General features: G+C 69.8%; 47 protein-coding genes, 1 tRNA gene and 3 pseudogenes (1 of these 51 running past the window's edge). 23 read left to right on the forward strand and 28 right to left on the reverse strand.

The genetic code is table 11. The features are described 5' to 3' along the window. The 4 genes from AF1_RS09370 to AF1_RS09385 form a co-directional block, all read right to left on the reverse strand. The coding region (locus AF1_RS09370) for a DUF397 domain-containing protein (RefSeq protein WP_067795201.1) at positions 1-191 on the reverse strand (191 nt) is incomplete at its 3' end. Then, complete coding sequence (locus tag AF1_RS09375) at positions 188-445, reverse strand: DUF397 domain-containing protein (protein ID WP_084262680.1); 258 nt, start codon at positions 443-445, stop codon at positions 188-190. The genes AF1_RS09370 and AF1_RS09375, both read right to left, overlap by 4 nt. Before the next feature lie 91 nt (positions 446-536). Further along, on the reverse strand, positions 537-728 hold the full coding sequence (locus AF1_RS09380; RefSeq protein WP_067795204.1) for a DUF397 domain-containing protein: 192 nt from the start codon (positions 726-728) through the stop codon (positions 537-539). Continuing rightward, on the reverse strand, positions 725-1,537 hold the full coding sequence (locus AF1_RS09385; RefSeq protein ID WP_084262682.1) for a helix-turn-helix domain-containing protein: 813 nt from the start codon (positions 1,535-1,537) through the stop codon (positions 725-727). Before AF1_RS09385 ends, AF1_RS09380 begins: the two co-directional genes overlap by 4 nt. A gap of 106 nt (positions 1,538-1,643) precedes the next feature. On the opposite strand from AF1_RS09385, the gene AF1_RS09390 reads away from it, so the two are divergent. Further along, positions 1,644-2,033: an ATP-binding protein gene (locus tag AF1_RS09390; protein WP_084262684.1), complete on the forward strand. Its 390-nt coding sequence runs from the start codon at positions 1,644-1,646 to the stop codon at positions 2,031-2,033. Between the two features lie 83 nt (positions 2,034-2,116). Further along, positions 2,117-2,383, forward strand: a complete 267-nt coding sequence (locus AF1_RS09395; protein ID WP_131732261.1) for a hypothetical protein — start codon at positions 2,117-2,119, stop codon at positions 2,381-2,383. Positions 2,384-2,750: 367 nt separating this feature from the next. Here the strand turns inward: AF1_RS09395 and AF1_RS09400 are convergent, their stop codons facing one another. From AF1_RS09400 to AF1_RS09415, 4 genes are all read right to left on the reverse strand, one after another. Further along, the gene (locus AF1_RS09400; RefSeq protein WP_242608565.1) at positions 2,751-3,815 is read right to left on the reverse strand and encodes an EcsC family protein; all 1,065 of its coding nucleotides are present in this window, start codon (positions 3,813-3,815) and stop codon (positions 2,751-2,753) included. Positions 3,816-4,095: 280 nt separating this feature from the next. Next, positions 4,096-9,123 carry a restriction endonuclease gene (locus AF1_RS09405; protein ID WP_067795219.1) on the reverse strand — a complete coding sequence of 1,676 codons (5,028 nt, stop codon included), beginning with the start codon at positions 9,121-9,123 and terminating at the stop codon, positions 4,096-4,098. Further along, entirely contained in the window at positions 9,120-11,876 is a 2,757-nt protein-coding gene (locus AF1_RS09410; protein WP_067795224.1) for a DEAD/DEAH box helicase, read from the reverse strand. Before AF1_RS09410 ends, AF1_RS09405 begins: the two co-directional genes overlap by 4 nt. A 13-nt stretch (positions 11,877-11,889) precedes the next feature. Then, positions 11,890-12,888 carry a serine/threonine-protein kinase gene (locus tag AF1_RS09415; RefSeq protein WP_131732263.1) on the reverse strand — a complete coding sequence of 333 codons (999 nt, stop codon included), beginning with the start codon at positions 12,886-12,888 and terminating at the stop codon, positions 11,890-11,892. Positions 12,889-13,493: 605 nt separating this feature from the next. Between AF1_RS09415 and AF1_RS34205 the strand changes: the two genes are divergently transcribed. Beyond that, on the forward strand, positions 13,494-13,772 hold the full coding sequence (locus tag AF1_RS34205) for a hypothetical protein (RefSeq protein ID WP_131732264.1): 279 nt from the start codon (positions 13,494-13,496) through the stop codon (positions 13,770-13,772). Positions 13,773-13,846: 74 nt separating this feature from the next. Here the strand turns inward: AF1_RS34205 and AF1_RS09425 are convergent. From AF1_RS09425 to AF1_RS35110, 3 genes and pseudogenes are all read right to left on the reverse strand, one after another. Beyond that, positions 13,847-14,271: pseudogene (locus AF1_RS09425) on the reverse strand (nitroreductase family deazaflavin-dependent oxidoreductase). A gap of 383 nt (positions 14,272-14,654) precedes the next feature. Further along, on the reverse strand, positions 14,655-16,139 hold the full coding sequence (locus AF1_RS09430) for a serine/threonine-protein kinase (protein ID WP_084262687.1): 1,485 nt from the start codon (positions 16,137-16,139) through the stop codon (positions 14,655-14,657). A gap of 145 nt (positions 16,140-16,284) precedes the next feature. Beyond that, the gene (locus AF1_RS35110; RefSeq protein WP_067795242.1) at positions 16,285-16,746 is read right to left on the reverse strand and encodes a toll/interleukin-1 receptor domain-containing protein; all 462 of its coding nucleotides are present in this window, start codon (positions 16,744-16,746) and stop codon (positions 16,285-16,287) included. A 362-nt stretch (positions 16,747-17,108) separates the two neighbouring features. Here AF1_RS35110 and AF1_RS09440 point away from each other — a divergent pair, with 362 nt between their 5' ends. From AF1_RS09440 to AF1_RS09450, 3 genes are all read left to right on the forward strand, one after another. After that, a complete protein-coding gene (locus AF1_RS09440) occupies positions 17,109-18,005 on the forward strand; it encodes a protein kinase domain-containing protein (protein WP_131732265.1) in 897 nt (298 codons plus the stop codon). A 376-nt stretch (positions 18,006-18,381) separates the two neighbouring features. Next, positions 18,382-19,779: a TIR domain-containing protein gene (locus AF1_RS09445; RefSeq protein WP_067795246.1), complete on the forward strand. Its 1,398-nt coding sequence runs from the start codon at positions 18,382-18,384 to the stop codon at positions 19,777-19,779. Next, positions 19,776-21,590 (forward strand): SPFH domain-containing protein, encoded by a 1,815-nt coding sequence (locus tag AF1_RS09450; RefSeq protein ID WP_067795249.1) that lies wholly within the window; start codon positions 19,776-19,778, stop codon positions 21,588-21,590. The genes AF1_RS09445 and AF1_RS09450 overlap by 4 nt, the downstream gene beginning before the upstream one ends. 202 nt (positions 21,591-21,792) lie before the next feature. Here AF1_RS09450 and AF1_RS09455 read toward each other — a convergent pair whose 3' ends face one another. Beyond that, on the reverse strand, positions 21,793-22,227 hold the full coding sequence (locus tag AF1_RS09455; RefSeq protein WP_131732266.1) for a hypothetical protein: 435 nt from the start codon (positions 22,225-22,227) through the stop codon (positions 21,793-21,795). 74 nt (positions 22,228-22,301) lie between these two features. On the opposite strand from AF1_RS09455, the gene AF1_RS09460 reads away from it, so the two are divergent. After that, a complete protein-coding gene (locus AF1_RS09460; RefSeq protein ID WP_067795257.1) occupies positions 22,302-22,853 on the forward strand; it encodes a TetR/AcrR family transcriptional regulator in 552 nt (183 codons plus the stop codon). Positions 22,854-22,926: 73 nt separating this feature from the next. Here AF1_RS09460 and AF1_RS09465 read toward each other — a convergent pair whose 3' ends face one another. Both AF1_RS09465 and AF1_RS09470 read right to left on the reverse strand, forming a co-directional pair. Further along, a complete protein-coding gene (locus AF1_RS09465; RefSeq protein ID WP_242608542.1) occupies positions 22,927-23,589 on the reverse strand; it encodes a GntR family transcriptional regulator in 663 nt (220 codons plus the stop codon). Next, the gene (locus tag AF1_RS09470; RefSeq protein WP_067795261.1) at positions 23,586-24,707 is read right to left on the reverse strand and encodes a CaiB/BaiF CoA transferase family protein; all 1,122 of its coding nucleotides are present in this window, start codon (positions 24,705-24,707) and stop codon (positions 23,586-23,588) included. The genes AF1_RS09465 and AF1_RS09470 overlap by 4 nt, the downstream gene beginning before the upstream one ends. Positions 24,708-24,845: 138 nt before the next feature. Between AF1_RS09470 and AF1_RS09475 the strand changes: the two genes are divergently transcribed. After that, positions 24,846-26,024 carry an acyl-CoA dehydrogenase family protein gene (locus AF1_RS09475; protein ID WP_067795264.1) on the forward strand — a complete coding sequence of 393 codons (1,179 nt, stop codon included), beginning with the start codon at positions 24,846-24,848 and terminating at the stop codon, positions 26,022-26,024. Positions 26,025-26,089: 65 nt separating this feature from the next. Here the strand turns inward: AF1_RS09475 and AF1_RS09480 are convergent, their stop codons facing one another. Continuing rightward, entirely contained in the window at positions 26,090-27,658 is a 1,569-nt protein-coding gene (locus AF1_RS09480; RefSeq protein ID WP_067795267.1) for a PucR family transcriptional regulator, read from the reverse strand. A gap of 224 nt (positions 27,659-27,882) precedes the next feature. Here AF1_RS09480 and AF1_RS09485 point away from each other — a divergent pair, with 224 nt between their 5' ends. From AF1_RS09485 to AF1_RS09520, 8 genes are all read left to right on the forward strand, one after another. Further along, positions 27,883-28,965: a sugar ABC transporter substrate-binding protein gene (locus AF1_RS09485; protein ID WP_165488290.1), complete on the forward strand. Its 1,083-nt coding sequence runs from the start codon at positions 27,883-27,885 to the stop codon at positions 28,963-28,965. After that, positions 28,950-30,563 (forward strand): sugar ABC transporter ATP-binding protein, encoded by a 1,614-nt coding sequence (locus AF1_RS09490; RefSeq protein WP_131732267.1) that lies wholly within the window; start codon positions 28,950-28,952, stop codon positions 30,561-30,563. Before AF1_RS09485 ends, AF1_RS09490 begins: the two co-directional genes overlap by 16 nt. Next, the gene (locus tag AF1_RS09495; RefSeq protein WP_067795277.1) at positions 30,556-31,554 is read left to right on the forward strand and encodes an ABC transporter permease; all 999 of its coding nucleotides are present in this window, start codon (positions 30,556-30,558) and stop codon (positions 31,552-31,554) included. The genes AF1_RS09490 and AF1_RS09495 overlap by 8 nt, the downstream gene beginning before the upstream one ends. A 28-nt stretch (positions 31,555-31,582) precedes the next feature. After that, complete coding sequence (locus AF1_RS09500; protein ID WP_067795279.1) at positions 31,583-32,383, forward strand: cyclase family protein; 801 nt, start codon at positions 31,583-31,585, stop codon at positions 32,381-32,383. Continuing rightward, positions 32,380-34,014, forward strand: coding sequence for an amidohydrolase (locus AF1_RS09505; RefSeq protein ID WP_067795282.1), 1,635 nt, complete (start codon positions 32,380-32,382; stop codon positions 34,012-34,014). Before AF1_RS09500 ends, AF1_RS09505 begins: the two co-directional genes overlap by 4 nt. A 140-nt stretch (positions 34,015-34,154) precedes the next feature. Further along, on the forward strand, positions 34,155-35,171 hold the full coding sequence (locus AF1_RS09510) for a phosphotransferase (RefSeq protein ID WP_165488291.1): 1,017 nt from the start codon (positions 34,155-34,157) through the stop codon (positions 35,169-35,171). A gap of 83 nt (positions 35,172-35,254) precedes the next feature. Continuing rightward, the gene (locus tag AF1_RS09515; protein ID WP_255218791.1) at positions 35,255-36,415 is read left to right on the forward strand and encodes an aspartate aminotransferase family protein; all 1,161 of its coding nucleotides are present in this window, start codon (positions 35,255-35,257) and stop codon (positions 36,413-36,415) included. A 116-nt stretch (positions 36,416-36,531) separates the two neighbouring features. Then, positions 36,532-38,118, forward strand: a complete 1,587-nt coding sequence (locus tag AF1_RS09520) for a protein kinase domain-containing protein (RefSeq protein ID WP_067795292.1) — start codon at positions 36,532-36,534, stop codon at positions 38,116-38,118. 24 nt (positions 38,119-38,142) lie between these two features. Here the strand turns inward: AF1_RS09520 and AF1_RS09525 are convergent, their stop codons facing one another. Genes AF1_RS09525 through AF1_RS09555 form a run of 7 tightly spaced genes read right to left on the reverse strand, consistent with a single transcriptional unit; the run spans position 38,143 to position 47,083 of the window. Then, on the reverse strand, positions 38,143-39,258 hold the full coding sequence (locus tag AF1_RS09525; RefSeq protein WP_067795295.1) for a TRAFAC clade GTPase domain-containing protein: 1,116 nt from the start codon (positions 39,256-39,258) through the stop codon (positions 38,143-38,145). Beyond that, complete coding sequence (locus tag AF1_RS09530) at positions 39,255-40,406, reverse strand: hypothetical protein (protein WP_067795298.1); 1,152 nt, start codon at positions 40,404-40,406, stop codon at positions 39,255-39,257. Before AF1_RS09530 ends, AF1_RS09525 begins: the two co-directional genes overlap by 4 nt. Before the next feature lie 21 nt (positions 40,407-40,427). Further along, the gene (locus AF1_RS09535) at positions 40,428-41,000 is read right to left on the reverse strand and encodes a hypothetical protein (protein ID WP_067795301.1); all 573 of its coding nucleotides are present in this window, start codon (positions 40,998-41,000) and stop codon (positions 40,428-40,430) included. Next, positions 40,997-42,154 (reverse strand): hypothetical protein, encoded by a 1,158-nt coding sequence (locus tag AF1_RS09540; protein ID WP_067795305.1) that lies wholly within the window; start codon positions 42,152-42,154, stop codon positions 40,997-40,999. Before AF1_RS09540 ends, AF1_RS09535 begins: the two co-directional genes overlap by 4 nt. Continuing rightward, positions 42,154-44,727, reverse strand: a complete 2,574-nt coding sequence (locus AF1_RS09545) for a hypothetical protein (protein WP_067795308.1) — start codon at positions 44,725-44,727, stop codon at positions 42,154-42,156. Before AF1_RS09545 ends, AF1_RS09540 begins: the two co-directional genes overlap by 1 nt. Then, complete coding sequence (locus AF1_RS09550) at positions 44,724-46,037, reverse strand: hypothetical protein (protein ID WP_067795312.1); 1,314 nt, start codon at positions 46,035-46,037, stop codon at positions 44,724-44,726. The genes AF1_RS09545 and AF1_RS09550 overlap by 4 nt, the downstream gene beginning before the upstream one ends. A gap of 2 nt (positions 46,038-46,039) precedes the next feature. Further along, complete coding sequence (locus AF1_RS09555) at positions 46,040-47,083, reverse strand: hypothetical protein (protein WP_067795316.1); 1,044 nt, start codon at positions 47,081-47,083, stop codon at positions 46,040-46,042. 503 nt (positions 47,084-47,586) lie between these two features. On the opposite strand from AF1_RS09555, the gene AF1_RS09560 reads away from it, so the two are divergent. Both AF1_RS09560 and AF1_RS09565 read left to right on the forward strand, forming a co-directional pair. Beyond that, positions 47,587-48,867: a VWA domain-containing protein gene (locus AF1_RS09560; protein ID WP_067795318.1), complete on the forward strand. Its 1,281-nt coding sequence runs from the start codon at positions 47,587-47,589 to the stop codon at positions 48,865-48,867. A 2-nt stretch (positions 48,868-48,869) separates the two neighbouring features. Further along, positions 48,870-49,649: a peptidase gene (locus AF1_RS09565; protein WP_067795321.1), complete on the forward strand. Its 780-nt coding sequence runs from the start codon at positions 48,870-48,872 to the stop codon at positions 49,647-49,649. Between the two features lie 117 nt (positions 49,650-49,766). Here the strand turns inward: AF1_RS09565 and AF1_RS09570 are convergent, their stop codons facing one another. Continuing rightward, positions 49,767-50,153 (reverse strand): winged helix-turn-helix transcriptional regulator, encoded by a 387-nt coding sequence (locus AF1_RS09570; protein WP_067795324.1) that lies wholly within the window; start codon positions 50,151-50,153, stop codon positions 49,767-49,769. A gap of 100 nt (positions 50,154-50,253) precedes the next feature. Here AF1_RS09570 and AF1_RS09575 point away from each other — a divergent pair, with 100 nt between their 5' ends. Together AF1_RS09575 and AF1_RS09580 are read left to right on the forward strand one after the other, a co-directional pair. After that, positions 50,254-50,877: an NAD(P)-dependent oxidoreductase gene (locus AF1_RS09575; RefSeq protein ID WP_067795328.1), complete on the forward strand. Its 624-nt coding sequence runs from the start codon at positions 50,254-50,256 to the stop codon at positions 50,875-50,877. 389 nt (positions 50,878-51,266) lie between these two features. Further along, positions 51,267-51,677: an HIT family protein gene (locus AF1_RS09580; RefSeq protein WP_242608543.1), complete on the forward strand. Its 411-nt coding sequence runs from the start codon at positions 51,267-51,269 to the stop codon at positions 51,675-51,677. Positions 51,678-52,034: 357 nt separating this feature from the next. On the opposite strand, the gene AF1_RS09585 is transcribed toward AF1_RS09580, so the two are convergent. Then, positions 52,035-52,697 carry an alpha/beta fold hydrolase gene (locus tag AF1_RS09585; RefSeq protein WP_067795331.1) on the reverse strand — a complete coding sequence of 221 codons (663 nt, stop codon included), beginning with the start codon at positions 52,695-52,697 and terminating at the stop codon, positions 52,035-52,037. Between the two features lie 113 nt (positions 52,698-52,810). Between AF1_RS09585 and AF1_RS37175 the strand changes: the two are divergent. Continuing rightward, positions 52,811-53,265 (forward strand): annotated as a pseudogene (locus AF1_RS37175) (hypothetical protein); the annotation flags it as partial. A 47-nt stretch (positions 53,266-53,312) separates the two neighbouring features. On the opposite strand, the gene AF1_RS09595 reads toward AF1_RS37175, so the two are convergent. After that, entirely contained in the window at positions 53,313-54,239 is a 927-nt protein-coding gene (locus AF1_RS09595; protein ID WP_131732269.1) for a hypothetical protein, read from the reverse strand. 229 nt (positions 54,240-54,468) lie between these two features. Between AF1_RS09595 and AF1_RS37180 the strand changes: the two are divergent. Beyond that, positions 54,469-55,281, forward strand: a pseudogene (locus tag AF1_RS37180) (tyrosine-type recombinase/integrase); the annotation flags it as partial. An 82-nt stretch (positions 55,282-55,363) separates the two neighbouring features. On the opposite strand, the gene AF1_RS36225 reads toward AF1_RS37180, so the two are convergent. From AF1_RS36225 to AF1_RS09610, 3 genes are all read right to left on the reverse strand, one after another. Next, on the reverse strand, positions 55,364-55,960 hold the full coding sequence (locus AF1_RS36225; RefSeq protein ID WP_067795358.1) for a GNAT family N-acetyltransferase: 597 nt from the start codon (positions 55,958-55,960) through the stop codon (positions 55,364-55,366). Positions 55,961-56,016: 56 nt separating this feature from the next. Next, positions 56,017-56,757 (reverse strand): class I SAM-dependent methyltransferase, encoded by a 741-nt coding sequence (locus AF1_RS36230; RefSeq protein ID WP_067795340.1) that lies wholly within the window; start codon positions 56,755-56,757, stop codon positions 56,017-56,019. 384 nt (positions 56,758-57,141) lie between these two features. Continuing rightward, positions 57,142-57,215: transfer RNA gene (locus AF1_RS09610), tRNA-Gly, on the reverse strand. A gap of 79 nt (positions 57,216-57,294) precedes the next feature. Between AF1_RS09610 and dcd the strand changes: the two genes are divergently transcribed. Beyond that, positions 57,295-57,671, forward strand: the 5' portion of a protein-coding gene (dcd, locus tag AF1_RS09615) for a dCTP deaminase (RefSeq protein WP_067795361.1). Its footprint extends 199 nt past the window's final position; only the first 377 of its 576 coding nucleotides appear in the window; it begins with the start codon at positions 57,295-57,297; its stop codon lies off the right edge, out of view.

Consider the following 57,671-nt stretch of genomic DNA (forward strand, 5'->3'; position numbering starts at 1 on the left):
GGGCGGTCGAGTGATCCCGCCTTGATGCGCTGAAGCAGACGGACGAACTGGTCACCAGTCACGGTCAGCCGCCCACCGTCCGGGTCCTTGGAGTCCCTGATGCCAACGCCGCTGACGAGCTCGCCGACCTCGACGCACATCTCGTCAGTGGAGTTACCGCTGTACGAGCTTTTGCGCCAGTTGATCCTCATGCGAACTCCTTCATGATCTTTTCGACCAGGGCACGGGATTCGCCTTCGGACGAGGCTTTCGCCCCGATCAAGTCGTGCGCTCCGCGCTTGATGTCGACGACCAGCCCGCGGAAGCACGCGGCCGAGAGCGCGAAGTTGGCGCCGTCAGGGTCCTTACCGTCTCGCACGCCGACCCCCCGGGGGAAGCGCGCCAGTTCGACACAATCGGAGGTCGCACTGCCGCCGCTGCGGCTCGACTTGCGCCAGTTCGTCATCGGTAGTTCTCCAGCAAAGAGGCAAGATCACCGCAGGTCGCAGGCCCGGGGGGTTTCGTAGTGATGCACGTGACCCTCCGCGGTCCTGCCGTCAGGGCAGGTCGTGTGCTCCACGCTTGATGTCGGCGGCCAGCCCGCGGAAGCGTTCGGCCGGAAGCGTGATACGGGGGCCGCTCGGGTCCTTGCTGTCACGCACGCCGACGTCTCCAGAGAGGTTCGCAACCTCCACGCAGTTGGACTGGCCGCTCGTGCCGCTGCGGCTCGACTTGCGCCACTGGATCATGTGTACTTCTCCAATTCGGCCTCCAGGAGGGCCCGAGAAGGGCCGACCGGGGCGGCTATGTCGCTAATCGAGTCGTACCATACTGTCACCTCTTGGACATCGAAAGGGTCCATTAGGAAGCAGCCCCGCATCGCCGCTTCGGTGTAGGCGAGATCCCGGTCCCCGACCGTGAGGATCATGAAAGGGCCGTCGAGTCCCGGGTGAGCCCCCACCTCGTTCTCTACTACACGGACGTTGACATGGGGAAGCTCGCTCAACTCGATCAACCGGGCGAGTTGGCCGCGCATGACATCCGGGCCTCCCACGATTTGCGAGACTGCCGCCCAGCCGAGGAAGGCCGTCACCCTCGGCGGCTTCGGCTTGTCGAACACGGCGGCCTGCCGTGAAAGTCGCCGCTCAAGGTCCACTTCGAGGTCATTCGTCGTCCCGGCGCTCAGTGCGGCACGCGCGTAGTCCGGTGTCTGGAACAGCCCCGGGATGACTGATGACTCCCACATCCTGAGCCTTGATGAGCGAGCCTCCAACTCGGCGAGTTCCAGCAGCCAGTTGCCCTCGTCGGCACGCTCGGCGAACCCGATCAGGGCCGTGAACATGCCGTCCGTGTTCCACACGCGGTCGATGATCTCCGCGTGCTCCCGCTTGAGCTTGAGCGTGTTGGATTCGTACCGGGAAACAGTCGAACGGTCACACTCAAGCAGGTCACCGAGAGCCTGCCCCGACATCCCGTGTGCTTTGCGGTAGCGGCGCAGGTGAATCGCTGTGAAGTGCCAAATCGATCTTGACGGGTCGAGTAACTCCCGTGCACGCATGGCCTCTCCCGTTTGTTGCGGATAGTTCCGGAACGTAGCGAGCGTAGCTCAAAGCGAGCACGCTTACACCCGAAGTAACCGGAGACGTTCCGAAGGTCGTAACGATATGTCCGCACCTGCCCCAGAAATACCGACCCTTCTTCTCGATCCCGACAAAAACGCACCGGCGTTGGCGAGAGAGTTCGTCGCCGTGCAATTCAGGGAGTGGGGCTCCACAGACGACTTCATGGCGCGTCTGGTGGTGTGCGAGCTGGTGACCAACGCCTGGCGGCACGGCGAGGGGCAGATCATCCTTCGTATCTTCCGCGACGTCCGTGCGGACTTGGCGGTGATGGAGGTGTGGGACCAGGGGGACGGACTGCCGGTGATCGGCCCGGAGGACTGCGAGGCGACCTCGGGCCGGGGCCTGCTGCTGGTGTCGCAACTCGTGCACGACTGGGGAACCCGACCAATCACGGAAGGCGGAAAGATCGTATGGGCCAAGTGCGCCCTCTGAGCGTCCAGGTTGAGCAGCGCGTCCTGCGGTGGCGGACGTACCGGGGCCGCGCTACGGCGGAAAGGTTCCTGAGCCTGTTGGCCGTGGCTCTGGAGCCTCGGGGGTGGCGCCTCGTCCGGCTCTATCGCGCGCAGGGGTTCCCGGTTCCGCTGCTGTGGGTCTACGCCAGCGGCCCAGACGATCACGTCGGGCTCGGGGTGGTCGTGCTGGCCGTTCCGGGCGGTGCCTGGGGATATCACGTCGCGGAGCCCGGCCGGCGCAGCTACCTGGCTCCCTGCGGTGACACCAAAGCCGCTGCCGAACAGGTCGAAGACCTGCTCAAGCACCGCATGTTCCCCGACTCCTGGTAAGTCACAGGAGGGACGACCCCATGGGGTGGGCTCAGGGATCGTTCCTCATTCTCGGCGGTGACGCACGGCCCCGGCTGGGGAACTCGGGCCGTCGCTCGTCACCGTCCACCCCGCCTCTCTGCTTCACCCCTGGGGCAGAGAGGCGGGGCCACTCACTGATTGCTACGCTGCGACCGCGCCATGGAGCACATCGCCGACAACACCGGCCGGTGGCCAGCAGACGGAGCGATTTCGGCTGGTCATGTAGTTGGCCACGTGCGGACGGAATCAGAGATGATACGTCGGTCGGCACGGTCTTCAATCAAGGTCACGGGGCATCAGCATCGTGATGATCTTGCCAAGCCGTGTCTGCACGCGCCTCCGCCCTTCAACTCCCCGAGCCGGATGCTGAACCACCTTGCTGAGAGCCTGGGTCGGATGGCGGAAGAACGTCCTCTTCCCGGAGCAACTCGATCAGGTCGATCGCATCATCATCGGCCTGGGGCGAGTCCCTGTCCGCTTCGACGGTTCCGGTGAGATCTCCGCCAGACTTCTCGACAAGGAATCGCTCCCGGTAGGCATTGTCGGCGGCGACGGCGATGCGGTCGATGACTGCGAAGTTCGCTCCTGCACCAAAGAGCATCCCTGCCACTGGCACGAACTGCCCGAACTTCTTCTTCGTCAGTTGGACGCTGAACCTGGCGGCGAACTGCTGCGTGATCTGCGTGAGAACCTTCTCATTAAGCTTCGCCCAAGACGCGTTCCTTGCGAGAAGCTGGGTGAGCTGCGAGAGCTGCGCGTACGCAGCCGTTTTGGCAGACGCTTCGGTTGCCATGCCAAGTCCGATAACGGACATCATGAAGATCTCTTCTTCATGGCGGTGAGGATCGTACCCGTAGTAGAGGGCGGTTGCGGCGGCTACCCGTGCCGAAAGCCCGAGCACTCCGGCGGCGTCAGCGAGAAGTGCAGTGGCGACTGTCCCGAAGCCGGGGGCTGCGCCTGCACCCGCGCCAGCGATCCCGCCTGCTGACGCCAGAACTGTGCCGCCCGTGACAGCGGCAGCAGATCCAATGCCACCGGCCGCGGCCGTCAACGAATGCCCGTACCGAATGCGAGCCAACTTGGCAACTGAGTCCACGGCCTTAAGGTCGAGTTCGCGGATATCGCTCAGCTCAGAGACCTCATACCCCGCCTTCTGATACCGCTTGATCACGCTCTTCGCGCTCACCGTTCGCGTTGCGGTACTTCCGGTGGCTTTGCCGAGTCCCTGAGCCGCTGTAGTGTAGGCAGCAATCACCTTGTCCGCACCGGGCGCGTTCTTCGTTTTTTCCGCAGCCGCCGAGAGTCGCTCCCGCGCTCCTATCGGCAGAAGCTTGCGAGGCTTCTTGCCAAGAGCGTTATCCTTTCGCTCTTGGAGGCGCTCCCACTCCTTCTTTTCGTAAGCGGAGAGCATCACCGAACAAACCTAGCCGACTGCGTCACTGAGTACTTCGCCACCGTGGGCTCCTTTTTGTAGGGGGCAAACGCTAGTGGGCACGTCCGACAAGTTCGGCAGAATCGGCGGATGCTGCATCACTTTGAGGCATGACGATGCGGGGCGCACATATGCGTGCTTCGCAGCCTCGATGAACAGCGGGCCAGGGCACTCTCGGGCCGGCGGGTTCTGAGCGTGAACGCCGCGGACGGGTACTGGGTCAAGTCTTCCCGCAACTCCTCCGCGGTCAGCGTCGGCTTCACGGCTTACTGCCTTCGGCATCGTCGGACGGGATAGGCCCGTCCCATCCGGACGCGCGCAGCCGCTCAGCGAACACCGCGTGCGCTTGCCGGTACTCGGCCTCCCGGTCGGCCTTGTAGAAGGGCGCTTCGTACCCGTCCGGGACAGGCCCGTTGATCTCAGGGTCCAGGTGATCTTGGAGCTGCTTGAAGTGCTCCTTCGTCTGCCCGTAGCCGAACGTGTTGTGGTTGCCCGCGATCTTCCGCCCGGTGGCGTCAAACCAGATCTGCGCCTCGTAGTCGGACAGGACAGGGTACCGAGAGCGGTAGATCGCGACGAGCTGCTCGGCCGTCATGCCGAGCCAGAGCGCAACCATCGCATCCAGCTCAACCAGCGCGGCCCGGCGTTCACGCTCGGTGCGAAGTGGCGTGTCGTAGTTCCACTCGAGCGTGAGGGCGTCCGGGGTGTTGAGCGGAGCCAGCCCCCGCCAGTCCACCGCCCAGGTCTCGGTGCTCCAGGCGGGGTCGTGCAACTCGGTCCAGAGATCGGTGTAAGCGTTGGTCAAGCAGTTGAGCCGGAGAGTGCGGAGGAGCAGAGCAGACGCGAGGGGGTGATCGGGATCGGCGGCAGGCATGGCCTTAGCCTCTGCGTATTGGAGGTCGCCCCGGCCGGTGATCCGCAGCAGGTAGTCCAACGGCAAGGTGGCCCAGAAGCCAGCAGCCAGCGCGGTTCCCCGGTTATTGCGAAGTGCCAACGTGTGAACGGTGTGTACATGCGCGGGACCAGGCGGGATCAATGCGGCGAACAGGGACCGTTCGGTGCTCTTTGTGTCGATCCGGCGACGCCAGGCTACTCGGTAGAACTCTGTGTAACGGCGAGCAGCGCCATCAGTGAAGGTCCAGTAGTTTTGCGCAGCGATGAACTTTTCTTCGTGCGCCGCTCGCACATAGTTAGTCGAGGGCACAGCATTATCAGCCAGACTGGCGAAGTCCAGGTATGACCAGTCGTGGTGAGACCTGCACGGAATGTCAGGCTGCTTACTAAAGGGTGTCGACTGGCTAAAATGAGGGCCCTGAAGGATGACGGCCTTCAATTCCTTGACCTTGGATGTCTGCCAGCAAATGAGGCCGTTCTCTCGTGCCATCTTTTCATGATAGCCGGAGCTTATTTTTGGACTGTCCACGCTCAGTCGTCGGCGATAAGTAGCCAGTGCACTGATTGCGCCCGCCTCTGCACTGGTAACCGGGTAGAGCAGTGGCGCTTGCTCTATCGGAAGTTCAGTTGAGTCACTTAGAGCGCGCCACTGAGTTAGCAGCGCCTCATCAACCCAGACCAGACGTTCCTTATGTGGCCGGAGGTCCCACCTGCCTTCATGCTTTATCCCTGGAAGATCTCTCCCTCCTTCGTGATTGATAGACCCCAAAAGGGTAACTGGACTGTAGAGCCAACTCACCGCCACAAAACCAATGCCACTCGGCCTACTATAAATATGAACGCCGAACGGGCGCGTATGACCGATCTCGAAGAGGCGGAGTTCGTTTGTGAAGTGGGCATGAAGCTTTAGATGCCTATATGAGGCCGCACGCAATCTTCCTTCCTTTGCGCCACCGAAGTGAGTGTTTGGGTGAATTAGCCCCACCGTTCCAAGTGGATGCAGATTTGCCCACACGCGGCACATAAAGGCACGGTACAGATCAGGCTGAGTGCCTGAAATCAAGGGATACGTGGAGTCTGAACCAATAAAGTCAGCGATTCCAACGTTGATGGACAGTTCTGCAAGAAAATAGGCCCACGCTGCGCCGTCGCCAAGAACGTTAGATTTCTCGGCTTGCCATTCGTCCACGCTCGGCTTGTCCGCGAGTCTGAACCAAGGCTCTATCTCAGCCAGGACTGCATCTTCCTGCCAAGTGGGACGGACCCACGGCGGATTGCCCACCTGAAGGCCAAAGCCACCTTCCTTGAAGACCTGGGCGAACATGATTTCCCAGTGGAAGAAGCCCTGGCCCTTAGCGATGTTCTCGGCCGTGGCGAGCCAGGGGAAACGTTCGTTGAGCCGGAAGGCGTCGTCCATGCCCGTCCAGCTTGGGAGCTGGTTCTCGTACTCCTCCAGTTCCGCCAGGTCGCTGAAGTGGTAGGCCAGGGAGTCTTCTGGGACGTCCGCCCGACCGATGACAGCTTCGGCGAAGTCGAGCCAGTCATCCAAGTTGGCCAGAGGGATAATGCGGCGGACCTCGTCCAGCGCGGGCTTACGTCCCTTGGTCTTCTTCCACTTCGCACCGCCGCCCGTGGCGACCTTCGCTTCGGTGACGGCGCCCGCGAGGTCGAGTTGCTCGGGCTGAGTGCCGAAGAGGGACTCAGTCACGTAGACCTGGGACAGCCCGACGTTCTCAGGTTCGTCAACAGCAGGCCGGTCCTCGTCGTCCACAAGGATGTGGACGGGCTCCAGCTCGTCCGCCGAGGTCCCGTAGGCATCGGCAGTGCCGTCCAGAAGCCCGGCCTTGTCGAGCGGCCAGAACCAGAGGGCGCACCAAGCGTCCATGACGGTCTTCAGTCGCCAGTACGGGGTGCCGGGCGCGGTGAGGTCCGCGTACACCTTCTCCTTGGGGATGGCGTCTTCCGGCTGGTCGATCCAGTCGGCGCCCCACACGTCGATCGCGCGGCTGATCTCGCGTTCGGAGATGGTGAGCCGCTGGATGACCAGTTCCCACAAGTACTCGGCGCGCTTCGACAACGCCTGGAGGCGCTTGAGCTGCGTGGTCTTGCGGCCCTTGTCGGAGACCTTAGCCCTCATCTTCCTGCGCCAGGCGGCGAGCTGCTTAGCCTGTTCGGGGGCCAGGTTCTTGGCCTCCTTGGCCCCGGCGACGGCTCCCCAGCCTTCGGCAGGCACCAGGAAGTGGTGGACCTTGCCGGACGGAATCTCGCCATCCCGGAAGGGGATCTCCTCCGGAGCCTCCTTCAGCCACGTGCCCTTGGTGAGCTGCGCCGCGTCGTAGACCTTGCGGCCTGCGCCGATCAGGGAGTTGCCTCGCCGCAGGTGAAGGCCGAACCACGGCGCCTGGAGGCCGGGGTGCATGACGTTCAGCCAGAGCGACACCTCGGCCAGCTCGATCGCGGTGTCGTTGAGGTCGACGCCGTACGAGTTGTGCAGCGCGATGTACGCCTTGGCCCGCTGCAACTCCTCCTCGTACTTATCCGGGTCGATGTCCTTGCCGAGTTCCTTCTGACGGCGCTTGAGGTACTCAGCCGCGACCTGGTTGATCGCCTCGTTGAGGAACGCGCCAGACCCAAGAGCGGGCTCGCAGATCTTCCAGCCGAGGATCTCGCGGGCCGTCGTGGTCGTCCCGTCCTGGTCGAGTCGATGCTTGAGCGCGAGCTGAACCGTGACCTGCGTCAGCGACTCGGGCGTGTAGTACGACGCGGACGTCTCGCGGTCGCGGCCGGCGAGGCGGTAGACGAACGAGCCCTTCTCGTAGCGGAGGAACTCTTCCTCACCGTGAAGGTCGTCGTCCTCGTTGCGGCGGACGAAGACATCCTGTGGGTAGTCGTCAGCCTTGGAGGCGGGGATCATCCATGAGCCGTCCTTCGGGTCGCCGTTCTTCGCGACCTCGTACAGGTCCTCGCTCGCGATGAACCCGGTGTACGACATCAGCCCCTCGTACACCGCGCCCAGCTGGTTGATGCCGAGCTGCGCGTACGAGATGAACCCGCCGCGCTCCCTACGCCGCCCCTTGGTGAGCATGAGGCGGCGCAGCACCCGGTGCAGCGTCTCGTTGCGGAGGCGCGTGTCGATGACGCGCTCGTCCTCGTCGTCGTCCACCGAGATGGAGCCGATGAGCTTCACCGAGTCCGGCTCGAACAGGTCGGAGCGGAGCGGCTCGAAGCGCAGGCCCTCGCCGTCCGGGCCGTCCTCGGTGCGGGCGGTGCGGGGGCGGTAGCCCTTGTTGACCATCCGGAACAAGAGGTCGAGCGACTCGTACAGGTGGAACGAGTTGCGGGCCTGCTCGCCGGTGAGGTCGTTCACCACCAGGTCACCGAGGCGGGCAAGGCTGTAGCCCTTGAGGTAGTCCTGGTCGTTGGTGGGGAGGATGCCGAGTTCCGGCCGTGCCTCCGCGTACAGCAGGAACAGGATCCGGTACAGGTACCGCAGCGACTCACGGCCGAGCCGGCCGGCCAGCTCGCGCGACTCCATGACGTCCTCGGGGTCGACGTCCTGCTCGCGGATGCGGTTGAGGACCTCGTTGGCGATCAGCTCGACGGATTCCTTGAGCCCGTCCCGCAGCTCCTTCGAGACGCCGACCGCGTGGTTGCGGGAGCTGGTGAGCAGTTCGGCGAGCGGCTCGTCCCCGCCCTCGGCCGGGGGCAGCAGCGAGTCGGCGCCGAAGAGCGCGGCGATGACCTCCAGCTCGGCGTTGTCGTTGCGGCCGAGGGCGACGTCCAGGCTGACGGCGAGGTACCGGCCCTCGCCCCAGCTCGCGCGGTCGGCCAGGACCGCCACGCCGCCGGCGAGGATCAGCACGTAGCGGGGCGGCTCGTCGGTGGCGAACAGCCAGGACGCGAGCTTGGTCCCGTCCTCGATCCGCTCGTTGGGGGCAAGCTGGAGCGGGTGGAGCACGCCGGAGTCCATCGCGGCGTCCACGTCGGTCGCCCAGCCGCATTCGATGGCGATGAGGTGCTGGTCGGCGTAGGCGACCTGGACCGTGTGCTCCTCGCCGGTCCGCCGGACGGTCAGCGCACGCGGCTCCGCCTCATAGCCGAGGGCGCGCAGGATCATGCCGTGCAGCTCGCCGAGCTTCTTCCGCCATTCCGGCAGGTCGTCGGGAACGAACTCCTCGGTGCGGAGCCGCTCGTCGAAGTCGGCGAAGTACTTGCGGTCGGCGAAGTACGGCTTGCCGAGCGCGCGGAGCCCGCGGCGCGGGGTGACGCGGCCGTCCTTCTCCTCGTCCGTCCAGCGGGCGTGCAGGCCCCGCTTGACGTCCTTCGGCAGCACCTCGGCCAGGTAGTGCGCCGAGAAGTAGTCGCCGCGGTTGACCAGCGAGTCGAGCCTCACTGCGTGGCCTCCTGGGGGACGAGGACGGCGAGGACCCGCAGCAGCGGCTCCCCGGTGGTCTGCAAGGATTTGAGCAGGCGCTGCTGCCGTTCGACGGTGTCGTCCACGCGCGCCTTCACCCGCTCCTGGTGGGACGCGTGGGTGACGTCGAGGGTGAGCTGCCGCCACGACTCCAGGTGGTCGCGGTAGTCGTTGAGCGGCGCGACGATCTCGGCGTCGTAGTGGGCGCGACGTTCTTCGAGGTGGCGGCGCGCGGTGGCGACGGCGTCCCGGACGCGGGCGGTGAGCGGGCCGAGGTCGATGGGGCGGCCCGTGTTCGTCATGTCCGGTCCGACCCCGGCGGCCGCCAGGATGTCGGGCATCTTCCCGGGCAGCACCCGGCCGGACGCGACCGCCATCCACTCCACGACGGTCGGCTGGCCGAAGTGGTTCGAGTACACGCCCTGCACCAGGTACGTCGGCTCGTCCACCCGCGCCACGATGACGGGCGCGGTCTGCCGGCCGAGCTGCACCAGCACCTTGTCCGTCACCCAGTCCACGAGGGGATGCAGGTCGGACAGGTAGGCGATGTCGGGCCACAGGGTCTTCTGGTCGCGGGCCTCGGCGAGCTTCCGGGCCGCGAGGGCGCGGTCGAACGTGACCTTCATCCGCTTCTTGACGTCGTGCGTCCGCAGGTAGTCGGCGGGCAGCGCGGACAGCCGGTGCACGAGGTCCTTGGGCGGCGCGAAGGCGAGGAGCGCGCCGTCGTCCTCCAGGCCGGGCAGCAGGTTCAGGGTGTCGATGGCCTCGCCGACGAATTCGCGCGTGTCCGCGAACAGCCGGGGGACGTCCGCGCGGGGCGGGGCGCCCTCGGTGACCTGCCCCTCCACGGGGCCGAGCAGGTCGCCGAGCAGGTCGTCGATGGGGACGTCCGGGACGGACTCCTCCACGGTCTTGCCGGCGAGCAGGTCCTGGATGAGCCGCCGCTCCTCCGCCTCCGGCCGGTACTCGCCGGTGATGGCCTCGGCGGTGCCGAAGGCGCGGTGCGCGGTCTCCTCCTTCTCCAGCAGCTTCACCGAGACCGTCCGGTCGTCCTTGACGCCGTCGACGCGGGAGGTGAGGAGGAGAGCGGAGAACTTCGGCTGGTGACGCTGCCCGTAGCGGTCGATGCGCCCGTTGCGCTGCTCGATCCGGATCAGGCTCCACGGCACGTCGTAGTGGATCAGGTGGTGGCACTGCCGGTGCAGGTTGACGCCCTCGGACGTGACATCGGTCGTGATCAGCAGCCGGACGGCGCTGCCGCTCAGCCCGAACCGCTCGATGATCTCCATCTGCTGCTGGTCGGTCATGCCGCTGCCGAGCATCTTGTCGACGGCCTTGGCGGGCAGCTTCAGCCGCTTCGGCAGGACGTCCGCCAGCCAGTTCACCGTCTCGACGCTCTCGGAGAACACCACGGCGCGGTTGCCGTCCCGGACGATGATCTTCTCCAGCTCGGTGACGAGCGCGTCCAGCTTGGACGAGTCCTTGTCGGTGATCTGGCCGGCCAGCTCTTTCAGGGTGGTGAGGGCCCTTATCTCGCGGTCTTCCTTGGCGTTGCGCAGCCGGTTCGCGACCGTGCTCTGCAGCGCGCGATGCGACGACAGGAACGCCTTGAGCAGCGTGTACGGGAACAGCCGGTTGCGGGAGTCGACGACCGGGCCGCCGGTGCGCTCGTCCCCCGCGAGCCACACCTGCGTCAGCTCCTCGAAGACCTTCTCCTCCTTCGGCGTGGCCGGGCAGGTGATCGGGACGGACGGCCCCCGGTCCGGCCACTTCGCGCCCATCTGGTCCCGGACCTCCGGGCTGATCTTCGTGCGCCGGATGTAGAGGTGGTCGATCTGCTTCGCCTCGTACCTCTCCGCGTCCACGATCGCGGCCGGGTCGAGCATCCTGATCAGCTCGGCGAAGGACTCGGCCTTGCCGTTGTGCGGGGTGGCGCTGGCGAGGAGAAGCGCGTCGGTCCGGCGGGCCAGCAGCTTCGCCAGCCGGTTGCGCAGGCTGCGCTCACCGATCAGGTTGTGCGATTCGTCGATGACGACCGCGTCCCAGTGCATGTGCTCCAGGTGCTGGCCGTACTTGCCCTCGTTCTTGAGCGTGTCGACCGACACGATGATCCGCTTGTAGTGCGTGAACGGGTTGCGTCCGGCGGGAAGCTCCTGCTGGATGCGCTCGATGCCGACCGAGTCCAGCCGGATCAGCGGGATCGCGAACCTCGTCCACAGCTCCCGCTGGAACTGCTCCAGCACCTGCTGCGGGGTGACGACCAGGATCCGCTCGCCGCGCCCGCGCCGGATCAGCTCCGCCAGGATCAGCCCGATCTCCAGCGTCTTGCCGAGGCCCACCACGTCCGCGATCAGCAGCCGGGGCCGGACGCCCCGCAACGCCAGCTCGGCGGGACGCTGCTGGTAGACGAGCGGGTCCAGCAGGAACCGGTCGGACAACGCCAGGCCGCGCTCCGTCTGGGGCAGCGGGGTGCGGCGCAGGACCGCTTCGAGGAAGAGGCGGCTCTTCGCGAACCGCGGCGTGCCGTCCAACTCCAGGACGGTTTCCTCCGGCCGGAGCAGGCTCACCTTCTCCAGGTCGGTGAAGAAGACCGCCTCCTCGTCCCGCACGAACTCCGAGGCGCCCACCGCCGTGATCTTGTGGCCGTCCGGCACGGGCGCGCAGGTGCGGACGATCCACTCCGCGTCCCGAACCTCGATACGGGCACCGGGCGGGTAGGAGGTGTCGGTCACGAACAGGCCCTTCTCAGAACGGAGCGGTCACCGCGTAGGCGGTGCGGAGGCGGTCGGCGAGGCGTGCCACCACCGAGCCCGGCGGCGCGACCTGCGACAGGTCGACGCGGCGGCGCGGGGGCGGCGGGACGTCCTCGGGATCGGATTCGCGCTCCACATAGGTTGCCAGGGTCAGTGCCCGGATCGCCGCCGGTAGCGGGCCGCAGAGCGCTTCGAGCCGCGCCCGGACCTCGGCCACCGTCGGCCTGCCGCCCGGATCGTGCGCCAGCATCGCGGCGACCGGCACGGCGAACGCGTCCGGGAGCCCACTGACGTCGGGCGGCGCGTCCGCAGAGATGATCTTCGCCATCAGCGCCACGACGGTGTCGGCCTTGTAGGGGTAGTGGCCGGTCAGCGCATAAAGCAGGGTTGCGCCGAGCGAATGCACGTCCGCTGCGGCGGTGATCTGCTTGGGCGTGACGGCCTGCTCCGGCGCCATGCACGCCGGCGTGCCGAGCGTCGCCGTGGACGTCGTCAGATCCGTAGGCCCCTCGGCGAACGCGACCAGGCCCAGGTCGATCACCATGGGCCCGTCCTGTCCGAGGATGACGTTGGCGGGCTTCAGGTCACGGTGCAGCAGCCCCGCCGCGTGGACGTCGCCCAGCGCATCCGCCAGCAGGACGCCGAGGGCCGCCGCATGCTCGACGCTCAGCGGACCCCGTTCACCCACGAACTCTTTGAGCGTGAGGCCGCGCACGAACTCCATCGCCAGCCACGGCTGCTCGTCGTCCGCGGCCGAGGCATCGACGAGCGAGGCGATGTGCGCGCCCTGAACGGTGCGCAGCGCCTCTGTCTCCCGCGCGAAGCGTTCCCGGACCTCGTCCCGGTCAATGAGATCCGCGCGGATCACCTTCACCGCGACCTGCTCCCGGTCATCGGTGACGCCGTAGTAGACGCGTCCCATGCCGCCGAAGCCGAGGCGCCCGTGCAGGGTGATGCGGCCACCGATCCGCTGGGGATCAGACCGGTCCAACGCCTCCACGCTCACCCGCCCCGTCGTCACTGCTCGCCGTGGACATCGCCATTTCGTTTGAGCAGGGTAGCTCTCGAGACGACGTGATCGGCGGGCACCACCAAGATCAACCGGAACTCCCGCACCCACCAAGTCCGGAGTGTTTCGATTTATACAGGAGTTTGCGTGTTGACTCAATACACAAGGCCGAAAGTGGTCGTCGACAGACCTCGTGGCCGGCGCCGCCGCTACCAGCTGGACGGCCGAACCGCCGCGCCCGTTGACAGACCGTCCGCGATTCTCGCCGGAACAAAGCGACACCCCCGCACGGCATGGCAGGCCCGCTGTTCCTCACCGTCGACGCCCCGAGGAGGCGCTCCGCCCTCGCCCGGCTCCGGGAGATCACCGACCCCTACCTCGACTCCTGAGCCCCGGCTCGAACGGCCCCGTAGCCGGAACGAGAGCAGGACGACCTATTGAGCCGAAGCGTCGGCGAACACGCTGACCGGGGCGCATACGCCTGTTCAAGTCGCGCGGGGACGTCTGGCAGGTTGTACCGTCAGGGGATGCGACCTTCGGAGGCCTCCTCACAGTGGCCGCATCGTTCGCCACGGTGGCCCTGGGGCATGTTCGCAGCGCTCGCCCTGCAAGCGTCGCTGTTCGGCGTCATAGAACTCAGCGACGCCGACCTCAGCAAGTCGCCCTGGCTCGCGGTCAGCCATGTCCTGATGGTCACATGGCCGATCAGCCTCATCGCAAGCCTGATCGGCTTCTATGCGCTCCTCCACTCCTGGTGGATGCGCCGAACGGCGCCTCTTCGAATGGTTGATCAGGGCGGACACGGAGATCCCCTGACAGGCGGGCACCTCGAACGCCGTCGGCCAAGGACTCGCGGACATGGATGACGGGCTCCCGGTCTGGCGCCGCCCCAATGCCAGGTGGACGGTTGAAGCACCGCACACGTTGACGGTGGGGTTGGTCAGGTCGGTTCGCAGATGACGACCGGGATGGTGCGGTCGGTCCAGCGCTGGTAGTCGGCGTACTCGGGGTAGAGGTCGACCAGCCGCCGCCAGAGGTCGGCGCGTTCATCGCCTTCGGCGGTGCGGGCGATCATCGGCCGCGGGCGGCGGCCCGTCTGGACCGCGACCTTCGGATTGGCGTCGATGTTCAGGTACCGCTGAGGGTGCCGCCCCGTTCCCCTCGGGAGGCGACGAGGACGACGCGGTCGCCGTCCGGGAGGTACAGCAGCGCCATCGTCCTCGGCTTGCCGGACTTGCGGCCGAGGGTGGTGAGCAGGCAGACGGGGACCCCGGACGGGAAGGCGCTGCCGAAACGGAACCGGCCGCCGACACGTCCGCCGGTGGCCCGGAAGAGTGCGACATGTCCGCGGGTGACGACCTTCATCGCGGGGACGAACAGCGCGGAATCGAAGAACTTCGGCCTGCTGCTGGGCACCGTTCACTCCGTCCTCCGGGGATGGCGCACAGTGTGCCGTTCCGGCCACGGATGCGCAGCCCGCGTCCCGCTTCATGGCCGGAGACCTCGAAGGCGCAAGCATCGGCACGGGGCGGCCGAGGTCGGTAAGGCGCGGAGGGACGGCCCCCTCCCAGCGTCCCTCCGCGCGGTCTTCACGGGTTGAGAACCGTCCTCACCAAGGAGGATGAAGCGGGTGGTCCGACGATCGTCGTGTTCCTGAGTGATGATGTTCAGCGGGCATCCCGGCCGCGCCTGCTGGTGGGGCACAGCAGTGAACTCCGCCTGACCGCCTACGAGAACGGAAGGCCGGCTCAGTTGTGGGGAGTCCAGCCTTCCCGGCCGTAGCGGCTCAGCGCCTTCTCGATCTTTGCAACGTGCGGGTCGTCAACGCGGCCGAGGGGGATCAGGAGTTTCCAGCCGGGTTTGGTCCGCAGGCCCCAGACGGGATAGCGCTGCCAGGCCGTGAGCCGGTTCAGGCGGGCCCCCGGTGCCGGGACGACGTGGATACCGCACAACTTCCCCATGCGGCCCCAGATCCGGGAGTTGCCGAGCGGCTGGATGGCCACTTGCTCGATGTCGCCCCAGGCCCATTCCAGCCGGTGGCCGTCGAGCGTCGCGATGATCCCGGCGTCACGGACGGCGATCTCGGCCGCCCTCACGTTGAGTGGCCGGGTGGACGCCCCGTAGGCGCTCACGAAGGACAGGAGGCTGCCCAACCCCACCGGAACCGCCCATCCCTTCTGCGCACCTTGGCCTTCGAGCAGCGTGGTGATCGCGTAGGTGAGCAGGACCACGCCCGCGAGTGCGTAAAGGACGAACGTCGCCCACGATTGGCGGGGCTTCCAATTCACCGTGGTCCCCGCGGATGTGGGGACGCGCAGGCGGCGCGTCCCCACCCGGGGGCTCGGCCGCGTCGTCTCATCGGTGGGCCGGGTGGCCACGGCCGTCTCCCGCGGATCGGCCGCGGGGGTGGCGGCGGATGGGGTAGCGGTGCCGTGCAGGAGGCGGTGCAGGAGTTGCTCGGCGGTGGGACGGTCGGCCGGGTCCTTGGCCAGGCAGGAGGCGACGATGGCGCGCAGCGGTTCGGGCAGGTCACCCAGGTTGGGGTCCTGGGTGAGGACGCGTTGGAAGACGGCCGGGACGCTGTCCTGGCCGAACGGTGCCTGGCCTGTGGCGGCGAAGATCAGGGTGGCGCCCCAGGCGAAGATGTCGGCGGCCGGACCGACCGGCCGTGCGGCGACCTGTTCGGGCGCCATGTAGGCGGGCGTACCGATCACCCGGCTGGTCAGGGTGCTGATGGCGTCCATGGCGCGGGCGATGCCGAAGTCCACCACCCGTGGCCCCTGATCGCCTAAAAGGATGTTGGACGGCTTGAAGTCACGGTGCACCACGTCGGCGGCATGGATGGCGACCAGCGCCGTGGCCGTGCCCACGGCCAGCCGATGCAGATCGTCCCCGGTCAGCGGGCCACGTCGGCGCACCGCCTGCGACAGCGTCGGACCGTCGATGAACTCACTGACCAGATACGAGACGTCGCCCTCCACATCGGCGGCCAGCACCCGGGCGGTGCAGAACGACGCCACCCGCCGGGCCGTACCGATCTCGCGGGCGAAGCGGACCCGCGCCCTGGAAGCACCGTCCAAACGCGTATGCAGCAACTTGATCGCGACCAGCGCCCCGTCGGACGCCTGGCCCAGGAACACCGTGCCCTGGCCCCCGCTGCCCAGACGGGCGGTCACCCGGTATCCGGCGACGCTGGCAGGATCTCCGGGCTCCAGCGGTGTTCCCTGCGGCATGGGAGCCTCCGGTGGGAGCGTGCGACGCCCCGCGATGGTAGCCCGCCCTCAGCGAGGCGGCGTTCCACAAGCGTCATGAACGGGCTGAGCAGTCACCACCGATCGGCACCCCATGCGGGCGGCGACCAGGTCTTCGGCCTTCGCCTCAACTCGCCGATGCCTGCGGCGTCCCGCGTCGGCGAACGGCCTGCGCCACCAGGTCGACGAGGTGGTCGTACCGGGGTTCGTCCTCGGCCAGGCCGCGGAAATCCGCCGGCACATGGTTGTTGGCGAACTCCCTGAGCTGGACATCCGCGATGAGGACCGGGACGAACTTGCGGTCCTGCTCGATGGACCGCCGCATGAGCGTCTCGTACATCGCCTCGACCCAGTGCGGTGACTTGGACGCCTTGCCGAAGACGATGATCCCGTGCGTGGATTCCAGCACCGCCTGTTCGAGGGTATGGGTGATCTTTCTGCTGGGTTGCAGAACGACCTTGTCGTAGGCGAGTTTCACGCCTTTGGCCTGGAGCCGCTGGATGAAGCCGGCGACCCAGGCGGTGTCCTCCTCCGCGTAGGCGATGAACGCGTCATAGCCGCCGTCCCGCCCGTCCCCGGGACTCGGCAACGGCGACACCCGCCGCTTTGGCCGCCTTAGCTGATGCCGCACCCCTACCCAGGTGAAAAAGGCGCCCACTACTCCCGCGAGAGCCGCGATTACCGGTGCAACGGAGCCCACTATCCCCATGACAAAAGCGTAGGCCGCCATGCCTGGTGGCAGTGGGCGATCGCCGCATCCGCCCACCCCTGTCCAATTGTGGACACGATTAGTGGCGCGGCACCGGGAAGGGGCTCTGCAGAACGCTATCGCGGCCGGATTCCCCGCTGTCCGCACGCCGGCACTACAGAACAGATCGTTTCGGTGCCGGTCTGGCCATATCGTGGCGAGGCGCGTCCGGGCGGAAGACTCGGCGGAGAGGGGATGCCGTGGTGCCACGTCGGTCGGCATGGCTCTGGAAGGCCGCAGGGTATGACGAGGTCCTGCGGCTCGGCGACGCGGTCGTCCTGGTCGAGGAAAGCGTCACCGGGGCCCGCGCCGTCCTCCGGTACGTTCCAATGCGCGTCCTGGCCAATCGCAAGCGATATCCGGAGCTTCGTACGCAACTGACCAGACTCGCGGAAGTGTCCGACCCGCGGGTACTCCCCTTTCAGGATTTCGTCACCGATCCCCGCCTCGCCCGTCCTGACCTCCATGTGGGCACCGGGTACGGCGGGGCCCTGGTCTACGAGGCGGTCGCGGGCGCCGACCTCCGCCGGCTCCTCCAGCGCAACACGCCGCTGGCCCCCGAGGCCGCCCTGGTCGTGGCCAAGGACGCCCGCCTCGGGCTGGCCGCCGCGCACAGGCACGGCGTGCGTCCCAACGTGCTCGCCCCGCATCGGATGATCGCCACGGACGAGGGCCGGATCCTCCTCACCGGCCTGGCCCTGGGAACGATCGAGGAGCCGGATTTCCTTTACCGGGCCCCCGAGCTGTGGCGGCACGAACCCGATTCGATGGCCGCCGACTGCTACTCCCTGGGGTGCGTCCTGTTCGAATGCCTGACAGGCCGCTCCCCGTTCCGCCGTTCGGCCCTCTTCAGCCTCATGAGCGCGCACACAACGGCGGCTCGCCCGCTGGAGGTCCTTCCCGTCCCCCTGCGCCCCCTCCTGGCCGAGGCCCTGGCCAAAGAACCACCCCGCGACCTCTCGCCAACGAAGATCGACGCACTGGCCAAGGCGACCTACGGCCCCGACTGGGAGTCCCGGGGCCGCCGAGCCCTGGCCGAACGAGCGGCCCCCTTCATCCAACCCTTCCCACCCCCGGCCCCGCGTCCGCCGATGCCGTAGCCGTCGCTGGAGGGGGCATGGTGCCGAAGAGCCGATTCGGCACGGAACGGACGCGCGGCACTGGAAATACCCTTAAGCGGATCATCGACTCCTCCGCGCGCTTCCCGGGCAGCGGCTCCGACGCCCACGTCACCGAATACGGTTCGACTTGCACATATATAGGAAACGGTCCCGGTCGAGTGATATTTCTGCTGCTCCGATAAGGAAGAATCTTCGATCAATTGTCACGGTCGGGTTATTCTCCGTAAACTGACGGCAAGGTCCGGTGGTCCCACCCATCCGTTGCGATCCCGGTTCACCAGACCATCGGCCGGATGGATTGTGTGGCTTTCGACCGCTGACCCGGTCGCCATCCCCAGGGGGAAGGGGTGTTGGTGTGGCCGAGGCGTACCTGGCATACGGGCGGCGGGACGCCGAATGGACCCGGATGCTCTGGCAGCAGCTCACCCGGCACGGTCTGCGGGTCTTCTTCGACGAGCTCATGTTGCCGGGCGACGGCGTCGTGCACACCCTGGAGCAGGCCATTCGGGACACCACCGCCGGGATCGCGGTGTTCGGCCCCGGCCTGGCCGGCAACGGGAACGACGGGTGGGCGCTGACGGAGTACTCCGCACTGCTGCAGTCATGCGCGGAGCGGGGCCTGCCGTTCGTCCCCGTCACCTTCGGCGGCGCGCCGATCCCCCCGTTCGCCCGGGACTGGGTCTGGGTGGACTTCGGGAAGGCCACCGGCCAGGCGTTCGACGACAAGGCCGCAGACCTGGCACGCACGCTGCTGGGAGAGCAGACGGCGGGCGTTCCCGAGGAGACGGTGCTTGCGGCCCCGCCCCGTCCGCTGACCGAGCCCGAGCAGCGTTCCGTCGTGGTCTGCTATGCCCCCGCGGACGCCGAATACGGCAGGCGGCTGGTGGAGCGGATCGGCCGGGCGGGCCTGCCGGTCTGGTCGGTGCGGAGCCTGCGGCCCGGCGACCGGCATGTCTGGGCGATCCGGCGGCAACTCCGGTACGCGACGGTGATCGTGGTGGTGATGTCCTCCGCCGCGCAGGACTCCGACGACATCACCAGGATGATCCTGGAAGGCCAGTGGCACGGCCGCCTGTTCCTCCCGGTCCTGCTGGAGGGCGACCGGCACTACCTGCTGGCCGACCTGTGGTGGGCGGACGCGCGCACCGGCGGCCCCCTGGACGATGGCGCCCTGGCGCAGCTCGGCCGGCTCCACGAGGCGGCGCTCAGCGGACGTCCGGTCGCGCAGGCGGACGTGCTGCCCGAGCCCTCGACCGTCGTCCCGTCCGTGCACGTCCCCGCGGCGGTGTCGCTGGAACGGCTCCGGGCCGCGCTGGCCGAGCGGGAGATCGAGCACGCCGACCTGCTGACGACGTCGTTGCTGCTGGAGGCCGCGGACCGGCTCGACTCCGGCTGGCTGCGGCGGCGGGACGGCGCCGGTCTGCCGTGCGCGCTGCTGTCCGGGGCGGACGCGCTGTGGGCGGCGGCCTCGGACGGTCGGATGGGGTTCCGCGCCCAGACCGCCATCGCCCCGATCAACGGCGGACGGCACACCGAATTCCTGACCCTGTCGACCAAGCTCGGCTGGCGTTCGTCGGCGGACGAGGCGATCCCCGCCTACCGGGAGTTCGCCGCCCGGGCCATGGGCCGGCCCGGCTTCTTCCCCACGCTGCGCAACCCGCGCAGCGAGCAGCACATGGACTGGTACGACCAGTGGACCCAGACGGTGCTGACCGTCCATGCCCGGCTACGCGAGTGCGGAGTGCGATCGTGACCATCCTGATTTTCCTGGTGCCGGCCGCGCTCGCCGCCGGCGCCGGCTACCTCTACCGGCTGGGCCGGCACGTCGTGCCGATCGACCATGTCGGCGTCGTCCGGCGCGTGCGGGGCCGTCCCCACCCCGATCCCGCGTACCGGCGGGTGGTGCCCTCGAACGCGCGAGGAGTGCTGGCGCGCACCCTCTCCCCGCAGCGGCCGGTCTGGCTGATGCCCGGGTTCTACACCGTGGAGCCCGTGCCGCGGATCCACATCCCCGAAGGCATGATCGGGCTGGTCACCGCGCGCGAGGGCCGCCAGCGCCCGCGCGACCGCGCGGTGGCGCTGCTGCCGGCGGGCGTGGACTGTGACCACTTCCAGAACGGGGAGTCCTTCCTGCTGCACGGCGGCGAGCAGGGGCCGCAGGCGACGACGCTGGCCGGCGGCGCCTCCTACTACCTCAACACCGAGCTGTTCGAGGTGCGGACGGTGCCGCGCACCTATGTGCCGGCCGCGACGGTCGGGCTGGTGATGGCCAAGGTGGGACGAGTTCGCCAGCCCGGCCAGCCGTTCGCCGAGCATGTGCCGTGCGACGACTTCCAGGACGCCGAGACCTTCCTGCGCGGCGGCGGGGAGATGGGGCGGCAGCTGGCGGTGCTCTCCGGAGGCGCCTACTACGACATCAACCCGGACGTGTTCGAGGTGATCACCGTCGAGAACGTGGGGGAGGGCAGAGAGGGGCTGACCGCCGAGCAGCTCAGGGATACCACCATCCCGGTCGGCCATACCGGAGTGGTGATCATCACCGACGGGGCGGAGCCGCGTGAGAACGAGACGGTGGGGCCCGCGATCGGGGGGCATCGCGATTTCCGGCTGCCCTGGGTGTTTCTGGCCAACGGCGGGCGTCGCGGCGTGCAGCAGGAGACCCTCAAGGAGGGGATGACCTGCTCACTCAACCCGTGGTTCGTCCGGGTGCTGCTGGTGCCCACCTATCTGCTCAACATGGAGTGGAACAAGAAGGACGCCGTCAAACAGGGCCAGTACGACGGGCGGTTGCACGAACTGGATCTGATGACCAGCCAGGGGATCACGCTGCGGGTCGAGGTCTCGCAATCCCTGCGGATCCCGTCTGCGGTGGCGCCTCGGCTGATCAGCGAGTTCGGCAGCTCGCCGAACGCGGGCCGGCTGGCCGGGGGCGCGCTGGTGGACGACCCGCAGCCGGTTCAGCGTTTTGTGGAACGGGTGCTCGGGGCCACCGTGGAGACGTATCTTCTCGAGATCGCGGCGGGTTCCACGGTCAAGGAGTTCCTGTCGGGGGTTCTCGACATCCGCACCAATCTCAGCTCCCAGGTGCGCAACGCCCTGAAGGCGTGGGATGTGGAGGCCGTGCGCACCAACATCGAGCGGGTCACCTCTCTGGACCAGGTGTACTACGCCGAACGGCAGCGGACCTTCGTCGCCGAAACCGAGAGTGAAGTGCTCGACCAGGAGCAGGTGAACACCGACAAGCAGGTCGCCATCGACCTGAAGAAGATGGAGACCGAGAAGCGTCGCGCCATCCAGCACATCCAGGCCGAGGCCGAACTGCTGGGGCTGGAACATGTGCGGATCACCAGGATGATCCAGGAGATGTCCAAGCTGCCGGTGCCGTCCTACATGGGCGGCGACCTGTCGGGCTACCTGGAATCGATGCCCATGAACGTGGTGCGTGAGCTGCTGCTGCGGATAGAGCAAATCCGTGACGGCGAAGCGTCCCCCCAGGTTCGCGGCGGCGAGACCCCTCCAGAGATCCTCGAAGGCGAGGAGTCATCGGGGGAGCCCACGAGCTGATCTCAAATACGGGGTGGCCGCTCGCCCCTCCCTGAGGGGAAATGCGCAAGACGCCCGGCCCCAGGAACACGGTCGTGATAGGTACCCATCCCCAAACCACCCGGAACCAGCCCAAAAATCGAATTCAAGTGACCGGGCGGGAGGGGTGGAGCGATGCGGACCACGCGGCGGCCCAGGGACGTGGCACGTGTCCTGGTCCGTTCTAGGGGGTGGGGAGCGCGGCTTTTTCGGATGGGCGGATCGTCCAGGCATATTGCGTGGTGGCGAGTACGCCGAGCAGGACGGTGGTTGCCGCCAGCAGGATGCGCAACTGGATGCCGGCGCCCAGGCCGATGATCGCCCAGGCGAGGAAGGTCAGAGCCGTGACGCCGTTGGCGACGGCGACGGCGCGGACGGCGGCGGGGGCGGGGCGGCCGCTCAGCCACCACAACACCACGGCCGCCAGGAGCAGGACGAGTGCGACCACCAGCAACACCGGTGTGGACAGCCAGGACGGCACACGCCACCCGTCGGTGCCCCACAGTCCGTAGGCCAGCACCACGCACACCACGGTCAAAACCGTCTCCAGCCCCGCGTCCAGGCGCAGCAGCCGGCGCACGCCAGAAGTCGTGGTGAATGTCGTTGTAGACGCCTCCATCGTGATTTCTCCCTTCCCGTCCGCAGTGTAGCGACTGCTACATGCGGTGTGAAGCGGTCGCTACACTGGCGTGCGTGGACCGCCGCACCGAACTCACCGAGAAGGCCCTCGACCATGTGCTCGCTCACGGGCTGATCGGCCTTTCGCTGCGCCCCCTCGCCGCCGCACTGGGCACCAGCGACCGCATGCTGATCTACCATTTCGGCAGCAAGGACGGACTGATCACCGCCGTGGTCGCACTGGCGAACCAACGATTCGCCGCGTCCTTCCAGGCCATGGCCGAGGCCGCCCCGCCCGCCCGAAGCCCCGGGGAATTCGTCCGCCACGCCTGGCAGGCGCTGACCGGCTCCGACGCCGCCGGCCCCATCCGGCTCTACCTGGAGATGTGCGTCCTGGCGCTGCACGAACCAGACCGCTGGAGCACCGCCCAGCAGCGGATACGCGAGCCGTGGCTGGCCATGCTGCGGGAGACCCTCACCGACCTCGGCACGCCGCGGGCGCAGGTCCCCGCCCTCGCCGACCTCATCCTCGACACCCTCGACGGGCTCCTGCTCAGCCGGCTCATCAGCACCGACCCCGCCCGCACCGACGCCGCCGCCGACGCCTTCGCCGATCTTCTGAGATAGCCGCGGGAACGCGACAGTCGCTACGCGGCGACCGGGCGTTGCGCCACGGCATTCACACGACTTCGCGTTCCGCTCAATGAGCCATGAGGGATTCGAGGGCGGCGACGGCGCGGGCGCGATGTTCGTCGAGGATTTCGACCGCGGCGTCGGCGTCGCGCCGGCGCAGGGCCTGCAACGTGGCCTGATGCTCGGCGACGACGCGCGAGCGGTTGCCGCCGTCGCCGTAGTAGATGGAGCGGTAGGCGTCGGTGGCGTCCCAGAGAGAGCCGATCAGCCGGGTCAGGCGCGGCATTCCCGCGTACTCGTACAGCGTCATGTGGAACGTGCGGTTCGCCTCGGTCATCTGGAGGATGTCGCCGGCGGCCTCGGCGCGTTCGACCTCCAGCTGTGCCTTCTCCAGGACGTCGAGGTCCTCGTCGGTGAGGTGCCGCACGGCCTGGCGCACCGCCTCGGCCTCCAGGATCTCCCGGATCCGGTAGACCTCGCGCAGGTCGTCCAGCGACAGTTCCTCGACGAAGTAGCCGCGGTGGGCGTGGTAGGTGACGAGCCCTTCGCCCTGCAGCGTCTTGAGGGCCTCGCGGAGCGGGACGCGGCTGACGCCGAGTTCGTCGGCGAGCGTGTCCTGCCGGATCGGCGCGCCCGGACGCAGCCGCCCGGTCGTGATGGCACGGCGGAGCTCGCCGAGAACGAACTGCTGGGCCGTGGGGGGTCTGCGCCGACCTTCCACCGGGTTCACCGCTCCAATATCTCACGGACCCAGGCGTCGTCCCGCCCGAGCGGCGGCGGCGCCAGCCGGTAGGCGGGCGGGGTGGCGCCGAGCCTGATCGGGTTGGCGACCTGGCCGACGCCGTCCACCCGGACGGCGGGGTCGAGGCCCAGCTCCGCGGCGAGGTCGAAGGCGGCGGCGATGTCGTTGATCGGCCCGCAGGGCACGCCGGCCTCGGTGAGCGCGGTGAACCATTCGTCGGCGGTCCGCCGGGCGAGGGACCGGGTGAGCGCCTCGACGAGCGGTTCGCGGGCCGCGACCCGGCCGGCGTTGGTGGCGAAGCGGGGGTCGTCGGCGAGGTCCGGACGTTCCAGCACCCGGCACAGGACGCGGAACTGGCGGTCGTTGCCCGCGGCGATCACCATCGGCCGGTCGGCGGTCTCGAACACCTCGTACGGGACGATGCTGGGATGCCGGTTGCCCATGGCCTGCGGCACCGCACCGGCCGCGACGTACGCCGACGCCTGGTTGACCAGCGCGGACAGCAGCGAACTCAGCAGTGAGACCTCGACCCGCTGGCCTTCGCCGGTGCGGTCGCGGTGCCGCAGCCCCGCCAGCACGCCCAGGGAGGCGTGCAGCCCCGTGATCACATCGACGAGCGCGACACCGGTCTTGGTCGCGCCGTCGCCGGTGACGCTCATCAGGCCGCCGACGGCCTGCGCGATGAGGTCGTAGCCGGGCAGCCCGGCGCCCTTGTCCGCGCCGAATCCGGTGATGGAGCAGTAGACCAGGCCCGGGTTGAGCTCGCGCGCCCGTTCCCAGCCGAGTCCGAGGCGGTCCATCGTGCCCGGCCGGAAGTTCTCCACGAGGACGTCGGCGCGTGAGACGAGCGCGCGGGCCACCTCCAGGTCGTCCGGGTCCTGGAGGTCGAGCGTGATCGATCTCTTGTTCCGGTTGACGGAGAGGAAGTAGGTGGCCTCCCCGTCGGCGTAGGGCGGGCCCCACGAACGGGTGTCGTCGCCGCCTCCGGGGCGCTCGACCTTCACGACCTCCGCGCCGAGATCAGCCAGCAGCATCGTCGCGTACGGCCCGGCCAGGACCCGGCTGAAGTCGGCGATGAGCACGCCTGAGAGTGCCCTGTCGCTCATGTGGGCACCACGCAGCACGTTGTTCCGTCGCCGGCGCGCCGGCCGTCCATCAGGTTCGAGATATCCACACCTCGTGAAACTAGCGGGAGAGTGATTGGATAATCAATACTGGATCCAATCTACCGGAAGTGAGGCGTCATGAGCATGCGACCCCAGACCCACCCGACCGCGCTGTTCGCCGTCGACGGGCTGCTGACCGAGGAGGAACGCGACATCAGGCAGGCGGTGCGGCGGCTGTGCGCCGACCAGGTGCGCCCGAACCTGGCCCGCTGGTTCGAGGAGGGCCGGCTTCCCGCGCACGAGCTGGCCCGCGAGTTCGGAGCCCTCGGCCTGCTCGGCATGCACCTGGAGGGATACGGGTGCGCGGGGCTCGGCGCGGTCTCCTACGGGCTCGCCTGCCTGGAGCTGGAGGCCGCCGACTCGGGGGTGCGCAGCCTCGTCTCCGTGCAGGGCTCCCTCGCGATGTACGCGATCTGGCGGTACGGCAGCGAGGAGCAGAAGAAGGAGTGGCTGCCCGCGATGGCGGCGGGCGAGAGCATCGGCTGCTTCGGCCTCACCGAGCCCGACTTCGGCTCCGACCCGGCCGGGATGCGCACCCGCGCCCGGCGCGACGGGGACGACTGGGTGCTGGACGGCACCAAGATGTGGATCACCAACGGCTCCATCGCCGACATCGCCGTGGTCTGGGCGCAGACCGACGAGGGGATCCGCGGGTTCCTCGTCCCGGCCGGCACGCCGGGGTTCACGGCGAACGACATCGAGGGCAAGCTGTCGCTGCGCGCCAGCGTGACCAGCGAACTGGTGCTGGACGGCGTGCGGCTGCCCGGCAGCGCGCTGCTTCCCGGCGCCCGCGGCCTGGGCGGCCCGCTGGGCTGCCTGAACGAGGCCCGCTTCGGGATCATCTTCGGTGTGCTGGGCGCCGCGCTCGACTGCCTGGAGACGACGATCTCCTACGCGTCGGACCGCGAGATCTTCGCCCGGCCGCTCGCCTCGTTCCAGCTCACCCAGCAGAAGCTCGCCGACATGGTGCTGGAACTGGGCAAGGGGCTGCTGCTCGCCGTGCACCTCGGGCGGCTCAAGGAGGCGGGCTCCCTGACGTCCGACCAGGTCAGCGTCGGCAAGCTCAACAACGTGCGCGAGGCCCTCGACATCGCCCGCACCTGCCGCACCGTCCTCGGCGCGAACGGCGTCACCCTGGAGTACCCGGTGATCCGCCACGCGGCCAACCTCGAATCGGTGCTCACCTACGAGGGGACCTCCGAGATCCACACCCTCGTGATCGGGCGTGCGCTCACCGGACACAGCGCCTTCGCGTGACCGATCCCGCCGGGCCGGCGCCGCCGGCCCGGCCGGGTCCGGTGGGCGCCCGGCGGGGCCACGCCTCAGCGGGGCGGCAGCCGGCCGACCTCCACGAGGGCGGCGTACAGGTCGGCGATCAGCATGGGCTGGCGGAGGGTCCCGCCCAGCAGCGACTCGGCGCGCCCCAGCCGGTAACGCAGGGAGTTCGGATGCAGGAACAGTGACTTGGACGCCGCGGAGACGTCCAGGTCGTGTTCGAGGAAGGCGGTGACGGCGTCGAGCAGCAGCGGCTGGCCGGACAGCGGCGCCAGGAAACGCTCGGCCCGCCGCCTCCGCTCGTCGCCGTCGGCGGAGGAGAACATCCACGCCGAGATGGTCAGGTCCTCCCACCACCGGACACCCGGCTGTTCGTCGTCTTCGCGCGGGCCGCGCATCCGCAGGAACATCGCGCTCTCATGGGAGAGGTTGAAGTCCCCCAGCCTGGTCACGCCGCGGCCCACGAGGACCGTCATCCCCGTGATGTGGTCCAGCAGCCCGTGCAGCGTCTCGTCCGAAGCCTGCACCAGCGCGATGGTCCAGTCCTCCTGCCGCAGGGACAGATGCGGGATGCGCATGTGCACGAGGCTCTTCGACAGGTTCTGCCACGCGAGGTGCGGGTTCCGCTCCGCGGTCACCAGCAGGACGCGCCGGTCCTCCCCTTCGATGAAGCCCAGAAGGCCGGCGCGCTCGACCAGGTCCTCCGAGTAGGGCCGTCCTTGCAGCAGCCGGACGAGCAGCTCGTGCTGGAGCGTGCTCAGGTGCGCCGGGCTGAGGTCGTGCGTGCCGTGGAGGAACGAGGCCAGATTCGCGACCGCCCTGATGAGGGGGACGTCACGCGGGTCGGGGTCGTGCTGCCAGGCGGCGAGGATCCAGCCGTAGCGGCGGCGGCCGTAGGCGATCGGGAACGCCATCGACGTCCTGCCGCCCGGTGACGGCAGCGTCACTATGTCGTCGTGCGCGGCCTGTTCGAGCAGGCCGAACAGCGAACGCGGGAGCCGCGCCGGTTCGGGCCATGTCTGCGTGCCGGCCTCGTCGGTGATGCTCAGCCGGGCCGACACCAGCATCCCCAGCCGCCGCATGAGCGCGTGTTCCGGGCTCTCGTCCGGCGGGTGGTCGAACGCCTCGGTGATGCCGGCCAGGTGGGCGTGCGTGTCCACCATCTGCTGGAGGAACTCGGGGTCGTCCCGGAGCGCGCAGCGGCGCACGTGGTCGATCACGTCGACCACCGCGGTCTCCAGCGGGATCTCGAAGACGGGGAAGTCCAGCCGTTCGCCCTCGTCGATCAGCGCCGCCGGCACGCCGCGGGTCTGCACCCCGCTGGCGTAGCCGAGCGCCGCCATGCCCCGGCCGGCGAGTTCCCGCACGAGCGCGCGCTGCGCCTGGACGTTCGCCCGCAGCCGCATGCCGGTGGTGATCACGATCCAGCCGGGGGACAGCCAGCGCGTCGGTTCGGCGATCTCGACCGAGTGCGCGCCCAGCGCGACCGTCGTGGACGCGCGCGCGTGGGCGGTGTGCAGGACCAGGCCGAACCGCGGCACGGCCATCAGGTCCGACAGCAGCACGCCCCCGCGCCGCGGACGGGGCTCAGCCGGGACGGGGACCTGGTCGGACATGGTGTGTCCTCTCCGCGCCCAGGTGGGGTCGCGTGCCGCACCGGCTTCGGAGATAACGAGAAATGGTCTGCCGCTCTTCGTGGTCGGCACGATGTGCGGCCATGCCGGGCTCGCTGACACTTCTGGGACCGCCGGTGCTCTCGGGTACCCCGACCTGGAGGAATCCAATGACAACCACTACAGACTCTCGCGGTCCCAGGCGATGGCGTCGCCGGGGCGCCACGGTGGTGACGCTGCTCGCGATCGGGGCCCTGGCCGGGTGCCAGTCCCAGACGTCCGAGGGAAGCGGTGGCGGCACCGACTCGTCCGTCCTCTCCGAAGCCGCCGCCACCGTGAAGCAGGCGTCCGCCGAGGTGACCTCGGGCGTCCCGGAGTCCTCGCCCCCGGCGCTGAAGCGCAAGTCGGTCGTGCTGATCCCGTGCGCGCAGGCGGGCGAGGGTTGTGCGCAGCCGGCGGCCGGCGCGAAAGCCGCTGCCGAGGCGCTCGGCTGGAAGGCCACGGTCATTGACGGGAAGGGTACCGCCGACGGTCAGAGCGCGGCAATCCTGCAGGCCATCAGCCTCAAGCCCGACGGCATCGTCACCTTCGCGGTGGACCCGTCCAGCGTGAAGGGCGCGGTCGAGCGGGCCCGCAAGGCCGGCATCAAGATCGTCGCGTCCTCGTCGCCGCCGTCCGACCTGGTCGACTTCGCGGACAACCCGACCAAGGCCGCCTGGGTGAAGACCGGGGAGATCGCGGCCGATCTGGTGATCTCCAAGAGCGAGGGGCGCGCGAAGGTGGCGCTCCTGACCGACAAGGAGTTCGCCGCCGTCAACCAGCGCACCGACGCCTTCGCCGCGCGGATCGGCAAGTGCGGCGGGTGCGAGCTGGTCGGCACCTCGAACTTCAACTTCTCCGAACTCGGCACCGGGGTGCCGCAGCTCGCGCAGCAGATCGCCCGGCGCAACCCCGGCCTGAACGCCGTGTACGTCCCCTACGACGCGGCGGTGCCGCCGGTTCTGCAGGGTCTCAAGGCCGTCGGGGCGACCGACGTCATGGTGATCTCCGGTGACGGCACGTCCCAGGCCATCCAGTGCATCCGGGAGAAGTGCGGCCAGACCGCGACGGTGGCGTTCGCGCTGGACTGGATCGGCTGGGCGGACATCGACGCGATGAACCGGCTGCTGCAGGGCAAGGACCCGGCGCCCGCGGCGGAGCAGGTCCCGGTCAAGCTCATCACCGCCGAGAACGTGCCCGCCCAGCCCGGCACGTGGAACGGCGACCTCGACTTCCGGCCCAAGTACCGCCAGCTGTGGGGGATCGGTTGACCTCCGGCGACGAGCCGCTCGTCCGGGCCAGGGGACTCCGCAAGGAGTTCCCCGGCCAGGTCGCCCTGCACGGGCTGGACCTGGACCTCATGCCCGGCAGGGTCCACGCGCTCGTGGGCAGCAACGGATCGGGCAAGAGCACGTTCATCAAGATGCTCGCCGGCGCGTACTCGATCGACGCCGGCACGCTTGAGGTCATCGGGCAGCGGGAGGCCCGGATGAGCCCGGCACGGGCCTACGTGCTCGGACTGCGGTTCCTGCACCAGAAGCCGACCGTGTTCCCGGCGCTGACCGTCGCCGAGAACATCGGACTGGCCTGCCGCTTCGTCACCAGCGGACGGATGCGCACGAACCGCCGGGCCGAGGAGGCGAACGCGGAGGCCGCGCTCGACTTCATCGGTTTCCGGCTGGACCCGCGCCGTGCCGTCGGCACCCTGTCCCCCGTCGGACGCACCATGGTCGCCGTGGCCGCGGCCCTCCAGCATCCGGAAGGGGCGCCGCGGCCGCGTGTGCTCGTCCTCGACGAACCCACCGCCGCGCTGCCCGAGCACGAGGTGGAGCTGGTCTTCGACCTGGTCCGCGCGGTGACCCTCAACGGGATCAGCGTGCTCTACGTGAGCCACCGCCTTCCGGAGGTGGTCGAACTGGCCGACCACGTCACGGTCCTGCGCGACGGGGCCAGGGTCCACCATTCGGCGGCGGCCGATCTCGACCACGGCGGGCTCGTCCGGCACATCGTCGGCGAGGAGCAGCCCCGGCCCGGCACCCCGGTGCGCGGGACGCCGGTGCACGGGACGCCGGCCCCCGCCGCCGAGCCCGACCGGCCCGCGCTGGACGTGCGCGGGGTCGAGACCGCGCGGCTCTCGGACGTGACCATCCGGCTGAACGCGGGAGAGATCGTCGGCATCGCCGGCCTGCTCGGCACGGGACGGTCCGAACTCCTGAACGTGCTGGCCGGGGCCAGGGCGCCCCGCGCCGGCCGGTGGTCGGTGCGCGGCCGGTCCGTGCGGCCGGGCGACATCCGCGACGCGCGCCGCGCCGGGCTGGCGCACGTGCCGGAGGACAGGGCGGGCCAGGCCCTGTTCCCCGGCCTGCCGGCGAGCGCCAACCTGCTGCTGCCCGACCTGAAGAAGATCACGAGACGCGGTCGCGTCCACCGCGGACGCGAGGCCGCCGAGGCGGCGCGGCTCATGGACGCCCACGACGTCAACCCCCGCGCCCCCATGCAGTCGATCGCCACCTTCAGCGGCGGGAACCAGCAGAAGGCCGTCATCGCGCGGTGGCTGCGGCTCGACCCGGCGGTCCTCCTCGTCGACGAGCCCACCCAGGCCGTCGACGTGAAGGCCAAGTCCCAGATCCATGAGGCGATCCGGCGCTATGCCGCCGGAGGCGGCGCGGCGCTCGTGGTCAGCTCCGACTTCGACGAGCTGGCCGCACTCTGCCATCGGGTACACGTCATCCGAGGACGGTCACTGGACCTCCAGCTGAGCGGCCCCCGGCTGAGCGCGCAGGCACTCCTCGACGCGGTCAGCTGGGAGCCCGCGCACGATGACGAGCACCCCCCGTCCGCGACCGTGAGAGGTGCCTTCGGTGCATGACGTCCAGAGCGTCCCCCTCGGGGGAAGAGCATCGCTGCTGCGCAGGCTCAAGGCGATCGGGCACCCCCGGTTCCTCGGGCTCCAGCTGCTCGTCGTGCTGACGGTCTTCTTCAGCGCGATCTACAACATCACCTTCTTCAGCGCCGACAACTACCGGGCGATCGCCTCGAACGAGTCGGTCGGCATCATCCTCGCGATGGCGCTGCTGGTGTCCCTGGTCATCGGGCATTACGACCTGTCGATAGCCAGCGTCCTGACGCTCTCGATGATCACGGTCACCGGGCTGCTGCAGGAGTTCCAGCTCAACCTGTGGACGGCATGCCTGGCCGGGGTGGCGACGGGCCTGCTCGTCGGCGTCGTCAACGGGATCGCCGTCGCGGTGTTCAGGGTGAGCTCCCTCGTCGCGACGCTGGCCACCGGCAGCATCGCCCTGGGTATCGCCCAATGGTGGACCAACGGAAGGCTCTTCACCGAGCACATCCCGTCGTCCTTCACCGACCTCGGGAACTCCGAACTGTTCGGCGTGCCGGTGATCTTCGTGCTGGCGCTCGTCATCGCCGCCGCCGTCTGGTGGGTGCTGGAGCAGACGCCGCTGGGCCGCTACCTGTACGCGCTCGGCGACAACCCGTCCGCCGCCGACCTCGCCGGTCTGCCCACCCGGGCGCTGACGATCGGGACCATGGCCGCCGGAGGCGCGCTGGCCGGGTTCGCGGGGGTCGTCGAGACCGCCAAGCTCGGCGCCGGCAACCCCACCATCGGGACCGCGTTCCTGCTCCCGGCGTTCACCGCCGTGTTCCTCGGCGCGACGATCATCAGGATCGGTGTTCCGAACGTCGTCGGCACCATCATCGCGGTGCTGCTGATGGCCGTGCTCGTCGCCGGTCTCAACCAGTCCGGCCTGCCGTTCTACGTCGAGCCCCTGCTGAAGGGGGCGGTTCTGCTCTTTGCGGTCGCCATCACCCTCAAGGGGCACGGCGGCAGGGCGCGGTGAGCGAGCGGATGAAAGAGGGGGAGAACGAATGCTGATCGATACGAACGCGCTCGGGACGGTCATCGAGCTGTCCCACGAAATGGCGCGGGGGATGCCGAACCACGTTTCGCACCCCGAGTTCAACCTGGTGCCCTACTACCGGCTCGGCGACTTCGAGCTCGACGACGGCTACTGGGGATGCAACGAGCTGCTCCTGATGTCGGGGCATTCCGGCACGCACCTGGACGCGATCGGGCACGTCGCCACCCACGGCGCCGTCTTCGGCGGCGTACCCGCCGCGGACGCGCAGCGGGGCATCGACGGGCTCGGCGCGCACGGCATCGAACAGGCGCCCGCCTTCGTGCGGCGCGGCGTCCTCCTGGACGTCGCCGGCCACCGCGGAGCCGACATCGTCGATCCCGCGGAGGCCGTGACCCGGCAGGACCTGGAGGACGTCGCCGGGGCCGCGGGAGTGGAGATCACGACCGGGGACTGCGTTCTCGTCCGGACCGGCTGGGCGGCGCACTGGACGGACCCCGCCGCCTACATGGGAGGCACCACCGGGACGCCCGGTATCGACGTCGCCGCCGCCCGATGGCTGGCCGACCTCGGCGCGAGCGTCGTCGGCGGGGAGACGGCCGTCGTGGAGCACCATCCGGCGGGCGGCACCGCCCTGCCCGTCCACCAGGAACTCCTCGCGGGCCGCGGAGTCCACCTGCTGGAGAACATGGACCTCGGCGGCCTTCGCGGCGTCACGACGTTCCTCTTCCTCTGCCTTCCGCTGCGCATCCGGGGGGCCTCCGGGTCGCCGGTCCGTCCCGTGGCGATCGTCGCCGGGGAGAAGCCGTGACCGCCGACGCCGATCTCGTCCTCGATGACGCCGTCGTCCACGGCACGGGCCTCGCGGCTCCCGCGAACGCCATAGCCGTCAAGGCGGGCTGGGTGGTCGCCGCCGGCGACGCCGCGCGTGCCATGACGGCCCGCCGCAGAGTGTCCCTCGGCGGGCGCACCGTCATCCCGGGTTTCCACGACGGCCACGTCCACACCGGGCGGTTCGGGATGGGGCTCCGCCAGGTCGACCTCTCCGACGCCACCTCCCTCGACGAGGTCTACGAGCGCGTCGCGCGCCGGGCCGCCGAACTGCCGGCCGGCTCCTGGCTGATCGCGCACAGCTACGACCACACGGCGCTCGGCGACCGGCACCCGTCGCGCGGACCGCTCGACCGTGTCGCCCCGGGCCATCTCGTCTGGCTGAAACACCGCACCGAGCACATGGGCGTCGCGAACTCGCGGCTGCTGGCCCGCGCCGGCGTCGACCGCTCCACCCGTGTCGACGGCGGCACCGTCGACCTCGACGCCGACGGGGTGCCCACGGGACTGCTCGTGGAGACCGCCCAGGCGTTCGTCAACGATCTCATCGTCCCGGTTTCGCACGAGGAACTCGTCCAGGCGATCGACGCGGCGCACACCCACTACCTGTCCCAGGGCGTGACCTCCTGCCAGGAGGCGGGCGTCGGCGGCGGCTGGATCGGGCTCAGCCCGGACGAGGCGCTGGCCTACGAGGACGCGCTCGCCCGGGGGATGCTCCGGGTGCGCACCGTCCTCATGCCGAGCTACGAGGTACTCGAACCGAGCGGACCGCACGGTGAACTGCGGCTGCCGGACCACCTGCCCCACTATTTCACCGACCCCCTGCTGCGGTGGGGGCCGGTGAAGATCTTCGCGGACGGTGCGCTGAGCACGCGGACGGCGGCGGTCACCGAGGACTTCTGCCACCACCCCGGGCAGACCGGCCTGCTGCAGGCGGAGCCCGAGACGCTGCGAGACCGCATCGTGGCGGCGCATCGCAGCGGCTGGCAGATCGCCACCCACGCCATCGGCGACCGGGCCATCGACGTCGTGCTCGCCGCCTACCAGGAGTGCCTGGGGCACCGCCTCGACGATGATCCGCGGTTCCGGATCGAGCACTGCTCCGTGGTCCGCCCCGACCAGGTGACCCGGATGGCCGCGCTCGGCGTGGTCCCGGTCATGCAGAACTTCTTCGTCGAGGCGCTCGGGGACGTCGCCGAGGCGAACCTCGGACCCGACCGGGCGCGGTGGTGCTACCGGCTGCGTTCCCTCCTCGACCGCGGCGTCCCCGTCGCGAACAGCTCGGACCGTCCCATCGCCGAGGGCGCACCGTTGCGGGCCCTTCACCGGATGCTGGTACGCCGCACCGCCTCGGGAGCGCCCTTCGGCGAGGAGGAGCGGATCGACCCGCTCTCGGCCCTCAAGGTCGCCACCTGGAACCCCGCGTTCGCATGCCGCATGGAAGGAGAGGTGGGCCTGCTCCAGCCCGGCTACCGCGCCGACATCGCGGTGCTCGACGACGACCCCGTCACGGCCGATCCCGACCGGGTCGGCGCCATCACGGTCGCGGCCACCTTCGTGAACGGCGAACTGAAGTACGACGCCATGGGGACGGGCCATCCGATCGAGTGAGGCCGACGCGGGGATCTGATCAGCCCCCGAATGATCCCCGCCCTCTTCTCCCCCGGGCGAAGCCCGCCCGGCATCTGACGGTCGCCCCTGCCTTGAATCCCCCCGCTACAGAGAGATGCCCTGTGGAAATCCTCAACTCGTTGCTCGACTCCCCAGCGCCCGAGGTGGGGATCGGCACCGCCCGCGACCTCGCCGGCACGCTGTTCGGCGTCAGGGGAACGGTGCGCCGCCTGGCCGGTGAACGCGCCCAGAACTTCCACATCGTGACCTCGGATGACGGGGAGTGGGTCCTGAAGGTCGCGCACCCCCGCGACACCGCCGGCGTGGACACGCAGGTCGCAGCCCTCCAGCATCTCGCCGAGCACGCCCCGCGGCTTCCGGTGCCGCGGCCGCGGCTGCCGCTCGGGCCCGCGCGGCTGTCGGCGGCCTGGTCCCAGGTCACGCCGGACGGGGTTGCCGAGCGGCGGGTCCAGATGTGCAGCTTCCTGCCGGGACGCACGGCGTCGGCCGAGCGGGTCGGCGCCGCCCAGCGAACGGCGATCGGCCGTACGCTGGCCCTCCTGCACGAGGGCCTGTCGGGCTTCGATGCCACCGCGGCGCCGCCGAGCCCGTGGAATCTCCTGGAGTTCGCCGCCGTCCAACGGCTGGTCCGCGCTTCGATGCCGCCCCACGTCCCGGACGAGCACGCCGGGGAGCTGGAGCACCTGACGGCGCACGCACTGCCGATCCTGCACGAACTGCCGCGTCAGGCACTGCACAACGACTTCAACCCGAACAACCTGCTCCTCGACGGCGACCGCGTCAGCGGGATCATCGACTTCGGTGACCTCGTCATGGCGCCGCGCGTCCAGGACGTCGCGATCGCGGCCGGCTACCGCATCGCGGCCGACGGGCATCCGCTCGCCGGCCCCGCGGACCTGGTGCGCGGATACCACCGCCATTCGGCCCTGAACGGGGGCGAGATCGCGTTGCTGCGCGATCTCATGGCCGCGCGGCTGCTGAGCGTGCTCGCGATCGCGGCGTGGCGGGCCGAGCAGGACCCGAGCAACGCCGCCTACCTGCTACGGAACGTGCCCGCCGCCCGCTCCGCGCTACTGCGGCTGTCCACCGTCGGGTGCGATGAGGCGGCGGCCTATTTCACAAGGAGCCTGTCCTGAACACCCACCGAGACCTACTGGACCGCCGCGGCCGGGTCCTCGCCCCGTCCTACCGCACGTTCTACCGGGAACCGCTCCACATAGTGCGGGGTGAGGGCGTGTGGTTGACGACGGACGACGGCCGCGCTCTCCTCGACGCCTACAACAACGTCCCATCGGTGGGGCACGCCAACCCGCGGGTGCTGGCAGCCCTGTGCCGTCAGGCCGCCGTCCTGAACACCCATACCCGCTACCTGCACGAAGGCGTGGTCCGCTACGCCGAGCGTGTGACCGCGGACATGCCGCCCGGCCTCGGCAGCGCCGTCTTCACGTGCAGTGGCAGCGAGGCGAACGATCTCGCCCTGCGGATGGCGAACGCGTGGCACGGCGGCACCGGGGTGATCGTGACCTCCAACGCCTACCACGGCGTCACGGCGGCGGCGGCGCAGGCGTCGCCCTCGCTGGGGCCGGTCGCGCCGCACGTCCGGACGGTCGCCCCGCCCCTCGGGGACGAGCCGGCGGAAGCATTCGCCGCCGCCGTCGCCGCCGCGGCGGCGGACCTGCACGCGGCGGGTCACGGACCGGCCACGCTCCTGGTGGACTCGGTGATGGCGTCCGACGGAGTCATCACCGACGCCGAAGGCGCGCTCGCCGCCGCGGCCGAGGCCGTCCGCGCCGCCGGCGGTCTCTACGTCGCCGACGAGGTACAGGCGGGCTTCGGGCGGCTGGGACGGATGTGGGGCTTCCAGCACCACGGAGCCGTTCCGGACATCGTGACCCTCGGCAAGCCGATGGGGAACGGGCACCCGATCGGCGGGCTGGTCGCCCGGACCGACATCGCGGACCGCTTCGGGCGGCGGACCCGCTATTTCAACACGTTCGGCGGGAACACCGTCTCCGCGGCGGTGGGGCTGGCCGTGCTGGACGAGATCGAGGATCGGAACCTGGTCGGGCATGCCCGCACCGAGGGCGCGCATCTCGGGTCGGCTCTCGCCCGCCTGGCGGGCCGCCATCCTGCGGTGGTCTCCGCCGTCCGGGGCACAGGGCTCTACTACGGGATCGAGCTGCGCGAGGGCGCCGCCAGTTCCGCGGCCCTGACGACCGCGGCCCTGGAGGGACTGCTCGCCCGCGGCGTCCTGGTCGGACGATGCGGCCCCGCGGACAACGTCATCAAGGTCCGCCCCCCGCTCGTCATCGCGCCGCCGGAACTGGAACTGCTCACCGACGCCCTGGACGCGACCTTGGCGGACCTCACCACACCGTGACGTCGCGACGCCGGGCGTGAATTTTTGCACAGATGATCGCCCGGTGCACCGCAACATACTGATAACGGAAGCGGACGGCCCATAGGATCGCGGGCACGGGCGGGAGGGGCTGATCGGTGGAGTCGGAGCCGTGGGGGGTCGATGACTTCCCGGCCTCCCTGCTGGGGCGGGTCGACCGGGTCCGGCTGCTGGAGGTCGGCGGCGAGGTGGTCGTGTTCCTGGCGCGGCCGGCCGGCGGCTGGTGCCCCGGCGCCACCGAAGTGGTGATCAAGGTCAGCAAGGCGTCCCGGGCGCAATTCGACCAGCTGCGGCTGCTGTCGCTGCGGGGTTTCGCCAGGCACGTCCCGCGGATCCACGACTACGGCGACACGGTCATGCGGGGCGTGACCGTCGGGTGGATGGCGCAGGAGTACTGCCCGCACGGCTCCCTGCACGACGTGATCCACGGGAGCGCGCCGCCCGCCGGGGACGCCGAACTCCGCCGGATCATCGCCGAACTCGCGGAATGCCTGAACTTCTGGCTCGGCGACCTCGGGCTGACGCACACCGACGTGAAGCCGGCGAACGTCCTGGTGCGCTCCCGGGACCCCTACGAGCTGCTGATCGGCGACTTCGGGGGCACCGCGCGGGACGTCCGGAACAGGGCGGCGGAGGAACGCGTGTCGACCACCCTCTCCTACGCCTCCCCCGAGACCGTGCACGGCCGGCGGGGCGCACCGGCCGCCTGGTGGGCGCTCGGGATCATCGCCTACGAGCTGCTCCTGCACCGGACGCCGTACGCGGGCATGACCGCCGGCGAGGTGAAGGAGATGCTGCGCGCGGGGCGGCGGCCCGCGCTGACCGGCATCGGTGATCCGGACTGGCGGCGGCTGATCGAGGGGCTGCTCGTCGTCGAGCCGCGGCGGCGCTGGGGCTATGACCAGGTGGCCGCGTGGGCGGCCGAGGAGAACCGCCCGGTGCGCTTCAACGGCCGGACCTACCGCAGGATCGAGCATCTCGTCGACGACCTGGAACTGAACTGGGGGACGGGGGTCGGCTGGCTGGCCGCGAACGGCGGCCGGGTCGCCGACTGGCTGGTCGAGCTGGGCGCCGGCGCCGACGAGGTGCGGTACCTGCGCGGCCTGACACCGGGCCGGGCGGCACGGGCGCTCGGCAGGCTGACGGCGCGGGTCCTGCCCGATGTGACGCCGCGGTACCGGGGGCACCCGATCGACGCGCAGGGGCTGCTCGGGCTCGCGCAGCGCGGGGAGACGGAGAAGCGGCTGCTGCGCAGGGCGCTGGAGGACGGGGCGCTGGACTACGCGGCCGCGCATCGCTGTGCCCATCAGGGCTGCCGGGAGCGGTGCGCCGTGCTCGACCGGGTCCGCGCGGAGGTGCCCGAGATCGTGGAGCGCGTGGAGGCGAAGCTCGGCTGGCTGCACGACCGGGTCATCCGAAGCTACCGGGGGGCGGCTCCGGCCGAACTGCCGTCCGAGCGCGAATGGACGATGCTGTGGGCGTGGGCGACCGAGATGACGCTGTGGCCCGAGGCAGCGGTGCGGGCGCGCGCGCTGGCCGCGGGGGTGCCCGCCGACGTGTCCTGGTGGCCCGGCCTCCGGCGGACCGCCGATACGGCCGATCCGGGCGGTGTGGAGGGACGGGCCGACCTCGTCTTGACACTGCTGCTCGCCGGCCACGCCCGGCGCGCCGTCGCCCTCCGGTAGGCCCCGGCCGGGACGGGGGAGACCTCAGTAGAACTGCGGCGGCTCGTCCGGCTCGTCCATGTCGATCCTCGGCAGCAGCCCGGTCATGCTGAACAGCGACAGCAGCGGGCGCAGCACCCGCTTCGGCCCGAACCCCTCGTCCGGGAACACCGTCGCGTCCTGCACCGGCTTCGAGACGCCGGAGGCGGAGGCGAAGTGGATGGTGACCTGGGAGCCGGACTCCAGGGGATCCAGCCACAGTTCCGCGCCGTGCCGGCGCAGGAAGGCGCCGGCGTCCACGCTCTCCCTCAGCATGCTGCGCAGGTCGTCGAGATCGCTCTCGTCCTTGCGCCCGAGCCAGCGCGTGACGGTGTCGTCATCGTCGAGGCCGTCCAGCACGTCGGACTTCGTGACGACGATGACGGCGGGGGGAAGCCGGCCGGCGCCGTCGGCCCGGGTCTGCCGCAACTGGGTGATCGCGTGCGTGAAGCCGGGGTCGGGGACCCAGGAGTTCCAGCCGCCGCCGGACCTGAGCGCGCTGCCGTCCGCGACGTAGATGACCGCGTCGGCCACGCTCATGAACGGCGTGTCCTCGTAGCTGTACCTCCGGTAGTGCTCTCCGGGGACGTCGAAGAAGCCGACCGCGTGGGTGCGGCCCGTCTGCCGGCTGGCCACCCGGAGCGCGTAGGCGAACTCGGGCTGTCCCGGCCGGGTGCCCCCGAGGACCTCGTGGCGTTCCAGGAACGGGCGGACGCGCTCGTCGTAGAAACGCTGCCGCAAACGCCCGTCGAGCGGCTCGATCCGCAGCTCCCGCGCGATCAGCGACCGGCGCCGTTCGAGCTGGGCGATCATCGCGGTGAGCAGGTGCGTCTTGCCGGTCGCGGTGTCGCCGGCCAGGCCGATGACGAGCGGCTCCAGGTCGCCGTAGTCGGCCGGCAGCAGGTGCGGCTCGCCGTTGCCCCGGCACTGCCGCATGGCGCCGAGCGTCCGGTGCCGCCACCGCGTTTCCGGCTCGTCCGGCCCGCGGGTGAGGACGTCGGGGCCCTCCGGCGTCTCCTTCACCAGCGGCAGCTCACCGTAGTCGGACCAGTCGAGCTGGTTCAGGCAGTACGGGCAGATCGTGAGGTCCCGCGCCGGGTAGCCGGTGAACGGGGCGGTCATGCGAACACCACCAGGAGAATCAGGGCGACCAGGATGATCGCGGCCCAGACGAGCGGGTGCGGACGGCGTGTCCCGTTGGCGCCGACGCGGAACGGGAAGTCCGCCGGAAGGGACGGCAGAGTCGGCAGGGACGGCAGGGTGCCGGGTTCCGGGCGGCGGGGCACCGCCGGGCCGGACAGCGGCTCCGTGCCCGCCGGCCGGTCGGGCTGGCCGTGCATGTTCTTCATCCTCTCCCCGAGGTACTTCCTGAACTGACTGTCCTCGCGGTCGTCCAGAGGCGGAGGCGGGCCGGCGTCGATCTCGTGTGTCTCCTCGGTGTCCTTCCTCGCGTGCCCACCGGCTTTCTTTTCCCCGCCGTCCACGGCCGTCGCCGCGGGACGGTGGACGGGACGCGGCCAGGCCGCCGCCATGCGGGCCAGCAGTTCCTCGGCGGTGGGGGACTCACCCTCGTACACGGGCCGCAGCACCGTGGCGAGGTCGGGGCGATGCGCGGTCAGATGGCGGAACTCCTGTTCGGGGGAGACGCCTCCGCTCCGGTATCCGAACGACGACTCCTCGCCGGAGGCGAACCAGTAGAGCAGCCCGGCCGCGTTCCGCACGTCCCGGAGGAAACCGTCGTCGCCGCTCGTCTGGGTGGTCGCCGTGCTCAGGTCGGCGATCTGGAGCCCTTCGCCGTCCCAGAACACCGTGGTGGACGAGATGGCGCCGTGCACGTACTTGTGGTCCGCCAGCACCTTGAGCGCGGAAAGCAGGTCGTGCGTCGGCTGCCAGAGCTGCTCCACGGCGGGCACCGTCGTCGAGGCCCTGCGGGCCAGCGCCCGCCCCCGGCGGGTGTGCACCAGCACGGCGCCGCCCTCGTCCGGGTCGAGGTCGTAGCCGAGCAGTTCGGGGAGCCGGCCGTCGTTGCCGCCCGTCCAGCCCAGGACGCTGAACACGGCGACCTCGTTCTCGATCGCGCGTCTCCCCCAGTCGCCGCGGGCGACCTTGTAGAGGCAGTCGACCTCCGGACGGGCGGCGCTGCGTGCGGTGCCGTAATGACCGGTGAACCGGCTGCCCTTGGCCTCGCCGCCGTCCAGGGTCAGCGTGAACTCGATCCGCTCGCCGGCGGCGCCGGTGCCCGTCAGCAGCCGCGTGATCTCGGTGGTCACCCCGTCACATCCCCGTGTCGATCAGTTCTGGTAGAAGAAGACGATGAGCTGGACCGAGCCGTTGCCGTCGCCGCCGGTCCAGGCCGCCCGGTAGATGGCCTCCCGGAAGCGGGCATTGCCGGACTTGATGGCCGCGGCCGCTTTCCGGCCGAGGACGACACCGCTGCCGGTGTCGTCCCTGGCGCCGTAGACGAGGTAGAAACCGACCTGAAGGTTCTGCCTGAGCTGCTCCTCGCACTTGCCGCGCCCCTCGGCGTCCCGCATCTCGGGCCCGTGCAGCCAGGACGGATGCTTGCGGTGCAGTGCCTGGTCCACCTTGGCCAGCAGGTCGGCGCGGGCGTCGCGGCTGCCGCCGATCAGGTCGTCGGCCCGGACCGGGATCATGAACTCGCAGAAGTCCTGGCCGAGCACGCGCGGCCCGGTCGGCGTCGGCTGGTCGTCGTCGGGGGTGCCGGTGGTGAGCTGGGCGCGGGGCTGCACGGCCATGGCGACCAGGAACAGCACGAGCATCAGGTCGGCGAACAGCCAGCCGGCCAGATGGGCCGCGCCGAACCGGGAGGCCCGCCGCGAACGCCGGGACGCGCGCCGGCTCACCGCGGCGCACCTCCGCCGGCGCCGCGCGCGTAGGCGACGAACTCGCGGGACTCGGCGACGAGCGCCTCCAGATGTTCGAGCGCCGTGCTCAGCCGGTCGGTGCCCGCGACGAGCCGGGCCACCGCGCCGCTGATCAGCTCCTGGTCGGCCTCCTGGTAGCGCCGGACGGTGTCGGCGTGGTCGGTGCTGGCGAGCGTCGCCTGCCTGACCTGCGAGACCAGGGTGTTCAGTTCGCCGCGCAGTTCGCGCTGCCCGGCGGCGATGTCGTCCTGCAACGCCCGGAACGCCTCCAGCGTCTCGGCGGGCGCCTGCATCGAGGCGAGCGCCCGCTCCAGCGCCTCCGACTTGTCGATCCAGACCTGGATGGCCTCCTCGATGCGCCTGCCGGTGCCGGTGTCCAGCGCGGCGCGGATCTCCTCGGCGGTGCCCGCCAGCCGGCCGATGAGCCCGCCGATGCCGGCCTCCATCCGCTGGATCAGCGCGCGGAGGTCCCGGTAGGACACCTGGTCGCCCGGCGCCTCGGTGAGCAGGTGCGACGCCAGCGCCAGGTCCTGGGTGATCTGCGCGCGCTCGGCCTCGTAGCGGGACCGGTCGAGCCGGTTCTCACACGCGTTCACCGCGATGGCGAACGCGATCACGGCCGCGACGAGGAGCACCACCCACCAGGCGGTCTTCGACAGCGGATCGAAGTCCTGGACGCCCCGGGCGATGTGGTCGGGCCGGAACGAACCGGCCTGCCAGCCGAGCAGGAACGAGGACTCGCTGCCCGCCCTGCCGTAGGCGCTGAGCGCTTCGTGCAGCTTCAGCCAGGTGACCAGGATCGGCACGAAGACGAGCACGTCGCGCAGCAGCCGGGCCCAGAACAGCAGGAGTTCGAGGAGGCGGGACGGCGCGGGCTCGGGCAGCAGCGCCTCGGCCGGGTAGGCGGTCACGAGGTCGACGCCCGCCAGGGGCTTGCCGCTCGCCGGGTGGAGGTCGTCGGCCAGCCGCCGGAGCAGCAGCGGACCGGTCGCGTCCGTCCCGCGTGCGCGTTTCAGCGCCTCGGCGGCGTACCCGCCGAACCGTTCGCTGATGCGGAGCAGCCGGTCGTCGGAGGTCAGCAGATCCGGGGCGGACGGGGGATCGGTGACGACCGGGGCCGGTGAAGATGCCATCAGGGGTTCTGTCCTGTCGCCGGTGTCTTGGAGGGGGTGACGGTCGTGGTCACGGTCACGGTCGGGGCCACCTTGGGCGGCGGGTCGTCGTCCGACCCGCCGCCGAAGATCAAGAAGGAGAGGAGGAGGGCCAGCGCGAGGGCGGTGATCCCCCCGCCGATGAACAGGTTGCGGCCCGCCAGGAGCGTGAGCAGCGCGTTCCGATCGGCCGGCGGGGATTCCTCCACGTCGTCCAGGAACGGGTCGTCGCGTTCTGGGACGCGGTGCTCCTCCGGGCGGGTGCCGTCGCGGAAGGACGCGTGCTCCGGTTCGCGGTGGGACGTCGAGGGCGCCGGGTTCGGGACCGTGACGTACTCGACCTCGACGCCGTGGTGCGGGCCGCGGGTGATCTGGTCGGCCAGGACGTCGGGGAGCCCGAGTTCCCTCGCCCGGCGGCGTGCCCCGTCGAGCAGGACGGGCAGCACCGCGTCCTCGCCGGCCATGTCCAGGACGGCCGCCACCAGCAGCGGCGGGCCGTCCAGCGCGAGCAGTTCCCGCACCTCGGGGACGCTCAGACCCGCCCCGGCCCCCGCCCCCCGGTCACCCGCCCGGTAGGCGGTGCCGATGAAGAGCTCGTAGGCGTTGAAACGGTGCTCGGGCGCACTCTGCCAGGCCGACTCGACCAGCTCGGCCAGGAAGCGGTTCGCCAGCAGCGCCTCGCGGTTGAGGGGCCGCTCGTCGATGCCGTGCCGGCGGTCGTCGAGGAGGGCGCAGACGGCCATGAGCAGACCCGGATACCCGGGCTTGCCGGGCGGCCCGGCCAGTCCCGTGATCAGATCGGCACTGCCGAACCTCTGGAGCAGCTCCTCCAGGAGCACCTGCGGCGCGTTCCTGCTGTAGGCGTGCGCCGCCACCTGGAAGACGAGGTCGCGCTGCCCCACCACGGCGGCGACCGCCGGCCAGGGCCGGAACTCGGTCGCCGCCGCGTCCACCGGCAACGCGCTCAGCACCGGCCCCAGGTCGTCGATCGGGGCGCCGTAGGCCAGGTGCAGGACGATCCGGTAAAGCTCGGTCTCCTCCTCGGTGGTCGCGTCGCCGGCGGTGACCAGCCGGTGGATCGTCTCGTGGAACGTTCTGGTCTCCAGCAGCAGCGCGCGGACCTTCTCGTCCCCCGCGCGGTCCCGGGAGACGCGCCACCGGTCATGGGCGGCGTGCATGAAGTGCCGGGCCGCGCGGCTCTGGCCGTCCGCCGCCAGCTGCGCGGCCCAGCGGAGGACATCGTCCGGCGGCATACCGCGCAGCACCTCGCCGATGGTGGGGTCGGCCGTCAGCTCGACCTCGAACCAGAGCGCGAAGTACACCGCCGCGTACCGGTGCGTCGGGGTGACCTCCGCCAGCCCGCCGAACCAGTTCGCGAGGACGCGGGACGCCTCGGTGGCCGTGATGCCCAGCCGCCGCGCCGCGTCCGCCAGGTGCTCGGGCGCGTCCCGCGACTCGCCGGCCTCGGCCAGGTACCGTTCCGCCGCGATGCCGCGCAGCGTCCGGCCGGCGTTGCCCAGGCCGGGCGGCGGGCCGGCGGCCCAGCGGTTCAGCCGCCCGGCGAGTTCGGCCACGCCGGCGTGCCGCAGCTCGGCCCGCATCCGTTCCTGCCCGGACGGCCCGTCGAGATGCCGGCGCGCGTCGTCGTCCAGCGTCCCGTCGAGCGCGCGGTCGATGAGGTCCAGCACCTTGGTCGCCCGCTGGTGCTCGGCCTCCACCCAGTCCAGCAGCGCGGCGGGGGTGCGCGGCGGGCGCTGCGGCGGGGTCAGCGAGGCGGCCGGCAGGGCGGCGAGCAGCGCCGCGGCCCGACTGAACCGGGGGTCGCCGCTCGCCGCGGTGGTCAGCGGGACCCGCCCGCGCCGGGCGTCGTCGGTGTCCAGCACCAGCAGGCGGGGTTGCAGCTCCTGCCGGGTGACCTTCGCGCCCAGCATCATCGTCCACGGTGCGTCGCCGGCCGCCCCGTCCAGCCGGCGCACCAGCCCGGCGACCAGGTCGAGGTCCTCCGGCGCGATGTCGGCCAGGTAGCGGTCGGCGGGCGCGCAGAGCACACCGGCCAGCAGCCCCGCCAGCGGCTCGGGCCGCACCGGCAGCGCCTCCAGGTCCGCGGCGGCCGGCTTCCAGAGCTCACCGGCGTCCAGGTCGGGCAGGGACCCCGGCAGGCCGGGGATCCGCTCGGGCGTGACCCAGCCCGGCCAGCGGTGCAGGCCGAGCGCCAGCCACGCGTCCACCGCGGCGGCGGGGCCGACGAGCGCGTGGACCAGCTGGGAGATCCGGCCGTTGGCGTCCCGGGCCGGCAGCAGCCGCAGCACGGCGCCGTGATCGCCGCGCCGGCCCAGCCGCAGCGCGCCCAGCGCGACGCACTCGGCCGCGCCGTGGTGCCACTGCCCGACGGCCACGTCACCGCCGACCAGGCGGTCGTTCCACCGCCGCAGGCCGTCCGGGTCCAGCGAGGTGGCGACGGGGCCGAGGCCGCTGCCGCCGATGAGCAGCCGGTCCGACCAGGCGAAGACGATCTGGTCGACGCGGCCGACCCGGTTCGGGGATCCGGTCGTCATGAGTCCTCCGGTCCGGGGCCGAGGCTCTCCCGTGGGAGCACGCCCTTCATCGCGAGCAGGGACAGCAGCGGGCGGAGCACCCGCTGGCGGCGGAACGACTTCTCCGGGTACTCGCCGTCCTGCGCCTCGACGCCGGTGGCCGAGGCGAAGTGGAGCGTGGAGTCCGCGCACTTCTGGACGGGGACGAGCCACGACTCCGCCCCGCGCGACTTGAGGAAGGCGTAGGCGTCCTCGGACTCCCGCTCGACCGTGTGCAGTTCGAGGTCGTCCCTGCGGCCGAGCCACTGGTCGACCTCCTTGAACACGCGCAGCGTGTCCGACTTGGCGACCACCATGGCGGCGGGGATCGGCAGGAACTCCCGGCCGCGCCCGGGGTGGACGTGCGCGAGGTGGGACAGCACCGCGGTGAACCCCGGGTCGTCGGTCCGCCGGCCGTGCCTGACATCGAGGCCCCACCCGTCCGCCACGAAGATCAGCGCGTCCGCGATGGCCATGAAGGGGGTGGACACGGCGGTGTCGCCGCGGGTGAAGATCTCACCGGGCACATCGAAGATCAGGAGTGCGTAGCTCTCCCCGCTGTGCCCGCTGGTGATCCGGTACGCGCAGGTGAACTCCACCTTCTCGTTGAAGAACCGGGTGGGCGGCGGCACCTTGCGGTCGTTCAGGAGGCCGAGCTGGTGCCGGGCGAACAGCTCCTGCTGCAGGCGCGGGTCGAGCGGGAGCACGTCCAGCCGGTGGGAGATCTTCAGCGCGGACTGGCCGAGCTCCTCCGTCATCGCCCACAGGAGATGGGACTTGCCCGAGCCGGCCTTCCCCACCATGCCGACGATCAGCGTCGTCAGGCCGCCGAGGGAGGCCGGGATGAAGTGGTCCTCCGCGGTGTTCTCGCAGACCCGCCAGGCGTGCATGGTCCGGTTGCGCCAGCGGACCTCGCTCTCGCCGGGCTCGCGCCGCAACGCGATCTCGTCTCCGTCCTCATCCCGGTTCACCAGGGGGGCGGTGTCCCAGTCGAACTCGCTGAGGCAGTACGGGCACACCATCGTGCGGCCGGGAGGATCATCGGGCGGGCCCGGCTTGCGGGGCCGGTGCGAGGACGCCGTTTCGGCCGCCGGGGGGTCGTCGTCCTCGGGCACCGCCGGGCCCGCTCCGGGGGACGGCGGCGGAGGCGGTTCGGCCGGCTGCTCGGGCGGCGGGGGCACCGTGACGGGGGTGTCGGCCAGTGCGTCCCCCGACCCGATCGGCGGCATCACGTAGGGCGCCTCGTCGCGCTTGGGCGGCATCTTCGGACGCGGTGCTTCGAGATCGCTCACGGTTACCTCACCACCAGGACGAGAACGACGATGACCACGGCGAGCACGCCGAAGAGAAGCCACAACGTTGAACCGCCGCCACTCGGCGGGGCCGGCTCCGGCTGCGGCCCATGGTGGGACGCGCCGGTCCGCTGGGGCCGCACCGGCTCGGGCACGGCCCGCCCGCGCCGCCGGAACTCCCGCTGCTGCCGGCGCAGCTCGCGGAACTCCATGCGGTGGGGGTGGTCTCCGGCCCGCTGCTCGTCCGGGACGGAAGGCGGCGCCGCGGTCGCCTTCGCGGGTGGCGGCGGAGGCTTCGGGCTGGTCCGCCAGAGCCGGTCCGCCATCTCCTTCGGGGCCGGAGCGTGACCGGGCCGGGCGTGCAGCGCCGGTTCGAGAGCCTCCGCCAGGCCGGCATCGACCCGCGCGAGTTCCTGGGTCATGGCCGCGGGCGTGCCGCCGCCGGCGCGTCCGGTGGCCAGGCGGTGCAGCAGCCGCGCGGCGGCCAGCACGTCGGGGGCGTCGCCGGGGGGCAGCCCGGTGGGCGAGCCCAGCGCGGACCCGTGCAGCGCCTCGACCGGGCCGAGCGGCTCCACGTGGCCGAACTCCTGGAGTTCGATGCGGACGCCGTCCCAGAACACGCTGTCCGCCGAGACGGCCCGGTGCGCGAAGCCGAGGTCCGCGAGCACGGCCAGCGCGCCGAACAGGTCGCGCGCCGCCCTGCCGAGCTCGGCCGCGTCGAACCGGAGCGCGGGATCGCACCTGGAGATCGGTTTGCCGCGCCGGGTGACCATGAGGCAGACCGGATCCTGCGCGGTCTGGAAGCCCAGCAGCCTGCCGAACGCGGGGTGCTGCCCGCTGATCCGGCCGTAGGCGTCGGCCTCCCGCCGCAGCACCTTCGTGCCGGTGGGCGACACGGCGGTCTTCAGCAGGCAGTCGCGGCCGTCGGCCTGGCCGTAGCGGTGGGCGAAGAGAGCGTCCTCGTGCCGGAGGTCACCGTCGACGAAGGTGAGCTCGACCCGGCCGGAATGCCCCAAGGACTTCTGCAGGACGAACTTTTCTTCCACCGGCGCCCCCGAACGTCCGATTTGATTGTGACCCTGTGCTCATATTTACGGCATTAGGAGCAAGTAGCTCAAGTTGAGCACGGCAATCGTTGTATCGCCCCTCGCCGCCAGGGGCTCCCGACCCCGGCCGGAGACTATTTGGACCGTTCCAAAGTCGTCCCGGAAACCGACATCCCCCTTTACCGAATCAGACCGGGTGGTCATGCCTTATTATCTGCCCCCCGCCCCCAATTGGCCGGATACGGACAAGTCATGCTTATCGGGGAAAACCCGGATACAGAAGAACCCGCCAATCGCTACAAGCCGGCACTCACCCCCTGGACGTTCGAACCGGAACGGCGCGCCCCTTCGACCACCGCACCCCGTACATCCTCGGCGCCCCGGTGCGGGCAAGTTGTGTCGGATGACTCAGATCGATCCCGCTGACCAGGTTGCGGACCACCCGCGGGGAGTGATCGCCGATCTTGGTCTCGGGGGACGCCGGGCGTCACTAGGATCCTGCGGTGATCACCAAACGATGTCTGGCCGGCGGCGTCCTGCTCGTCATACTGGCCGTCCTGGCGCCGCCCGGCGCACCCCCCGTTTCCGCAGATGACGGTGGTTCCACGGAGCCTCCCAAGGTCGAGCTCGTGCTCGACGTCAGCGGCTCGATGCGCGCCCGGGACATCGACGGGAACAGCCGGATGGCGGCCGCCCAGCAAGCGTTGAACGAAGTGGTGGACGCCCTGCCCGCGGAAACGCAGCTGGGCATCCGGGTGCTCGGATCGCAGTACCGGTTCCCCGGCAGTCCCAAGACCGTCGGGTGCAGGGACACCCGGCAGCTCGCCCCGGTCGGCCCGATGAACAAGGTGGAGGCGAAGACGGCGATCGCGACACTGCGCCCCACCGGCTGGACGCCCATCGGGCTGGCGCTGCGCGCGGCGGCCCGGGACCTCGGCACCGGGGAGACGACCCGGCGGATCGTCCTCATCACCGACGGCGAGGACACCTGCTCGCCCCCCGACCCCTGCGACGTGGCCCGCGAACTGGCCGCCCAGGGGACGCACCTGGTGGTGGACACCCTCGGGCTCACCCTGGACGACAAGGTCCGCCGGCAGCTCACCTGCATCGCCGACGCCACCGGCGGAACCTACACGGCCGTCCAGCACCAGCAGGAGCTGACCGGCCGCCTCAACCAGCTCGTCCAGCGGGCCGGCGCGACCTACAAGCAGACCCCGCGGCAGGTGGCCGGGGCCGCGCAGTGCGCCAACGCCCCGGTGCTCACGCCCGGCGTGTACACCGACCGGGAACGGTTCAGCGAGCACCGCTGGTACCGGGTGCAGGTGGCGCCGGGGCAGGAACTGCGCGCCTCCATCAGCATCGCGCTCGACCGGCAGCTGAACCCCGATCACGGGGTGCTGCTGCGCGCGGTGTCCCCCGGCGGGCAGGAACTCGTCCGCGGCACCGACGCGGGCAGCGGCCGCACCGACGTGCTGTCCACCGGCCTGCGCTGGCCGGACCAGCGGCCCGAGACGGACGCGTCGCCCGCGCCGGACGGCGAGTCCGCCGCAAAGCCGGTCTGCCTGGTGGTCAGCAACTCCTTCTCCGCCCCCGCCCACGTGCGGACGGCGCCCGGCATGCCGCTGGAGCTGACCGTCGACCTGGTGCCGTCCTCGGACGCGCCGGGCGGGCCCGACCTGGGCCGCGGCTGGCTGCTGCTGGTCGTGCTCACCGGAACCGGCCTGGGCGCCGGCCTCGTCATCGGCTGGCTCGCCCGCTGGCGCGCCGCCGGGAGGGAGAACTGACCATGCGCGCCGCCCCCCTCGCCGCCCTGCCCGCCGCCTTCCTGCTGTCCGCCGGACCGGCCGCCGCAGACGCCCCCTCCCCCACGATCGGCACCGCCGGGACGTCCTTCCTGACGGCCACCACCGTGGAACCAGACCGACCGGTCCGCGTGTCCGCCTCCACCGGCGACCACCTGTACTGGTCATTCGCCGCCGCCGCCGGACAAACCGGCCGGATCACGGTGACCGTCGCACTGCCCCCGCCGACGAACCGCCACGGCGCCGCAACCTACACAGCCGACATCTTCGACGGGCTCCGCCGCCGCCAGGCGTGCACCGCCGGCCCGCAGAACGCGACAGCGAACACCGGCGCCACCAGCGTCAAACTCCGCTGCACGCTCCGGCAAGTCCGCGCCTGGGCCGAACCATGGTCCGACGACCCGCTACCGGGCACCTACTACCTGCGGCTGTCGGCGAGCGACCTGCCCGAGCAGGACCTCGGCCTGCCGATCCGGGTGGACGTGCGGATCACCACGAAGGACGGTGCCGCACAGCCGGCGGGCGCGAAGCTGGAGGCACCGCTGTCCCCGGCCGTCAACCCGGGGGCCACGCTGGCCCCGGACGCCGCACCGCCGGCGTCGCCGTCCGCCGTCAGCTCGGCACCGAAACCGGCCGACCGTGTCAAGGGCTGGTTCTCCTGGCCGTCCAGCCGATGGTGGTGGACACTCGGCGGCGGCGTCCTCGCCGCCGTCGCGGCCGTGGCGGGCTACAGCCTGACCCGCCGTCCGCACCACTGGCTCTGACCCCCCAGGGCGGCCGGGCACCCCAAGGGCACCCGGCCGCCCAGGCCCGGCTCGGCCGAGACGACCCGCGCGAGTCCGGCTCCTCCGGTTACTTCCCTTTGCGGAGCCGGGCTCGCGTTATCCGGCGCGGTCGATGCGGGCGGCGTTGTCGTATGACTCGCGAGCGTCGAGCAGTTCGTCCCAGTGCTCCTCCGCCCACGCACACGCGGACGCCATCGGCCCGAGCATGCTGCGGCCCAGCGGAGTCAACTCGTACTCGACGTGCGGACTGGCCTCGGCGTAGACGGTGCGCTTGACCAGACCGTCCCGTTCGAGGGACCGCAGCGACTGGGTGAGCACCTTGGGAGTGACGCGGCTCAGCGGTACGCGCAGCTCGGAGAACCGGCGCGGCCCGTGCTCAAGGCAGCGGATGATGAGCGCCGACCACTTGTCGCCGAATCGAATCGGATTGAGCGAGGACGGGCACAGCTCATCGAACATGTCCGCGGGCAGGGGCTCCCTCATGGCCTCACGATAGCCGGTACCCCGGTGGTAACCACGGCCCTCGCTAGCGTCCGTAACTCGGCCGGCGCACGGGCTCCGGCCCAGGTGAGAGGCGATTCCCATGAACATCGTGATCTTTGGCGCGGGCGGCCGGGCCGGACGGCAGGCCGTCGCCGAGGCGCACCGCCGCGGCCACCAGATCACCGCCGTGGTGCGCGACCCCGCACGCCACGGCGACCTGAGCGACGCGCGGGTCGTGGCGGGCGACGTCACGGACTCGGTGAGCATCGAGCACGTGGCCGCCGGACATGACGCCGCCATCAGCGCCGCCGCGGACCTGTCCGCGCCACCGCACGACTTCTTCACCGCGTCGTCCCGCGCCCTGGCCACCGGCCTGGCGAATGCGGGCGTCCACCGCCTGGCGGTGGTCGGCCTCGCATCGATCATGCCCGGCGCGTCCGGCGCTCCCCTGATGGACGAACCCGGCTACCCCAACGAGTACCGCTCCTTCTACCTCGGCCACGCGGCGGGCCTTGACGAGCTTCGGACCTGCGACCTCGACTGGGCGTACGTGGCCCCCGCGGGCGACTTCGACCATAACGGCACCCGCACCGGCCGATACCGCATCGCCGAGCACGGCGACCCGGCCAGCCGGATCACATACGCGGACTTCGCGATCGCGCTTCTCGACGAGACCGACACACCCCGCCACCACCGCGCCGCCGTCAGCATCCGGGAAGCGTGATACCCGAACGCCTGGATCACCGACCAGATCCGCGGCTCAAGAAACCCGCATGATGACCGCCACCGAATCCGCCGCGCCAGCGGGCGGTGGTGTGTCGCCGCCGAGCCGGCCCGTATCACCCGGGTCCTGACGGTGCCATCGCCTCACGCCGCCGCCGGACGGCTGCAGGCCGCTCTCACCCGGCTCGTCCGCCTTCCCGTCCTGCCGACGAATTCAGATCCATCCCCTTCGAAGCCGTCAACCCGTTCTTCCAGTCGTCTCGTCCCGCTACGCACGGCTTGTTGCTGATCGTGACCAGCAACAAGCCGTGCGGAAGCGAACGTGTGCAAGGTGGCGACCGAAGTTGCACGGGGCGGCATGGCGGGTTGGCGGAGGCGATGATCAGGTGGGTGAGCGACTGCACCTTCTGCAAGATCATTGCCGGACGACTGCCGTCCTACCGTGTTCTTGAGGACGAATACACGGTGGCGTTCCTCGACATCGCCCCGGCCTCGCCAGGACACACGCTGGTCGCCCCGCGCGAACATGCCGCTGATGTGTGGACGATCTCCGAGACCGCCCATGCGCATGTCGCTCGGATGGCGCATCGAGTCGCTGCGCTGGTGAAGGCTGCGTTGGCTCCCGACGGGGTGAACATCGTGCATTCCACCGGCGAGGCCGCCCGACAGGAGGTCTTTCACTTCCATACCCACGTGGTCCCGCGCTGGCATGGCGACGATCTGCGGCTGATGTGGAGCTCCCAACCGGCTCCGGGCCGCGAACTCGAACGGACCTTGGAACTGATCGCTGCAACCCGCTGACGTCAGCGATCAGGCACGTAGCGGGCACGGCGGCCGAAGGCACGAAGGAGGCCCAGTGTCCGTGACACTGCACTGACACTGGGCCTTTGCGCTGCGAGGGGGTGACGGGAATCGAACCCGCGCTGTCAGCTCGGGAACCAAGCCGATCCCGGCCGCCATAGCGGCTGACCTGGCCACCGCTCATACCGCGAGCGACCGCAACCGCCCCTTGATCAACTTAGCTAATTGCACGCCTCCTGACCCCGCTGGCCTGAACAGGACCGGGCTGTGTCGAGCCGATCGTGTCTGGCTGACCCCTCGATGCGAACCACGGGCATTCCTGGGCCGCCATAGCCTCTCCCAGCTGGTGACGTTCGTTCATTCAGCAGCGGAAACCTGGACCAGGTAGTCGGCCAACTCACCCGGCCGCGACAGCATCACCATATGACTACCGGGCATCTCATCCGGGGTGATACCGAGCCGCTCCTTCACGTGGCGGCGCACGAACTCGGGAGTGAACAAGCGGTCTTCGCGGCAGAGCAGGTATCTCGTCGGAACGTCCGGCCAGGTGGACAACGGCCAGGGTTCGCGCCCCACCCGGTCCATGCTCATCTTCTCGGCGAGCGCACCGTCATGGGCCAGCACCTGCCGGGCCAGCTCCCGTGGGACGTCGTGCACATACAGTTCGTAGTCGTCGTCGATGCCGGACGAGGGCCGGCCGCGGTGCTCCCACCAGTCGTCCGGAGTCTCACCCGGTTTCGGGATCATGGCGTTCACCAGGACAAGCGCGGCGGCTCTGGCCCGCATGCACACGAGGGGGCCGACGAAGCCACCCCAGGAGTGGGCCACCACCACAAGAGGCCGGCGCTCGTCGATCGCCTGGACGACGGTGTCGGCGTAGTCCCAGAGCCCCGCCTGGGGGTCGGACATCGGCAGGTCCACCGCAACCGTGCCGTGCCCGCGGCCACGAAGCTCGGCCTCGAGTAGATGCCAGTCGAACGCACTTCCACCGCCGCCGTGGACAAAAGCGAAGGTCGTCATGACGGTTGTGACCGGCAACGGCGCGGAAACTCATCGGCGGGCGCCGGACAGATCGTTGATGGGGTGTTGCGGAATCGGCCGTGGGCATGGCAAAGGGCGCCCATGATCAGTGTGTGAAGACAAACCTGGACGCCCTTCTGACCACACTGTACGTCTATCTGGACGATCATGTCCTGCCCTCGCGCGAACCCGTCCGGCGGCGGGGACGGCCCGAGCTGCTGCCCGATGTCGAGCTGGTGTGCGTGGCGGTGGCGCTGCACCTGGCCCGCGCCACTCGGCCTGGCACGACCGGCTGCGACTGATGGACGGCACCCCGGTGCCGTGCGGCACCTCCCGCATCACCATGGACCGCTCTGCGCTGGGCGAGATCGCCGGCTACGGCCGCGATGTGTCCCACCACGCCTTCTACCGGGGCGCCAAGCCTTGCTGATCACCACCGCCGACCGCGTTCAGCCTGGCCTGCCCCAAAGAACTGGGCGAACGCAGACAAGCCCTGCACCTGCTGCGCCTGCGCCCGATCACCGGCGGCCCATGCCCGATCCGCGTCCGCGATGGCCGGTCCGCAGCGCATGGCGCCAGTGACCTATAAGGCGCGCCACCCGTTACGCCCGGCCATCAATTACAGTCTCCCGGCGTGGTGGGCATCTCCGGCCAAGGCCCCCTTTTGGCTTTCTCCATCATTCTCTCGATGTCCTCCAGGCAAAGAGCCTGCGCATCGAATCGCTGGCGATAGGCGAGCACCAACGCGGACACCGAACAGAGCACATCGCCGTTGCGCGTGTGAAAATGCGGTTCAGGGTACCTCATCTCATACCCCCCGTCTTGGTACCCTTTTTCCTCCGCTGTAGAGCGCGAGTGATAGGAAACGATTTCTTTCGCCTCGTACGGCAACACCAATGACGGCCGCCGGGACATCATGTCTTCCCAGCCCTCGCGCATTTCAGCATGGCGACCCGGATCAAGGATCGCTTCGGGGACTGCGATCAGCCAGTGCGGAAACAGGACCTCGATAGCGGTTCCTGAATCATGGAGCGCACACACCACCTCAGGGATTTCACTCCCATCCGCGCAGTAGGCGTACAGATCGGGTCTTCTTGCGCTGAATCCCGCGGCCTCGAGCTGCTCGGCCAGCGACATGCCTTCCTGCTCCTCGCGCAGCGTCCGGTATGACCTGCCCAGCAGGCCGAACAGCAGTTGCCGCTCCGCCCACCGGCTCACCCGCCTGCCGCCCGCTGACAGCGAGAAGACGTCTATGTCACGCCGACCCTGCTCACCTTCTACCAGGAGCCAACGCTCCTCTGGCCGCGACCCCAGAACTCCCAGCAGGCCCTTCGGTGGGGCCATGACGACGATGGACTTGATTCCCCGCCGCCAGAACAACAGCCACCGCCAAGGGGCACTCCGGTAGAAGACGGTACGTCCCTCGCCTGCACCGAGCAGATAGAAACCTATGCCTGGAGGATGCGATGAGGTGGGGTCCTCCGGCGATCCGCCCTGTTCAAAGAGCTCCATCTCTTCGGACGCGGCCATATCGCCTTCCATGGAACCCTCCGGTCGGCGCGAGGTCGGGGCGGGCAGCACGCCGCCGGCATTCCGCCGACGCTGGCACCCACGATCATTTTGGTGCCCCATAGACGATAATCGGAAACTCGCCACATTCCGGACCCGCGGCCAGACCGGTCTCCCCCTACCGCCGCGACGGCGGCCCGTAGGGTTCCGGTCGACGGTGTACGTTCGCGGCTCCATGTACGGAGTACAGCGGGCCACCTCCGCGGCCGAGTGGGTGTGGAGGACAAGGAACTCAGCCCCAAGACCGTCCAGCTCTACGAACTGCTGTTGCGGCTCCATCTGAACCCGACCTTCGGTCAGACGAGCATCGGCGACATCCGAGAAGAGGACGTTCGGAAGTGGCGGACGTCCCGTCTCAAGGCCGGTCCCAAGAGCTAGCCGACCTTCGGGCCGGTCACGATCCCCAAGGCATACCGGCTGCTACGCGCCATCCTCAACACGGCGGTTCGGGACAAGCACATCAAAGAGAACCCATGCCAGATACCCGGCGCCGACCGGGAGTCGAGCCCAGAACGGCCCGTCCCGAGCGTGGCCGAGGTCTACCGAATCGCCGACGCATCACACCTCGCTACCGGGCGCTCGTCCTCCTCGCGACTTTCGGCAACCTGCGAGGGGGCGAGTTGACGGGCCTCCGACGTAGGAACCTCGACCTCGACGCCGGGACGGTCCGCGTGGACGAAACCGTCTATGAGCTGGGGCCACTGGTCAAGGGAACACCCAAGTCAGAAGCCAGCCGACGCACGGTCGCCCTCCCCGACCTGATCATCCCGACCTGCGCAAACACCTGGACGAGTACGCCCAACCCGGCCCCAAGAGGTTCGTGTTCGTCGGCGTTCAGGGCGGGCAGGTCCGGCGGAGCAATTTCTCCAAGACCTGGGCACGGGCGCTGGAGAGCGCGGGATTGGAGGTCGGCGCGATCCACCTCCATGACCTCCGCCACACGGGCAACACCTATGCGGCCGAGTCGGGGGCGTCGCTGGCCGAGCTGATGAACCGGACGGGGCACTCGTCCACGCCGACCGATTCAGGAGCGGCGCAGCCGCCTGGCACAAGCACGCTCACGCCCACGAAGTTCGCCCTCAACACACGGAGGGGTTCTAGCGTTCTGGCAGCGTTGCGTGCGGAGGCGTGGGCACGATCTTGATCATGGTATTGGTGATCGCCCATCGCTCGTGGTCGCGCCAGGCTCCATCGATGTACAGCAGTTCGGGCGAGTAGCCCTCATGGCGGAAGCCGACTCGTCGGACCAGTCTGAGGGAGGCGTGGTTCTCGGGTTGTATCTGGGCCTCGAGCCGGTGAAGCTGCAACTGCTCGAAGCTGTAGCGCACGACCAGCGCGAGCCCTTCGGTCATGTAGCCTTGGCCGGCGGTAGGGCCGAAGGCAGCGTAGGCAATGGACCCGGATTGAAACCGTCCCCGGATGATGCTGTTGACGTTGACCACACCGGCAATGGCTCCACTGTTGCGCACGCAGATCAGCACCGACTTCTCGTCGGGCTGCTCATATCGCGTGAGGTAAGCCCGATACTGCTCTGGTGTGGACGGCAAAGCCATCCACGGGCGGTGCAGTTCCGTACTGGCGCTCACCAGGTTAAGAAACTCCTCCTCGTCACAGCTGGCGAGGTGGCGCAGGGTCACCCGGCAGGACGGGTCCGGTTGGTTGCCTAGGAAAGCTTCGATCACTGCATCGTTCACGGACCGGACGGTACTGGACACCCAGGGAGATGGGGCAAACTTCGGTGCGGTCGTGTTTATGGTTTGTGGGTTATCCAGAGCATTTCTGCCGGCCAGTGATGTGCCCAGTCGGGCGGGTCGGTTTCGTTGTAGCCGTTGAGTGTTCCGGGTTCGGGCCGCGGCTCGAGGAGGTCGTCGATGATGAGGCCCGCGCCGCGCAGGGTCTTGATCCAGTCGCCGTAGGTGAGCTGATAGCTGGCCGCTCCGTGGTCTTCGGCGATGGTGTTCAGCCCGAAGTAGTCGTGGTGCAGCGTGGTGGTTACGCGGCGGGCGTCGTCGTCGTAGCAGGCTTCGAACCATGGGCTGGCGGCGTTGAACACCAGGCGCCCGCCGCGGCGCAGGACGCGTGCGGCCTGCGGGACGGCCAGGTGCGGGGGTGCCCAGCTAAGCCCGCCATGGTCGCAGAACACCAGGTCGAAGCTGCCGGCGGCGAACGGAAGCAGTTCGGCTGCGCCCTGCACCAGCGGGTAGCGGACCGTCCCCATCGCGCGGGCTGCTGCGGCAAGCTGAGCTTCGGACAGGTCGAGCCCGACCACGGTGGCGCCCTCGGCGGCGAGTGACCTGGACCACTGGCCGGCGCCGCAGCCGAGTTCAAGGACGCGCTTGCCGGTAACGTCGCCCAAGGCATGCAGGTGCGCGTCGGGGATGGCGTACATGCCCCACAGCCGGGGCGCGGCGCCGATCTGCGGGTCGTGCTCGTGCTGGTAGGCGCGGCTGATCTGGTTCCAGTACCGCCGGTTGGCGGGGATGCTGTCCACACGCCGACTCCAGCACCGCCCTCCGGGGACGGTCAACACGATTAGGGCACGGCCGGGATCATTGCAGCGAGGCGCTATCTGTTTGTGATCTTCCCTCTGTGCGGGCGCCCCATGCGTCCTCCTAGGAGGCCGCTCGGAGGACAACAAGCGTAAGTCGAATATCGTTCTGTCCACGTTCACGCTGGCTGAGGCGGACGGGCGACGCGGCGGGACCAGCCGCGTAGCGGCGCCCTCGATGCCCTCGTCCGGGAAGAGTGCGACAAGGACGACGGCGAGGCGGCTGGGACACTGGTGCCGGTGGCCTAATGGCCCGCCGTTGATGGCGGTCAAAAATGATCAAGGCCCAGGATCGGGAATCATGTCCCTGGCCTGGGCCTTCGTTGGTGGAGCGGGTGACGGGAATCGAACCCGCGCTGTCAGCTTGGGAAGCTGAAGTTCTACCATTGAACTACACCCGCGTGGTGCCCTTGGGGCGCCATGCTGTGGATACTGTACCGGATCGTCGGGGTGGGTGCGGGGTGGGATAGCTTTTCTGGCGTGCTGCTCTCCGATCGCGACATCAGGGCCGAGCTCGACAACGGGCGGGTGAAGATCGACCCGTTTGAGCCGGGCATGGTTCAGCCGTCCAGTGTGGACGTGCGGCTGGACAGGTACTTCCGGGTGTTCGAGAACCACAAGTATCCGCACATCGATCCCGCTGTGGAGCAGCCGGATCTGACGCGGCTGGTGGAGGTCGAGCCTGAGGAGGCCTTCGTGCTGCATCCCGGGGAGTTCGTGCTCGCGTCGACCTATGAGGTCTTCGCGTTGCCGGATGATCTCGCGGCGCGGCTGGAGGGGAAGAGTTCGCTCGGCAGGCTGGGGTTGCTCACGCACTCGACGGCCGGGTGGATCGATCCGGGGTTCAGCGGCCACGT

It is taken from the genome of Actinomadura formosensis NBRC 14204, from assembly GCF_001552155.1.
GTDB classification, from domain to species: Bacteria; Actinomycetota; Actinomycetes; order Streptosporangiales; family Streptosporangiaceae; genus Spirillospora; species Spirillospora formosensis.

Coding starts and splice junctions, on each gene's coding strand:
- AF1_RS09375 (WP_084262680.1), bottom strand. CDS start 445: ATGACGAACTGGCGCAAGTCGAGCCGCAGCGGCGGCAGTGCGACCTCC.
- AF1_RS09380 (WP_067795204.1), bottom strand. CDS start 728: ATGATCCAGTGGCGCAAGTCGAGCCGCAGCGGCACGAGCGGCCAGTCC.
- AF1_RS09385 (WP_084262682.1), bottom strand. CDS start 1,537: ATGCGTGCACGGGAGTTACTCGACCCGTCAAGATCGATTTGGCACTTC.
- AF1_RS09390 (WP_084262684.1), top strand. CDS start 1,644: ATGTCCGCACCTGCCCCAGAAATACCGACCCTTCTTCTCGATCCCGAC.
- AF1_RS09400 (WP_242608565.1), bottom strand. CDS start 3,815: ATGCTCTCCGCTTACGAAAAGAAGGAGTGGGAGCGCCTCCAAGAGCGA.
- AF1_RS34205 (WP_131732264.1), top strand. CDS start 13,494: ATGTTCGCAGCGCTCGCCCTGCAAGCGTCGCTGTTCGGCGTCATAGAA.
- AF1_RS09430 (WP_084262687.1), bottom strand. CDS start 16,139: ATGCCGCAGGGAACACCGCTGGAGCCCGGAGATCCTGCCAGCGTCGCC.
- AF1_RS09455 (WP_131732266.1), bottom strand. CDS start 22,227: ATGGAGGCGTCTACAACGACATTCACCACGACTTCTGGCGTGCGCCGG.
- AF1_RS09470 (WP_067795261.1), bottom strand. CDS start 24,707: ATGAGCGACAGGGCACTCTCAGGCGTGCTCATCGCCGACTTCAGCCGG.
- AF1_RS09475 (WP_067795264.1), top strand. CDS start 24,846: ATGAGCATGCGACCCCAGACCCACCCGACCGCGCTGTTCGCCGTCGAC.
- AF1_RS09480 (WP_067795267.1), bottom strand. CDS start 27,658: ATGTCCGACCAGGTCCCCGTCCCGGCTGAGCCCCGTCCGCGGCGCGGG.
- AF1_RS09500 (WP_067795279.1), top strand. CDS start 31,583: ATGCTGATCGATACGAACGCGCTCGGGACGGTCATCGAGCTGTCCCAC.
- AF1_RS09525 (WP_067795295.1), bottom strand. CDS start 39,258: ATGACCGCCCCGTTCACCGGCTACCCGGCGCGGGACCTCACGATCTGC.
- AF1_RS09540 (WP_067795305.1), bottom strand. CDS start 42,154: ATGGCATCTTCACCGGCCCCGGTCGTCACCGATCCCCCGTCCGCCCCG.
- AF1_RS09545 (WP_067795308.1), bottom strand. CDS start 44,727: ATGACGACCGGATCCCCGAACCGGGTCGGCCGCGTCGACCAGATCGTC.
- AF1_RS09565 (WP_067795321.1), top strand. CDS start 48,870: ATGCGCGCCGCCCCCCTCGCCGCCCTGCCCGCCGCCTTCCTGCTGTCC.
- AF1_RS09570 (WP_067795324.1), bottom strand. CDS start 50,153: ATGAGGGAGCCCCTGCCCGCGGACATGTTCGATGAGCTGTGCCCGTCC.
- AF1_RS09575 (WP_067795328.1), top strand. CDS start 50,254: ATGAACATCGTGATCTTTGGCGCGGGCGGCCGGGCCGGACGGCAGGCC.
- AF1_RS09585 (WP_067795331.1), bottom strand. CDS start 52,697: ATGACGACCTTCGCTTTTGTCCACGGCGGCGGTGGAAGTGCGTTCGAC.
- AF1_RS09595 (WP_131732269.1), bottom strand. CDS start 54,239: ATGGAAGGCGATATGGCCGCGTCCGAAGAGATGGAGCTCTTTGAACAG.